The organism is Pseudomonas sp. GW822-FHT03F04, assembly GCF_058801405.1.
In genome coordinates, this window is the sequence record NZ_JBXANF010000004.1 from 281,188 (window position 1) to 334,830 (window position 53,643).

A 53,643-nucleotide genomic window follows, 5' to 3' on the forward strand; every position below is an offset into this window, starting at 1 on the left:
TGTGACCCGCGCTGCCGAGCGTCTGCACTTGAGCCAACCGGCGGTCAGCCATGCGTTGGCCCGACTGCGTGACTTGCTCGGTGATCCATTGCTGGTGCGGGCCGGTTCGGGGCTGGTGCCCACCGCTCGGGCACTTGAATTGGAAGCGCCGCTGGCCGAGGCCCTGGCCCAGGTGCAATCGCTGCTGGCGCCGAACACCTTCGACCCGGCCAGCGCGCGCCGGACCTTTCGGCTTGCGATGTCGGATTACGGCGCGGCGATCATCTTGCCTGGCTTGATTCGTACATTGCGCACAGAAGCGCCGGGCATCGATCTGCAAATCAGCCACGCCAGCCGTGAAGGCATGGTTGAAGGTTTGCTCAACGGCGACATTGACCTCGCTGCCGGTGTGCTCCCGGAACTCCCCGGTGAATTGCGCAGTACGCCGCTGTTCGAGGAGCGCTACGTCTGCCTGCTGGACCGCCAGAGCCTTCCCGCCGGAGGTGTTCTCGACCTGCCAACCTACCTCTCCCGTCCGCATGTCCTGTTGGAAATGCGCGGCAGCGGCACCCCGGAAATCGAACGCACCCTGACCGCCCTGCGCGAACGCCGCCGCGTCGCTATCAGCCTGCCGCACTGGAGCGTTGCGCCGCAGTTCATCAGCGGCACGGATCTGATCCTGACCGTGGCCTCTCGGGCGTTGAACGATATTGATGAAGAGGCGCTGATCGTTGTGCCACCACCGTTCGAGATCGCACCGTTCACCTTTGTCTCGGCGTGGCACAAGCGGCGGGGTGGGGATCAGGCGTTGAACTGGTTGAATCGGCGGATCGGGGAGGGGATAGTGCGCGGCTGAAAAACATCAAGGAGCGGGGCGTGACAGTGAAGTCTGGGGTTATTGGGTGTATGGCGCTTTGCGGCTCGTTGATGGCGGGGCAGGTGTTGGCTGATTGTGTGCCTGCGCCGGTGGCCGGTGATTTGGATTTCTCCGTGTGCAAAGAGTGGCCGGCGTATCCGGGGTTGACTATTGGCGCCAAGGCTCTGTTCAAGCGCAAACCTACGCCGGGTGATGTCGACTCGAACGGCATCTATGACTTCGACTTGTCAGTTTTTCAGGACGGCAAAACAGATCCACTTGCTACATATCACCAAGCCGCTGCGTTTGAGCAAAATGGTGTGGCGGTGTATGAGCTGACTCTTGATACTGCCCGTTACAAGCTCACTTCCGACCTTCGAGCGTTTGGTGTCCGAGTACGGCTTTCAAACGGATCTCGTCTTTCTCCGGTGGATGAAACTCAACTCTCGCTCTATGTGAGAGAGGGCGAAAAATTACGCCCGGTCCTGCGTCAGTTGGTTGTTTATGAGTATGGCGGCGAATGGGATGGCAATTGCGATAGCCAGCGCTTTGAGATTTCGAGGACAGTCGAAATTGCTAAAACCAGCTCTCATGGTTATGTGGATTTGATCGTCAAAACCCAGCAAACAAATACGACTAGTGTGGGGGAGGGGGATGCCTGCGAAGATAAAATCAGTGTCGGCAGTCCGGTTTTGACAACCCTTCACTACGACGGAAAATCATACGTCTTGCCTAAAGGTTTCCAGGCGATCGAGTGATACAGATCCAACGCGACTCTTATCAAGGAAGAACAATGCTCACCCCAACCCGACTTTTCATCGCCCTCGGTTTTCTGGCCATCACCACTCAGGCCCACGCCGCCTGTGAGGTAAAGAAATTCGACGGTCACTCCCTGTCACGCTGCAAAGTGTGGCCGGCCTTCCCGGACAAGGCGATCTCGGCGAAGTCCACGTTCGTGTCCGACTCCGAAGGTGACCACGACGGTGTGTTCGACCTGGAGCTGTCGCTCCTCAACGCTTCCGACGCCAAACCGCTGGCGACTTACGTAAAGCCTGGCGCCTACAATTCCGACGCGATCAGCTTCAATGACTTGAAGATCGATACCGCTCGATACCGTCTGGCGTCGGACGTTCGCGCCTTTGGCCTGCGTTCGGATTTCGCCGACCATCTCTCAAGAGCCAATCCCTACGCGAAAACCGATCTGGCGCTGTATGTACGTGAAGGCAGCAAGTTGCGGCCGGTGCTGGAAGGTCTGGTCATTCGCAAGGAGTTTGGCGAGGGTAGCGGTGAGTGCGACACCAAGGACACGAAAATCCTCAGAAGCGTGGAAATCGGCTCGTCCAGCCATAACGGTTTTGCTGATCTGATCGTTTCCTCAAGTGGTGTGGTGTACACATCGACCCAGTCAGGCAAAGAGTGCGTTTCCAAAACCACTAACCTGAAGAACACCCAAATCACCCTGACCTACGATGGCAAGCAATACCTCGTCCCCGAAGACCTCCGAGGTTACTGACCGATGCTCACCGGCCTCAACCACCTGACCCTCGCCGTCAGCGACCTGGATCGCAGCCTCGCGTTCTACCGCGACGTGCTGCATCTGCGGGTTGAGGCCACGTGGGACGCCGGTGCCTACCTGTTGCTCCCGGGCCTGTGGTTGTGCCTGTCGCTCGACGCGCAACGCAAATCCGAACCCGCCGCCGACTACACCCATTACGCCTTCAGCCTCGACGCCGCGGACTTTCCACGGTTCGTGCAAAAGCTTCGCGCCGCGAACGTGCAGGAATGGCGCGACAACCGCAGCGAAGGTGCGTCGTTCTACTTCCTCGATCCGGACGGCCACAAGCTCGAAGCGCATGTTGGCGATCTGGCCTCGCGACTGGCCGCGTGTCGGCAAAAGCCCTACGCAGGCATGCGTTTTTTCAACGAATCGTGAATATTCACAAACCGCTGGGATAGACTGGCGGCCACGTTTTCCGGCACTTGCAGGTTTTCCATGACTCCATCGTTGCTTATGGCCGTGCTGGCCTCGGGTTTCATCTACGGCATCACGCCGGGGCCGGGTGTGCTGGCGGTGTTTGGCATTGGTGCTGCGCGGGGCCGGCGGGCCGGGGCGGGGTTCCTGTGCGGGCATTTGCTGGGCGATGTGATCTGGTGCAGCACGGCGTTGATCGCGATTGTCGGCGCCCGGGAAATCGGCAGTACCGCGTTCGATGTGCTCGGCGTACTCAGCGGCCTGTACCTGTTCTGGCTCGGCTGGCGCGCGGTGCGGGCCAAACGCAGCAACGGTGAGCAACCCCAGGGCGCGGCGCGTCAGCCGTTCTGGCACGGCATCCTGTTCGGGCTGACCAACCCCAAGGCCTACCCGGTGGCGGTGGCGACGTTCACCGCGCTGCTGTCGAGCCGCGCCGAACTGCTCAACTGGTCGATGCTGCCGATGCTGATCGCTTTGAGCTTCCTCGGTGGATTGCTCGCCTACGCTATTCTCATTGGCATTGTCGGCGCCCGACAGGTGCGTACGCTGTATCAGCGCCATGAACTGGCCATCACCCGGTTGTGCGGGGTAATGTTTATCGGTTTCGCCATCAACGCCCTGGTGCATGCGCTACCGGGGCTGATGCCGAACAAGACTTGAATGTGATCGCTGGGATGCGAGGTCGAGGTCAGGGACGGTTGATCAGTGCTGCATTGCCCGGACACCCACGCTGAACCATGGAAAGTCGAAATTCTGCACCGTTGGCGAGTTATATCGATCTGTTGCTGGACGCCGTGTGCGCAGTCGACAAGCAGGGTCGTTTCGTTTTTGTCAGCGCAGCCTGCGAGCGGATTCTCGGCTACACGCCTGACGAACTGATCGGTCAGTCGATGATCGACTACGTCTATCCCGCCGACCGTGAACGCACCCTGTCCGCCGCCAGCGACATCATGGGCGGCGAGCCCAAGCACAATTTTGAAAACCGCTATGTGCGCAAGGACGGCAGCGTCGTGCACATTCTGTGGTCGGCGCGCTGGTCTGAAGTCGATCAACTGCGCATTGCCGTGGCTCGGGACATCACCGAGCGCAAACTCGCCGAATCCCGTCAGGCGGCGTTGTATGCGATCTCCGAAGCGGCGCATGCGGCGGAGGATCTGCTGGCGCTGTTCAAGCGCATCCACATGATTATTGGCGAGTGGCTGCCGGCGCTGAATTTCTCCGTGGCGCTGTACGACGAACACTGCGCACAGCTGAATTTCCCCTATCACGTCGACGATGACGAGTTGCAACCGGAGCAGCCCGGCACCGTGACCGGTCGGCTGTGCGCCGAAGTGATCCGCAGCGGCCAGCCGATCCTGCTGACCCCGGATTGCCCGCACGCACCGCCAGGTTTCGAAGCGTTGGTGGCGGGGCAGCAATCGCCATGCTGGCTCGGCGTGCCGCTGAACTCGAAGAACGGCACCATCGGCGCGTTGATCGTCAAAAGCCTGGCCGGCGGCGAGCGCTACACCGAGCGCGACAAGGAACTGCTGCAATACGTCTGCGCCCAGGTCGCCACGGCCATCGAACGCCAGCAATTGCACGCCCGTCTGCGGCGCATGGCGCAATACGATCAGTTGACCCAGTTGCCCAACCGCGAATTGCTGCGTGATCGGCTCAAGGCTGCGCTTGCGGGGGCGCGGGAGCAGTCGGGGTTCATGGCGCTGCTGTATGTCGATCTGGATCGCTTCAAACAGGTCAACGACACCTTCGGCCACGCCGTTGGCGACATGCTGCTGCAAACCGTGGCCAACCGCCTCAAGGGCTGCGTACGCGACACCGACACCGTGGCGCGCATTGGTGGCGATGAATTCGTGGTGCTGCTGCACAGCGTTCACGCCGCCGAAGATGCCGACAGCGTGGCGGAAAAAATCCGACAGATTCTGGTGCAACCGATGCGTCTGGACGGGCACAACCTGGACATCGAACCGAGCATCGGCGTCGCCCGTTATCCCGAGCACGGCAGCGAAGAACAGCAACTGTTCCGCCACGCCGACCAGGCCATGTATGCCGCCAAACGGCAGAATCACCGGGCACGGGATATCTGACTGATATCACCCGTTCGTCGCGGCAACGGCAACTTTTCTAAACCTTTGGCGGCTGGCGAATTCTCAATCCAGGCGGGCACCTGCTCGCCACGATCAACACCAAGAGGAAGAGAATCATGCCTAACTCAAGAAACTCGAACTCGGGAAACTTCGCCAACGATCGAACCAAGGCGTCTGAAGCCGGTCGCAAAGGTGGGAAAACCACCACCACGACGGTCGACAAAGAGCCAAAAACCGACATGGGCCGCAAGCCCGCTCAGAAATCGAAGTAGTCGGCGAAGGTTGTTTTGATTGAGAGGCGGGGGCGCAAGCTCCCGCTTGAATTTCGAGAGAAGGAGGGCGCGACCATGAACCGGATGGCCACCCGAGTACGCAACTTCAGTTTTGTTACCCTGCTGGGGCTGTGCGCCGGCAGTGCTTTCGCCCAGTCGCCCGCCGACTTCATCAACGAAGCTTCGGCCAAAGGCATGGCAGACATCGAGGTCAGTCGTCTGGCGCACCAGAAGTCCGAGTCCAAAGAGGTCAAGGACTACACCATCGTGGTCATCAACGACCGCACCACCGCCAATCAGCATTTGGCAAAAATCGCCAAGAAGCTGGATCTGCCGGTCGCCCCCCGTGAAGAGGTCGCCGACAAGGCCAGGGCATTGATGCCGGAGGTGAAGGACGGCGCAACCTTCGATCAGGCCTACGCCGCCAGTCAGGTCAAAGCCACGGAAGAGGCGATCGAACAGATTCAGCAGGAAGCCCAGACCACCGACGTGCCGGAGATCAAGGCGTTTGCCGACGAGACCCTGCCGAAACTACAAAATCACCTGCAGATGGCCCGGGCTCTACAGGCTAGCCGCTGATATCGGGTTAAACAAAAACGGCGCTCAGGCGCCGTTTTTTCTGCTCAGCATTCATTCAAGTCCTGCTTCGGTTTGCTCTTGTGACCGAGCCCCTCCAATTCAAACACTTCGTTTTCCCCCAGCGACCGATAGTGCCTGCGCAACGCTTCCAGTTGCTTGAGGTCCAGCGACTCCAGCCCGAGCATCGCGTTCTGCGCCTCCTTGTTCACCCGCAGCAACTCATCGAGTTTCAAATGCAGGATGTCGGTGTCGCGGTTCTGGGTGTTCTGGATCAGAAACACCATCAGAAACGTGATGATCGTGGTCGAGGTATTGATGATCAGCTGCCAGGTGTCATTGAAATGAAAAAACGGCCCGCTCAACCCCCACAACCCAATCAGAATCAAAGCCCCCATGAACGTCTTGGGGCTGCCGGCCCAGAGTGCCAGCGTTTGCGAAACCTTTGCGAATTTCATGGCTGTGTTCCTTGTAGGGGAGCGCTTGAAATTCAGACATCGGGGCGGGTGTGAAAATTCTACGGACAACTCTTGGTTGCCTCACGACAGTCGGCTACTACGACTGATAAAAAACCGGCCCAAGTGGCCGGTTTTTTACGACTAGTTCGTCACCTCTATGTTTGCAGCCCACCTGAAATACCCCACGGCCTCACATTGCTGATTGACCAGCATGAAGTTCATTTCGAGTCTGGCCATGCCCGATGCCTTGGTCGTGCACGCCCAGAAATGATCGTGGGCCTTCTGGCTAACGGGTTCGGTTGGAGCGCTGGGGTTGGGAGCGGGAATGGTGAGGTCCGGGTGAACTTCCAGGTGAAGCCCTGAAAGGACGTTGCTGGTATCGATTGTCATGTCGTAGACCACAACGCTGTATTCGGCGATGAGGCTGACGGTTCTCCCGCGCAAATGAACAATACGACCAATGTCGATAGGCAAGGTTATATTGCTGTCATTTCTGGCTTTTTTTTGAGAGCTGTCATCTGTAGCGAAAAAGATGAACCCATCGCTGATGCTCGTCGGTGAACTGGCATCCAGACTGGGGGCCGGATAGCGCGAGCGTATTGATTCGGCATCGACGATCAACAGAATGTTGTGCGCATTCTCGATGAGGGAAGACGGTGAGGGGATCGGTTCGGAGGTCATCATGGATTCCTTTCATGATGTTGGCGCAAGACGCCAACCGCTTCGGCCGGCCGTGCATCCTGGTATGGCCGAGGCGGTAGCGAATCCGTCGGGCCCCTTGTCGCCAAGGAGCCCGAGGCAACGTCAGTTGTGAATGGAAATGAACGGATCCCACGAGCAGCAGCCGATGATCTGGCAGTTGCGGTCAACGATCAGGAAGTGGAAGTGATAGGTCACACGACCGCACGAAAGGGTTTCCGACGACCAGTAGTGGTTATCGACTTTCTGGCAGCTGGGCACCGATGGATTGCTGGTGTTTGGCACCGCAACACAGGCCGTAGCCTTGCGCGGCGAGGGTGGGGAGATCAGGTCGGCGCCCTGGTTGCCGATGAATTTGTAGAAGATCACGGCGGTTTCGAAGCTTTGCGACAGGCTGGTTTCACGCCAGCGAATCAAATCGCCGACCTGTGCCTTCAGGTCCAGTTCACCACCGGCCTGGCCGCTGACCACGTTGTCCTGGTTGGTGACCATGTACACATGATGCCAGTCGATCAGCGTCGGGTTCTTCGGGTCTTTGCTGATGCCGGGATACTTTTTCAGAATAGTTTCGGTGTCGATAGTGACCAGCACATCCGTGACTCGAGACATGGTAAAGCTCCTTGTTCATAGTGATTGCCTGATGTTTTTTTCAGGCACGACAACGTTGCTTGCCATTCGGCCGTTGCGAGCACACTACTGCCGGAACCCATCGGTCACGAGAGATGAGCGGACCTGCTCCCTGCAGGACAACTGATAGATCGGGTTCCTTCCGATTGCCGCAAATTGACTATAGGCAGGTATTTTAGGCTGTCAAAATTGCGCTTAATCAGTTCGACGGACGGTCAACTGAGTGATAAGTCCCAGCGATTTGGCGATAAGCATCGAAACGCCGGACATGGTTTGCAATCTGTCGGTCTGGAGCTGAGTGCTGCCCAGCCTGTATCGTAACGAACCGCTGGAATGCCCCGACAGGAGAACGCAATGACCTGGTCCGCCAAGCAATACGTCGCTTTTGAAGATGAACGCACCCGCCCGGCCCGCGACTTGCTGGCGGCGATTCCCACGCCCGAGGCGCGCTCTGTGGTTGATATCGGTTGTGGCCCCGGCAACTCGACCGAGCTTCTGGTGGAGCGTTTTCCGGGGGCGAAAGTGCAGGGGCTCGACAGTTCGCCGGACATGATCGACGCCGCGCGCAAACGTCTGCCGCAGTTGCGGTTCGAGGTGACGGACATTGATAAATGGGCCGATGAAGGGCCATTCGATGTGATCTTCGCCAACGCGGTGTTGCAGTGGGTGCCGGATCACGGGACGCTGCTGCCAGCGTTGGCGGGCAAGCTGGCGCAGGGTGGCAGTCTGGCGATCCAGATGCCGGACAACCTCAACGAGCCGTCTCATCGGTTGATGCGCGAAGTGGCCGCCAACGGGCCGTGGGCCAGCAAGCTGGCGGGCGCGGCGGGGCAACGGACCGAAATGGCGGATGCCAGTGCCTATTTCTCGATGCTGCGCCCGCATTGCGCGCGGGTCGATGTGTGGCGCACCACGTATCACCATCAATTGGCGGGCGGGGCTTCAGGCGTCGTTGAATGGTTCAAGGGCAGCGGTTTGATTCCCTTCCTCAGTCCGCTGACGGAAACGGAGCGGGCGGAGTATCTGGCGCAATATCTGGTGGAGGTTGCCAAGGCTTATCCGGCGTTGGCGGATGGTTCGGTGTTGTTGCCGTTCCCTCGGTTGTTCATTGTCGCCACACGTTGATACGAAAAAGGGCCGAGTTGATCGGCCCTTTTTTTTCGGTCAGCGCTGTACGGCGACCAGCATCATCATCGGCCGCTCGCGCTCTTCGGCGAGAGCCGGTTGCGCGGCCACTTCAGCATCGCTCGGGCCCCATTCATTGACGTGTTGAATGGTGAACCCGGCGCCGATCAACGCGTTGAGCAGCGTCCCGACCGTACGATGTTGCTTGATCACCCCGTCGGCCAGCCAGTTCGTCACTCGCTCGCCTTCCATCTGATAACTGTCCAGCGGCCAACGCTTGTTGCCCTCGCTGTCGATCAGCCAGCTTGGATTGTGCGGCGCCATGAAGATCGGATGCTCGATGGAAAACACAAAATGTGCACCCGGTTTAAGCGCCGCATGCAGTTTGGCGAACAGCCCCGAAAGATCCTTGATGTAGTGCAGCGCCAGTGAGCTGTAGGCCAGATCGAAAGTGCATGTAGGCAAGTCGAGGTGTTCCAGGTCGGCACGCTCGTAGCGGATGTTCGCGGCTGAGGTGGTTTCCTTCGCCCGTTCGAGCATTTTCTCCGAGACATCCAGCCCCAGCACGTCGGCTGCGCCTTGTTCACTGGCCCAGCGGCAGAACCAACCGTAGCCGCAGCCAAGATCCACCACCTGTAAACCGTGCAGGGAAGGCAGTAAGGCTTTCAGCACCGGCCATTCCGGCGCGGCATCGAGGCCGCCGATGGAGCGGTTCATCTGGCTGTAGCCCTGGAAGAACTCGGGGTTGTCGTAGATGTTCTGGGTCATGGGTTTGGTGCTCTTTCGGATTTTATTTGGGAGGCTTGGGGGCCACGGTTTTGAATCCCTCGAAAGGTGATGGCGCGTATTCGTCGATGGCCGCGCAGGGGGAGGGTGGTGGGCGATGGGGAAATGCTAGCGGGTCGTGGTGAGCGTGAGAACTGAGGGAGTGTTGGGGATCTGTAATCGCGGTTTTTCGTAGAAGCAAGAAACCGGTCATCAAGACCGGCTTTCAGTATTCAGATCAACTCTGCTGCAACACCTTGAGCGCCGCCGAAGCCAAGAACCCGGAGCGGCTTTTTTCCTCCGGATGGTGCAACACGTACTCATCGATACGGTTGAGCAAATATCCCGGCAATGTGATGTTGAGTTTCTGAGCTTTGCCCAGGTATTTGGTCACATCGATATCCACCACCGCCCATGTGCAGCCAGCGTATTTTGGATTGGCGGCATGCAGCGTGACCTTGTTGGCGGGCGGGATCGGTGAACCGTCTTCGGCCAGAATCTCGAAGTGGCCTTCGATGGCTTCTCGGGCCATGGCCATTGCGTCGTCCAGATCATCTCCAGCGGAGAAGCAGCCCGGAATATCCGGCACCTCCACTCCCCAGGCATGTCCTTCATCACCCATTGAAATCGCGATCGGGTAAAGCATATGTGTTGTCCTCCTGGACGCTGCTGACCGAGCGAGTCAAAGCAACGCCTGCTGCAAAATACTGATGGCCGTTTTCTTGAGCAGATCTTTCTTCGGGTGAGGCACCGTAACCAGACCAGGTTTGGTCGGATGCTTGAAGTGATGATGACTACCCTTGATCCGCACCAGATACCAACCGTCTGCGACGAGTTGGCCAATTAGAAAACGGCTATTCACAACACCTCCTTGTGGTGTGCTTGGTGGGTACTATACCCACGATTTTTTCTCGATCAACGCTATAACCACCGAGCGGTCATCATCCTTTGATGAGTGTTTCGGGTAGTGGGAAGTCTAGGAACGGATATTGCGGAAGGTCAGAGAGTGTATTGCTGGCTGTTGCGCTACCAAATCCCAGACACAAAAAAACCGGCCATCAAGGCCGGTTTTTTCTGTTTCCGAATCCCCCGTCAAACCACGACGCAGGACTTAAATTCGATTGGAGCGGGTGAAGGGAATCGAACCCTCGTTATCAGCTTGGGAAGCTGGAGTAATGCCATTATACGACACCCGCTCAGAGCGGCTGACTTTGTACCAGACTCGGCCACGGATTTGAAGTTTTCTTTGCGTGTGGCGAGCGGAAAAGCCTGAATCAGAGCCAGATCGGTCAATCGCGGGCAAGCGCTACGGGCTGGAGGACGGCTGAATCTCAGCCTCGCAGGCTTGCTCGCGACGACACTGTTTCAAATGGCCAATGCATGGTGATCCTGGACTAACGGGTAACGCGTTCGGCTGGCCTGTTGCGCCGGTTTCAGGAAACCGAGCAGGGCGTTCTGGCTGTCACGGCAGGCCGACTTGTGTTCCATGTCGAGGAAGTGACCAGTGGCTTGCAGGGTGGTGAAGGTGCTTTGCGCCACATGGTTGCCGAACAGGCGCGCATCTTCGGCAGCAGTGTATTCGTCCCATTCGCCGTTCATGAACAGCACCGGTACGTTGATTTTCTTCGCCGCGTTCAAATAGCACTGGCGATCACTGTGCAGCACGTTGCTGATGTGAAAGTGCATCTGCCCGTATTCGTGCTCGGCGAGGCTGCTGACGTGGCGATAGTTGAAGCGCTTGAACAGCGACGGCAGGTGTTTGCCGATGGTGTTGTTGACCAGATGGCCAACCCGGTCGCCGTCGCGTTTGCCGAGGCATTCGACGCCGCGCTCAAGGTAATCGAGCATGTGCGCGTTGACCACCGGAGAGAACGAGCTGATCACGGCTTTTTCGATGCGCCGGGGTTGGTGCGCAAGGGCGACCATGGTCGCGGCGCCGCCCCAGGAAAACGACAGCACGTGTTCGGCTGCGAAGTGGTCGATCAGCTCCAGCAGGATCAGACCTTCGACTTCTTTCGTCAGATGTTTCTCGTGGCGGTTGTGGACTTTCGACTTGCCCGCGTAGGGCTGGTCGTAGCAGACCACGTTGAATTGCGGGTGCAGATTTTTCACGGTTTGTGCAAACGACGCAGTCGTGGCCATCGAGCCGTTGACCAGGATGATGGTCTTTTCTGCGGCGTCTGCGCGATAGAACTCCGTGTAAACCCGATACTGACCCTGTATATCCAGCACAGCGATTTCTGGCCTCATGTCATAAGACTCCTGGCAAGCAAGCGGGTATGCGCGCAAATAGAGATTGCACGAGCTTTGTGACAGGTAGGCATACGCCTGGAATTTTGGAGCCCATGTCGATCCGTTACGGCAGGTCGACGGGTATTGTTATTGGCGGGCAGTCTGTCGGCTGAGGCGGAGCCTTGAGGCTCTCTACCGACAAAAAGTTTCTTAGAAGTTATGTGTGACTCGTCGGTCACAATTTGGCCGACGTCCTGATTCAAGCAGGGGGATCCGGATCGCGCAAGTGCCGTTGGTAAATTGTTCGACAACTTCTGCTGAGCGGTCGGCTGCTTAGAACAAATGAATCTCTTCGGTGCGCAAGGCGCGGTACTCGCCCGGTTTTAGCGCGTGATCCAGCGGCAGCGGGCCCATGGATTCGCGGTGCAGGCGCAGCACTTTGTTGTTGAAGTGGCCGAACATGCGCTTCACCTGGTGGTAGCGTCCCTCGACGATGCTCAGTCGCGCCGTTCGCGGGCCGAGCAGCTCCAACTGCGCCGGTTGGGTGGTCAGGTCCTCGAAGGCGAAGTAGATCCCCTCGGCGAACTTGATCGCATATTCCGGGCCGATGTCCTGTTCGGTCTCGACGTAATAGACCTTCGGCAGTTTGGTCTGCGGCTGGGTCAGGCGCCGGGACCAGGTGCCGTCGTTGGTGATCAGCATCAGGCCGGTGGTGTTGAAGTCCAGGCGACCGGCGATGTGCAGGTCGTCCTTGTCCGGCTCGTGGATCAGGTCGAGGACGGTCGGGTGCTCGGGATCGCGTGTGGCGCTGACGCAGCCCTGCGGTTTGTACAACATGAAATAGCGCGCCGGTTTGCCGCTTTGCAGCACTTCGTCGTCGACTTCGACGCGGCTGAATTCCAGGACTTCGCTGTGAGGGTCGCTGACGACTTTTCCGTCGATGCGCACGCGCTTTTCCACCAGCAACAGGCGAACCTGCTTGCGGTTGTAGCGGGGCAGGTTACTGAGGAAACGGTCGACGCGCATGATCAGGAATCGGCAGGTAGCGGGGCGCGCATCTTACGGGATCGACGGCTTGGCCGCTTGCAGTTGCGCCTCGACCTGGGCGCAGCGCGGGCACAGACAGGATTGGTCGCGCAGTTCCGGCGGCAGGGCTTCGAGCAATGCCGGGTCGATGCTCACGCCGTAGCACCAGCAGGCACGGTCGGCGGTGCGCGGGTCGGCCAGAGTGCAGTCGTTGCGGGCGCCGCAGGCCGGGCAGAGGTCAGGTTTGTTCATGTTGTCAGGCATAGGTCGATTGGTGCATTTCCACGCAGGTGCGGTTGCGGCCGGTCTGTTTGGCCCGGTACATCGCATGATCGGCCCGGGACAGCAGGCTGTGCAAGGTGTCATCCCGTTGCAGGGTGGTGGCGCCGATGCTGACCGTCAGATTCAGGGTGTGACCGTTGTAGGCATAGTCCTGCTGTTCGACGTGTTGGCGGATCTTCTCGGCAATCTTCTGACCGGTCTCGCCGTCGGTGTCCTTCAGCAGAACGATAAACTCCTCACCGCCCCAACGGCAGACGATGTCGGAATGGCGCAGGCAGCTTTGCAGGTCCCGGGCAAAACCGATCAGCACCTGATCGCCGGCCATGTGCCCGTAGGTGTCGTTCAACACCTTGAAGTGATCGAGATCCAGCAGCAACGCCGTCAATGGTTTCGGCTCACGGTGAGCTTCGTGCAGAGCTTGCACGGCGAGCAGGTCGAAGCCGCGCCGGTTGGGCAGTTCGGTCAGGCTGTCGAGGGTGGCCTGGGCCTGGATCTTTTCCTGATAGCGCCGGATCAACCGGTTGACCAGGGCCAGCACGATCAGCGTCACCAGCAGGCAGATCAGCAGATTGAGGTACAGCGACTGGCGGATTTCGCTGAGCGCGCCGTCTTCGCGTTTATCGACGAACAGGTACCAGTTCAGCTCCGGAATGAACCGCACGTTGAGGAAATGTCCCTGACCGTGGGCGGAATATTCGTAGCTGCCGCTGTGAGGTTTGGGCAACTGGGCGACCAGGCTTTTCATGCTGTCGAGGTCCGTCAGGCTTTTCCCGACCCGCGCACCTTCCGGCCCGCCCTCGGCGCCGGTCAGTACCAGCCGGCCGAAGGTGTCGACGAAGTAAACGCTGCGTTGATAGCGCTGCTGGTACTTGTCGATCAGCTTGATGACCGCATCCACGGTCAGCCCCACGCCGGCGGCGCCGATGAAGCGATCGTTGTAGTCGTAGACCTTGTAGTTGATGAAGAAGGTCATGTTGTCTTTGTTGGCCAGGTCCGGGTCGACGTTGATCTCGTACGGATCCTTCATGTCGCGCACACGGAAGTACCAGGCGTCGCGCGGCTCGTCGATTTTCACCTGCTTGAGCACACCCTTGGCGTGGTAGTAGGTGTGGCTGCTGTTGGAGACGAAGAACGCCGTGTAGGCGCCGTAATGGGTCATGACCTCGTCGAGATAGCGGGTCATCTGGTCGCTGTCTTTCTCGCCGTTCACCACCCAGTCGCGCATGAAGGTGTCGCGGGACATCATCGAGGAAATCAGGATCGGTCTGACGAGGTCTTTCTGGATTTCCGAATACACCGTGTCGGACGTCAGCGGCAGTTCGGTGTTGACGATGTTGTCGCGGATCGACGCCCGCGAGGCGTAGTAGCTGAGCAGCGAGGTGGCGAGGAAGCCTGCGCCGAGGAGGGCGACCAGCGTCAGTACCAGCGAACGTTGGGAGTAAAACGCAGATCTGAGCGGCATTGGCAATTCCGTCGACGGTGGCCCGATGGCAGCATTCTAGTGGCAGTGACGGGGAAAAGGTTGCGGCATATTGGTCTGAAATGAGCCGCCTGTTGCGCCGCTGATCCGAAGGGCGCTGGAAGTTGGCACTCGGTAGCGGTTTGCCAGTCAAAACTCTTGTCAGCCGGTCTGTGCCGACTGCTGTCGCAGGTCTTTCAGGAGGCCGTCATGCGTATTTCAAAATGGCTGCGTCGGGTGCTGCTGGGAGCAGTGCTCGGTCTTGGGCTGTCCGGTTGTTACTACTACGGTGGCGGCTACGATGTTTACTCCCCGCCTTACTACTACCCCGGTTACTACTCGCCCTATTACTACGGTGGCTATTACGGCCCGCGCTACTACGGTGGCGGCCGCTATTACTACGGCGGCTATGGGTATCGTGGGGGTTACGGGCGGGGTTATCACGGTGGTGGATACCATGGCGGCCACCACTAATCAGCGGCTGAATGACGGCGTTTGCCGATGAACAAGATTTCATGAATCACTTGTATCAAGTTGTTACTGAAACGCACCAGATTCGGAAAACGCTGTCAGATATTTCGTCAGTCGCCGAATGAAAGACTGACGCCTGCCAGCGTCGCTGGTGTGGCTACCCGCGGTCCAGGAGGCCGCCATGTATCGCCGAATTCTTCTGCTTGCCGTGATGCTTTTTTCGATTGGCGGTTGCGTCCCTTATTCCTATGGAGATGGCTACTACACCTCAGAGGTCTACACCTCCCAGTCTCCTTCGTACTACAACAGCGGTGGCACTTATTACAGCGGCGGCAGCACCTACTATTCGGCCCCGCGTTACTACCAGCCAGCGCCACGCTATTACCAACCGGCTCCACGTTATTACTCGGCGCCTCGTTACTACCAACCGGCCCCGCGCTACTACGAGAGCCGCCGCTGGCATGGCGATGATCGCGGACGCTGGGATGGCCACCGTCGCGGTGGTTGGGACGACCACCGGGGTCGTGGCGACTATGACCGCCATAGCGGACGCGGCGACCACTGGCGCGGTAACCGCTGGTAACTACCCGCAAAAAAGCGGCGCATTGAGCGCCGCTTTTTTGTGCCCGGATTTCAGTAACTGGAGAGATCCGCCAACGGATGCCGCCCCTCCCAGACCTTGTGAAAGTGCGCCTCGACCACCGCATCCGGCACCCGTGTGATGTCCGGCCAATGCCAGTGCGGTTTGTGATCCTTGTCGATCAAACGCGACCGAACCCCTTCGCTGAACTCCGGATGCCGGCAGCAATTGAGGCTAAGGGTGTATTCCATCTGAAAGACTTCGGCCAGTGACAAGTGGCGGGCGCGGACAATCTGCTCCCAGACCAGATGTGCGGTCAGCGGCGAGCCTTCGCTCATGGTTTTCGCCGCCCGGGCAATCAAAAGATCGTTGCTGTCCCGTTGCAGGCTGATGGCTTTCCAAGCGCAGGTCACGTCGCTGACATCCAGCAGTTCATCGATCTGCCGACGGCGCGGCAACCACTGCGCTTCCGGCATCTGCGCCACCGCTTCCTGCTGCAACGCCTTGAGCAGGCTGTTGAGTTGCATGGCGGTCTGTTCCTGCCAGTTCAGTTGCAGCAGGCCATCGATCAGTTTCTGCTGCTGTTCGTCGAGCAGGAAGCGGTCGGCCAGATCCAGATCGATCGCATCGCGACCGTTCATGTGTGCGCCGGTCAAGCCGAGGAACAAACCGAGCTTGCCCGGCAGGCGTGACAGAAACCAGCTGGCGCCGACATCCGGGTACAGGCCGATGCTGATCTCCGGCATGGCCAGACGACTGCTCGGCGTGACGATCCGGATGCTCGCGCCTTGCAGCAGACCCATGCCGCCGCCCAGCACATAACCATGGCCCCAGCAGATCAACGGTTTCGGGTAGGTGTGCAGGCTGTAGTCCAGCCGGTATTCAGCGTTGAAAAACTGTGCGGCCAGCGGCGGCACTTCGCCGGGGTGTGCGCGACAGGCCTCCACCAGGCTGCGCACCTCGCCACCGGCACAGAAGGCCTTGGCGCCATTGCCGCGCAGCAGCACGCAGACGATTTGCGGATCCTTGGCCCAGGCGTTCAGTTTGTCGCTCAGGGCATGGATCATCGGCAGGGACAGCGCATTGAGCGACTTTTCGGCATCCAGACTGGCCACGCCGATGCGCGCGCCGTCGGTGCCGGTGAGTTCTTCGAAGTGCAGATTCATCGTGACCTCGATCGGGAATTTGAACGATCAGTATGATCGCTGTGTGGGAAAGTGCCGGATCTGCGTCAGATCAATTGACAAGCGTGGTCGGCTTTCCTAGGGTTCGCCCCATTGTTTTTGCCGGGTATGACCATGACTGCTGACGACCGTATCAAACTCGAACCGAGCTGGAAGGAGGCACTGCGTGCCGAATTCGACCAGCCCTACATGGCAGAGTTGCGCACTTTTCTGCAGCAGGAGCGGGCGGCCGGCAAGGAAATCTATCCGCCGGGCCCGATGATTTTCAACGCGTTGAACTCGACGCCGCTGAACAAGGTGAAAGTGGTCATTCTCGGCCAGGACCCGTACCACGGCCCGGGCCAGGCCCACGGTTTGTGCTTCTCGGTGCAACCGGGCGTGCCGGCGCCACCGTCGCTGGTCAACATTTATAAAGAGTTGAAACGCGACCTGAACATCGACATCCCCAACCACGGCTACTTGCAGAGCTGGGCCGATCAGGGCGTGTTGATGCTCAACACCACCATGACCGTCGAGCGTGCCAACGCCAATGCGCACAAGGACAAGGGCTGGCAGTTCTTTACGGACCGGATCATCGAGGTGGTCAGCCAGCAGCAACCGCATCTGGTGTTCATGCTTTGGGGCGCGCATGCGCAGAGCAAGCAGAAGCTGATCGATGCCACCAAGCATCTGGTGCTGACGTCGGTGCACCCGTCGCCGCTGTCGGCCTATCGCGGTTTCCTTGGCTGCGGGCACTTCAGCCGAACCAACAAATTCCTCGAGCAGAACGGCGAAGCGCCGATCGAGTGGCGTTTGCCGTCGGTGGTCTGATCTTCAGGGCTGGCGGTTCCAGTATTTGAACAACGGTTCTGCCAGAAACAACACAAACAACAGCCGCATCACCTGCATCGCCGTCACCAGCGGCACCGACAGTTGCAGGGTTTCCGCCGTCAGGCTCATCTCTGCGATCCCGCCGGGCATCATGCCCAGTGTCAGTGATCGCAGGTCCAGATGCGTCATTGCACTCAGTCCCAACGCCGCCAGCGTTGCGATCAACATGGTCAGCGCCGTGCCGATCAACGTGCGCCCCATGAACGACGGCGCGCGGCGGAAGAACTGCCGGTTGAAGTGACAACCCAGACCGCTGCCGATCAGCCACTGGCCAATCTGACTGCCACCATTGGGCAGACCGATGTGCAGATCCCAACCGATACTCACCGCCGCGCTGACCAGCAACGGCCCGAACAGCCATGGATTGGGTTGACGCAGGCGTTGCCAGAGCCAGGCGAGCAAGCCGCCCGCTGGAAACAGAATCGCCAGCCAGCGCCAGTCGACGCTGCCGGCGTGAGAAATCGGATTGCCATCGCCCAGCAGATATTTGAACGCCGCCGGCACACACAGCACCACCACCAGCACTCGCAAGCTTTGCCCGGCCGCGACATGGCTGAGCATCGCGCCGTTGCGTGCGCCGAGGTTGACCATCTCGCCGGAGCCGCCGGGCATGCTGGAGAAAAACGCTGTGGCGCGGTCTTCGCCGGTGCGGCGCATCAGCCACACGCCGACCACCGCCGACAGGCTGGTGACCAGCGCCCCGAAGAAGATCAGGCCAAAGTGACTCAGCACCTGCTCCATCACCAGCGGGGTGAAGTGCAGGCCGATGCCGATCCCGACGATCCACTGGCCGCACTTGCGGCCGCCAGGGATTTCCGTCAGTTGCCACGGGGTCAGGCAGCGCACCAGGATGATCGCCAGCAACGAGCCGACCATCCACGGCAGCGGCCAGCCGATCTGGCTGGCGACATAGCCGCCCAGCAGACCGACCAGCGGGGTTCCCCACCAGGTTTTGAAGGACCGATCAAACATCGGCCACAGCACGCCGTGCGACCGAACGTTTACGCCAGATGCGGATGATCGGCACCAGCAGCATCGCCACGATCAGCCCCCAGACGCTGAGAGTGATCCCGCTCGACCAGAGGATGTCCAGCGAACCGTTGGAGATCGACAGCGCGCGACGCAGGTTTTGCTCCATCAGACCGCCGAGGATGAAACCCAGCAGCACCGGCGACAACGGGAAATCGAGCTTGCGCAGGATGTAGCCGAAGATACCGATGCCGATCATCAGGAACAGATCGAACGTGGTCGCATGCACCGCGTACACGCCAATGGCGGTGATGATCGCGATCATCGGCACCAGTGCCCAGTTCGGCACGGCGAGGATGCGGGTGAAGATGCGGATCATCGGGATGTTCAGGATCACCAGCATGATGTTGGCGATGAACAGCGACGCGATCAGGCCCCAGACGATGTCCGGTTGTTGCTGGAACAGCAGCGGGCCGGGGGTGATGTTGTACAGTGACAGCGCGCCGATCATCACCGCCGTGGTGCCCGAACCCGGTACGCCGAGGGTCAGCATTGGCACCAGCGCACCGCAGGCTTCGGCACCGATGGCGGTTTCCGGGGCAGCCAGACCACGCTTGTCACCCTGTCCGAACTTTCCGTTCGGGCCGGCGATTTTCTTCTCGGTCATGTAGGCCACGGCGCTGGCCAGCGTCGCACCGGCACCCGGCAATACGCCCATGATGAAACCGAGCACGCCACAGCGCAGGTTCACCGCGAACACCGACGCGGCTTCCTTGAAGTTGAACATCATGCGTCCGGTGGCTTTGAACGCTTCCTGGCCACGGTGGGTTTTTTCCAGCAGCAGAAGGATTTCGCTGATGGAGAACAGACCCAACACCAGCACGACAAATTGAATGCCGTCGGTGAGGTGAATGTTATCCCCGGTGAAGCGATACACGCCGCTGTTGGCGTCGATCCCGACCGTGGACAGGAACAGGCCGATCAACGCGGCGATGAAGGTTTTCAGCGGTCGGTCACCGGCCATGCCGCCGAGACAGACAATCGCGAACACCATCAGCACGAAGTATTCGGCGGGCCCGAAGGCGATCGCCCACTTCGCCAGGATCGGCGCAAAGATCACCATGCCGCAGGTCGCGATGAACGCACCGATGAACGAACTCCAGGCCGACAGCGACAGAGCCACACCGGCCAGGCCCTGACGAGCCATCGGGTAACCGTCGAGCGTGGTCATCACGGTGGAGGCTTCGCCCGGGATGTTCAGCAGGATCGAACTGATTCGGCCGCCGTATTCGCAACCCAGGTACACCGCCGCCAGCAGGATCAGCGCCGATTCCGGTGGCAGGCCGAGAGCAAAGGCAATCGGGATCAACAGCGCCACGCCGTTGATCGGCCCCAGGCCCGGCAACAGGCCGACGATGGTGCCGATCAAGGTGCCGCTCAGCGCGGTGACGAGGTTGTAGGGCGTCAGCGCGACCCCGAAACCGTGACTCAAATATCCAAGCGTATCCATATCAGTTCTCCAGAACGTCGAGCAGGCCCAGCGGCAGTGGAACGTCCATGACTTTGTCGAACAGCAGGTACAGGCCGATGCTCAGCAAACTGATGATGATCGCGCCGGGCAGCCAGCGGCCGCCGTACAGACGGGCCATCGGGATGCCGACCAGAATGCTGCTGAGGATGAAGCCCAAGGGTTCGAACAGGCCGGCGAACACCACCAGCAGCAACACGCAGACACCGATTTTCTTCAGCGTTTCGCGGTCCAGCGGCGGGTCTTCTTCGGTGTGCTTGATCGGGGAGGGGCGGTAGATCATGTAGACCAGCGCCAGCCCCATCAGCCCGAGCATCAGCAACGGGAAGGCGCGCGGGCCGATCGGTTCGTAGGAAAAGGGTGCCTGGTAAGGCCAGGCCATCAGTATCAGGCTGACACAGGCCAGCAGCAGTACCGACGCAAAGATGCGTTGAACGAGCATGAGGAACTCCTGGGCCATGACCTCGATGCGCGAGGCCATGACCGCTAGACAGAGACGATCACTGGATCAGGCCGAACTCTTTGGCCAGCACTTTGTAGTCCGCGACTTGCTTCTTCACGTAGGTGTCCAGCTCCGGGCCGGTCATGGCGAACGGGAAGAGTTCGCGCTGATCACGCAGCTTGGCGAAGTCTTCGGAGGCCAGCAGTTTGTCGAAGGCGTCCTTCCACCAGGCGTAGTCTTCGTCGCTGACTTTCGGCCCGAGGTAGAAGCCGCGCACCACCGGCCAGACGATGTCGTAGCCTTGTTCCCTGGCGGTCGGGATGCCTTTCATTTCCGGCTCGTCGAGGCGGTTTTCGGCGAAGACTGCCAGCAGGCGCATGTCACCGCTCTGGATGTGCGGCATGGAGTCGGAGATGTCGGTGCTGCCAACCTGGATGTGGCCACCGAGCAGGGCGGTGGCAATCTCGCCGCCACCTTCGAGGGCGACGTAGCGCAAGTCGCGCGGGTTGATCCCGGCGGCTTTTGCGATCAGTGCCGTCTGCATCCAGTCCTGGCTACCAACGGTGCCGCCGGAACCGATCACAACTTTGCTCGGATCTTTCTTCAGCGCCTGTACCAGGTCGTCGAGGTTCTTGTAGGGCGAATCGCTTTTCACCGCGATGGCACCGTAACTGGTGCCGACTGCCGCGAGCCAGCGCACGTTGCTTTCATCGAAGCGGCCGAACTTGCCTTGCGCCAGGTTCAGCAGTGAACCGCTGGACCACGCCACCAGCGTGCCCGCATCCGCCGGACGCTGGGCCACCACCGCGTTGTACGCCACCGCGCCGACACCGCCGGGCATGTAGGTCACGCGCATCGGTTTGGTCAGCAGTTTTTCGTTGACCAGCGCGCTTTGCGCCAGTTTGCAGGTCAGGTCGAAACCGCCGCCGGGGGAGGCCGGGGCGATGCATTCCGGGCGCTTGGGTTCGGCCATCAGTTGGCCGGCGAACAGCATGACGCCAGCGGCTAGAGCAACTTTACGCAGTGATAAGTTCATCTATGTCTCCTTGGGAGTTGTTGTTATGGACGTACTGAATTACCAAAGGGCAACGCTATAGCTCACCAGCAGACGCACTTCATCGGCATCGCGAGCGGAGTAATTTGAACGGTAAGTGGCATTACGCAAACGCACGGCAACGTCCTTCAGGGCGCCGCTTTGTACTACATATTTGATCTCGGTGTTGCGCTCCCACTCTTTGCCTTCGTCACCGTTCTTGAGCTTGATGTTGTCACCGCTCAAGTAGCGGCTCATGAAGCTCAGGCCGGGGATGCCGAGTTTGGCGAAGTCGAAGTCGTAGCGCGCCTGCCAGGAGCGTTCTTCGGCGCCGGCGAAGTCGTTGATCTGGACGAAGTTGACCAGGTACGGGTCGCTGCCATCGACATAGGGGAACGCGCTGTCGCCGGACATGTGCTGATAACCGGCGGTGAACTTGTGGCCGCTCAGGGCATAGCTGACCAGACCGTTGAGCGAGCGGTTGTCGATCTCGCCACCACGGGCAGCACCCTGATCGTCACTGACGGCGAAGCGCAGGTCGGTGGCGAAAGTGCCCGAGCCCATCGGCCGCGAAGCGACCAGTCCGAAGAAGTGCTGGTTGTAGACTTCGTCGAGTTGCGCGAAGTGGTAACTGCCGGTGATCTTGTCGGTGAACTTGTAGTCCACGCCGGCAAAATCGAAGTGCTTGCCGGCAACGGTGCCAGCAAAGCGGCCGTTCTTGTTGTTGAGGGCAATGTCCTCGAAATCGGTGCTGTCGCGGTCCTTGGCCTTGTCCAGGCGCCCGCCGGTGAAGGTCAGGTTCTTGATCTCTTTGGAGGTCAGCAAGCCGCCTTCGAAGGTCTGCGGCAGGATGCGCCCGTCGTTCGGCTTGAGGATCGGCAATTCCGGAATCAGGCTGCCGATCTTCAGTTCGGTGGCGGAGATCTTCACTTTGCCGGTCAGGCCGACCTTGGAGTATTCGTCCGCCGCGCGCCCGTCATCGTGGGTCGGCAGTAGGCCGGTGCCGGTGCGGTCCGGGCTCGAATCGAGCTTGACCCCCAACATCCCCAACGCATCGACACCAAACCCCACGGTGCCGTCGGTGTAGCCCGATTGCAGATTGAGCATGAAACCCTGTGCCCACTCGTCGCGCTTGGACTGTTGGGCACTGGTGCCGTCGCGAAAGTCGCGGTTGAAATACATGTTGCGGGTTTCGAAGGTGGCGGAACTGTCTTCGATGAAATCGGCGTAGCTCATCGGCGCGAAACCGGCGAGGGCGGCGGCACTGGCAAGGGCGGTGTGGCTGAAACGGGAAGGACGAACAGGCGTAAGAGCCTTGGTCTGCAAGGACGGCATGCGAGGTGTACTCCGTTTATTGTTCTTATTGGTCGAAAACGCTTCGAGGCGTTTTTCTTATCGCTGTGTGGCATCAGCGACGGCAGTCGGAACTGTCCGTGGGCCGACTCTAACGGCCTAACCTTTCGCTAACCTTTCAGCTGGTTTTCCCGGATTTCGGGCTTCACAGCGGCGGTTGCGGCTGTAAACTCCGCGGCAAAGAATGGCGTCGGCCATCCCTGAATGAGGTAGAGATCCATGCGTGTTCTGCTCGTCGAAGACCATTTGCCACTGGCCGAAAGTGTCGCCCAGGCGCTCAAGAGCACCGGTCTGACCGTGGACGTGTTGCACGATGGCGTGGCCGCTGACCTGGCCTTGGGCAGCGAGGAGTACGCGATGGCGATCCTCGATGTCGGCCTGCCGCGCATGGACGGATTTGAAGTGCTGGCGCGCCTGCGGGCCCGGGGCAAGAACCTGCCGGTGCTGATGCTGACGGCCCGCAGCGACGTCAAGGATCGGGTCCATGGGCTCAACCTCGGGGCCGACGATTATCTGGCCAAACCGTTCGAACTGACCGAGCTTGAGGCGCGGGTCAAAGCCCTGCTGCGCCGCAGTGTGCTCGGCGGCGAACGGCAGCAGCGTTGTGGGGTGCTGGCTTACGATCTGGATACCCGACGCTTCACTCTCGGCGAAGAACTGCTGACGCTGACCTCCCGCGAGCAAGCGGTGCTTGAAGCGCTGATCGCGCGCCCGGGCCGGGTGATGAGCAAGGAGCAACTGGCGTCGCAAGTGTTCGGTCTCGACGAAGAGGCCAGCCCCGACGCCATCGAAATCTACGTGCATCGCCTGCGCAAGAAACTCGACGGCCATGCGGTGGCCATCGTGACCTTCCGCGGTCTTGGCTACTTGCTGGAAAGCCGTGATGCATAAGCCCAGCAGCCTGCGCTGGCGGTTGTTGTGGAACCTCGCGCTGTTGCTGGTGGTGTTGATGCTGGCCAGCGGCCTGAGCGCTTACTGGAACGGACGCGAAGCCGCCGACACTGCTTATGACCGCACCTTGCTGGCGTCGGCGCGGACCATCGCCGCCGGCCTCTCGCAGCGAGATGGCAGCCTCAGTGCCGACGTCCCTTATGTGGCACTCGACACCTTCGCCTACGACAGCGCGGGGCGCATCTATTACCAGGTCAACGACATCCATCAGAAGCTGATTTCTGGTTACGAAAACCTGCCAGGCCCACCACCGGGGACGCCGAGAACCGACAGCTACCCGGCGCTCGCGCGTTTTTACAACGCCACGTATCAGGGGCAGAACGTGCGCGTCGTCAGTCTGTTGAAAGCCGTGACCGAGCCGAACATGAACGGCATGGCGGAAATCCGTGTCGCCGAAACCGACGAAGCACGCGTCAGCATGGCCCGCAGTCTGGCGGCCGACACCTTGCTGCGATTGGGCATGTTGGCGATTGGCGCATTGTTGCTGGTGTGGTTTGCGGTCAGCGCGGCGTTGCGGCCGATCGAGCGTTTGCGCACCGCGGTCGAAGAGCGTCAGCCCGACGATCTGCGGCCCTTGCCGCTGGTGGAGGTGCAGCACGAATTGTGGCCGTTGGTGCGGGCGCTCAATCACTTCACCGAGCGTTTGCGCGGGCAGTTCGAGCGTCAGGCGCAATTCATCGCCGATGCGGCCCACGAACTGCGCACGCCTCTGGCGGCGCTCAAGGCGCGACTTGAGTTGGGCCTGCGCTCAAACGAGCCGCAGACCTGGCGCGACACGCTGGAATCATCGGCGCAAAGCACGGATCGCCTGACCCATCTGGCCAACCAATTGCTATCACTGGCACGGGTGGAGAACGGCGCCAGGGCGATTGCCGAAGGCGGCGCGCAGTTGCTTGATCTGAGCCAATTGGCCCGGGAGCTGGGCATGGCCATGGCGCCGCTGGCCCATGCTCGCGGCGTGGCGTTGGCGCTGGAAGCGGACGAACCGGTCTGGCTGCGCGGCGAGCCGACATTGCTCAACGAACTGCTGAGCAATCTGGTGGACAACGCGCTGGCGCACACGCCGTCGGGCGGTAACGTGATCTTGCGGGTGCTGTCGCCGGCAGTGCTGGAGGTTGAAGACGACGGTCCGGGCATTCCGCAGGATGAGCGTGACCGGGTGTTCGAGCGTTTCTACCGACGCAACCAGCAGGTCGCCGGTTCCGGGCTGGGGCTGGCGATTGTCGGGGAAATCTGCCGCGCGCATCTGGCGCAGATCACGCTGCACGATGGCGAGCAGGCGGGGTTGAAGGTGCGGGTGAGCTTTATTGCCGGCTAAGGATCAGTAAAACATCGACCGCGATTCTTCCAGGTCGGCACACAGCACTTTGTTGTCCGGATCGATCCCCAGTTTGCGGAAGGCCGGCACACTGAAAGGGTCGATGCGGGCGAGGGGATGGTCAGTGTCCTTGTGGCAATACAGGCTGGCCACTTGCACCAGATCCACGTAATCGATCTGCGACGAATCGCGTTTCAGATCCTGATACAGCCCCGGCAACTCCACCAGCCGCTCGGGGAATTCCCAGACCCGCAGCAATTTGTCGCCCAGCAGCGGATGAATGTGGTCGATCACATGGTTGAGGCTGACCGGGTCGGACAGCAATTCGTAGTGGTCTTCGGCATAGGTCAGGATTGGCAGCACACCGATCTGGTGCACCAGTCCGCCCAGCGCGGCCTGGTCAGGCTTGAGCTGGGTATAGCGGCGGCACAGTGCGTAGCTGACCCCGGCGATTTCCAGGCTCTTGCGCCAGACTTCGCGCATCTTCTGTTCGACCACGTCGGAGCGGGCGTGGAAGATCTGCTCCATCACCAGACCGATCGCCAGATTGCTGCTGTAATTGACGCCCAGCCGGGTGATCGCGGTGTGCAGGTCGGTGACTTCCTGGGTCGCGCGCAACAACGGGCTGTTGACCACTTTGATCAGCCGCGCCGACAGCGCCGTGTCACGGCCGATCACTTTGCTCAGGTCGCTGACGCTGATATCCGGGTCTTCAGCGGCCTTGCGAATCTGCAGGGCCACTTCCGGTAACGTTGGCAGAACCAGGTCATCGTTATCGATGGCCTCAACCAAATCCTGTTGGACCTTATCCGCCAGCTCACTCATGTCGTTTCTCTAGGGTGTTGCACAAATACTGCGATCAACGCTGGATTTCGCGGTCGCGATCCAGTTCGTAAGGCAGGTCGAGCAAGTGCAGCGTCGGACCTTCGGCCGTGCCCAGATGCAAATCGCCCGCTTCGGCAGCTTCGGCCTGCAACACCGCCAGCAGTTCAATATTTTTCTCGGCGCGGGCGGCCAGCACCACTTCGCCGATGGAGCTGCCGTGGCTCGGGGCGAACAGCGGGGTGCCCGGCTCCGGCAATTCGCTGGCGTCCAGTTGCACGCGGTACAGGCGACGCTTGAGCTTGCCCAGGTATTGCATGCGCGCGACGATTTCCTGGCCGGTGTAGCAGCCTTTCTTGAAGCTCACGCCGCCGACGGCTTGCAGGTTGAGCATCTGCGGGATGAACAGCTCGCGGGTGCTCGGCATGACTTGACCGATACCGGCGCGGATCTGGCCCAGCAGCCATTGATTGAGTTCGGCTTCGCTCAGTTGTGCGGACAGCTTGCCTTTGATGCTGTCGGACTGATCGGCCGGCACCCAGAGTTCGGCACGGTTCGGGGAGACGCGAATGGCGATCAGGCCTTCGTGGCGGGCCACGCTGTCGGTTTCTGCCGGCAGTTCCAGACCCAGGCTGCTCAGGGCAGCATCGCCATGATCGAGGCCGAAGCGCACCCAGGAGGCGCTTTCGTCGGTCAGTTTCGATTTGGAGAACACCGCGTACTTTTTCAGATCCGCCAGTTGCGGCTCCAGCAGCTCGCCGGCCATGGCCAGCAGCACGCCGTCGCCTTCAAGCACGATGCGGAAGCTCGACTGCATCCGGCCTTTCTGCGTGCAGCGGGCACCGAGGCTGGCCTGGGTATCACTCAAGTAATTGATGTTGCAGGTCAGCTGGCCTTGCAGGAATTTGCCGGCATCCGCGCCGCGAACCGCGAGAACGCCTTCATGAGACAGGGTGCAGAAAAAAGCAGAATCGGCCATGGGTCATCGCAGGGTAAATAGACTGGGGCACATCATAAGGGGGTGGTGTTGAAATGGGTAGTTCATAAAGGATCGGTGGTGCCCGACCAAAGCCGACTGTTCGCCCCGTGTCGGGCCTGTATACTTGCCGCCTATTTGAGGAGGGCTCCATGGTCGAACAAGTTGAACTGAATCGCCTCTTTTGGCACAGCCGTCGCGGCATGCTTGAGCTTGACGTGCTGCTGGTGCCGTTCGTGAAAGAGGTCTACGCGAATCTGAACGAGGTGGATCGCGCGCTGTATGTCCGCCTGCTCGAGTGCGAGGATCAGGACATGTTCGGCTGGTTCATGGAGCGCAGCGAGTCTGAAGACCCCGAGCTGCAACGCATGGTTCGCATGATTCTGGATCGTGTCCAGCCCAAGTAACACGTTCGAATGCTGCTGGCAGGCCTCACGGCAATTGCTGGCGGCGTATCTCCTGGCCCAGGCGTTCGCCCTGTGCGCTCTGTTTCTGCTTGTCCTGCCTTTCTGGGTCAGTCTGCTCGGTGCGGTAGCCTGTCTGAGCCACGCTGCCTGGGTGTTGCCCCGCCAGATTCTGTTGAGTCATCCCGATGCATTCTGTGGATTGCGTCGTGACGCCGATGGCTGGCAGTTGTGGAATCAGGCCGATGGCTGGCAGCCGGTGCAGTTGCGCCCGGACAGCCTGGCGCTGCCATTGATCGTGGTTTTGCGCTTTCGATTGCGTGGGGAGTGGCGGGGCAGGTCGATCTGCGTGCCCCGGGACTCGCAGGCGGCGGATTTGCACCGACGCCTGCGGGTACGCCTCAAGTTCAGCCGGCGTAGGTGGGCGGCACCAGAATAGTGTCGAGGGCTTCGGGCAGCAGATCCGGGTAGTCGAGGGTGTAATGCAGGCCTCGGCTCTCTTTGCGCTCCATGGCTGAGCGGATCATCAATTCCGCCACTTGCGCCAGGTTGCGCAGCTCGATCAGGTCGCGACTGACTTTATAGTTGCTGTAGAACTCGTCGATTTCGTCCAGCAACAGACGCACGCGATGTTGTGCGCGTTGCAGGCGTTTGTTGGTACGCACGATGCCGACGTAGTCCCACATGAAGCGCCGTAGCTCGTCCCAGTTGTGCGCGATGATCACGTCTTCGTCGGAATCGGTCACCTGGCTTGCATCCCAGGCGGGCAGGGCGCGAGGGATGGCGATGTCGGACAGTTGTTCGAGAATGTCAGCGGCTGCGGAACGGGCATAAACGAAGCATTCCAGCAGCGAGTTGCTGGCCATGCGGTTGGCGCCGTGCAGGCCGGTGAAGCTGGTTTCGCCGATGGCGTACAGCCCGGGCACGTCGGTGCGACCCTGTTGGTCCACCATGACGCCGCCGCAGGTGTAGTGCGCCGCCGGGACGACCGGGATCGGTTGCTTGGTGATGTCGATGCCGAATCCGAGGCAGCGCTCGTAAACCGTCGGGAAGTGCGTCTTGATGAACGCTTCGGGTTTGTGGCTGATGTCGAGATAGACGCAATCGACGCCCAGACGCTTCATCTCATGGTCGATGGCCCGGGCGACGATGTCCCGTGGCGCCAGTTCGGCGCGCGGGTCGAAACGCTGCATGAAGCGCTCGCCGTTCGGCAGTTTCAAATGCGCGCCTTCGCCGCGCAGGGCTTCGGTGATCAGGAAACTCTTGGCCTGCGGGTGATACAGGCAAGTGGGGTGGAACTGATTGAACTCCAGGTTCGCCACCCGGCAGCCCGAACGCCAGGCCATGGCGATGCCATCACCACAGGCGCCGTCGGGGTTGCTGGTATAGAGGTAGACCTTGGCGGCGCCGCCAGAAGCCAGAATCACGAACCGGGCGCCGTAGGTGTCGACTTCGCCGGTCTTGCGGTTGAGCACGTAGGCGCCGAGGCAGCGGTCGCCGTCCAGTCCCAGGCGTCGTTCGGTGATCAGATCGACGGCGACGCGCTGTTCCAGCAGCTCGATGTTCGGGCGTTGTTTGGCTTGGGCCAGCAAGGTTGTGAAGATCGCAGCACCAGTGGCGTCGGCGGCGTGAATGATGCGGCGGTGGCTGTGGCCGCCTTCGCGGGTGAGGTGGAACTCGAAGCCGCCATCTTCTGTGCCGGACTGCTCATCTCGGGTGAACGGCACGCCCTGGTCAATCAGCCACTGGATCGCCTCTTTGCTGTGCTCGACAGTGAAACGTACCGCGTCTTCATGGCACAGGCCGCCACCGGCATTGAGCGTGTCGTCGACGTGGGATTCGACAGTGTCGGTGTCATCCAGCACGGCCGCGACGCCACCCTGGGCCCAATAGGTCGAACCGTTGGCGAGATCGCCCTTGCTCAATACGGCGATGCGCAAGTGACCGGGCAGGGTCAGCGCGAGACTCAAACCGGCAGCGCCGCTGCCAATCACCAGAACATCGTGTTGAAACTGTTGGCTCATTTCAGGATTCCGCTCAAAGCGACCCGGGTCGGGGTTGGCGCAAGACAGGCGGATGGGCGAGTCGAGACAGCCACACAGCCCACTAGTATATAGAGGGGTGGGGCGGCACAATAGCCGGGCCGATATGGCATTGTGAAACTACCGTGACGGAAAAATACGGACGCTTTGTCGGATGTTTTTTTCGCCGGTTTTGGGAAAAAGCGACTGTATCGCAGATGAAACACGCTTTTTCCGCTCACGGTTGCCCAATGTCGGCGTGGCGCGTCTATAAATATTTGGAACTTTTGCCAGAGGCCCAAGATCAATAGACAGTTGCCCGAAACAAGGGACAGTGTCGGCTTCAATGCGGAACCTGCGGTTGGGTTCTAGCCGGCGAGCCGATTAAAAGATTATTCGCGCAGCCGGTTTATCCCGCGCTGCGTTTTTCGTGCGTGCCAAATCAGAGCCCGCAGGAAACTTGCTTGGAGGGGGAGAACTTTTGCGAAAAGCCCGAGTCTATGTTTGCAAGTCCGGTCGTTTAGTCATGCAAGCTTCCTCCGAGTTTATCGAGGAGTGTTCATGCTAACCCAGGAAGAGGATCAGCAGCTGGTCGAGCGCGTTCAGCGCGGTGACAAGCGAGCTTTCGATCTGCTCGTGTTGAAGTATCAACACAAAATTCTCGGGTTGATCGTGCGTTTCGTGCACGACACCCATGAAGCCCAGGATGTTGCTCAAGAAGCCTTTATCAAGGCTTACCGGGCACTAGGAAATTTCCGCGGAGACAGTGCGTTTTATACGTGGCTTTACCGCATCGCCATCAACACGGCGAAAAACTATCTAGTTTCACGCGGCCGCCGGCCGCCGGATAGCGATGTCAGTTCTGAAGATGCAGAGTTCTATGACGGCGATCACGGCCTGAAGGATCTCGAATCTCCTGAACGCGCATTGCTGCGGGATGAGATCGAAGGCACCGTCCATCGAACCATTCAGCAACTGCCAGAGGATTTGCGCACGGCTTTAACTTTGCGCGAATTCGACGGTCTGAGTTACGAGGACATCGCGAGCGTCATGCAATGTCCGGTTGGTACCGTGCGCTCCCGGATTTTCCGCGCCCGGGAGGCCATCGATAAAGCCCTGCAGCCGTTGTTGCAGGAAAACTAAAGACAGCGGCGACAGCCAAGAGAGGAACGCCATGAGTCGTGAAGCCCTGCAGGAATCGCTGTCCGCAGTGATGGATAACGAAGCGGACGAACTGGAATTGCGTCGGGTGCTCAATGCACTGGACGATGTTGAAACCCGTGAAACCTGGGCTCGTTATCAGATCGCTCGGGCAGCCATGCACAAGGATCTGCTGCTTCCACGCCTGGATCTCGCTGCGGCAGTGTCTGCTGCGCTGGAAGACGAAGCCACTCCAGCCAAAGTGTCCCGCGGTCCATGGCGCAGCCTGGGTCGTCTGGCCGTTGCAGCCTCGGTGACCGTTGCCGTTCTGGCGGGTGTTCGTCTGTATAACCACGACGAAATTGCCGGTGTTGAACTGGCGCAGCAATCCAATCAGCCTGCATTGGCCGTTCCTCAAGTCAAAGGCCCGGCTGTATTGGCAGGCTACAATGAGAGTTCGGAAGCCACCGGCCCTATGGCCAATGGTGTGCTGCAAGGCCAGCCAGGCTGGCACGATCAGCGTCTACCAGGTTACCTGCGCCAACACGCTCAACAAGCTGCGCTGAAAGGTACTGAAAGCGCATTGCCTTACGCGCGTGCAGCAAGCCTGGAAAACCGTTAAGGAGGATCATGCGCGCCATACCTCTACTTTCGCTTCTGCTCAGTGGCTGGTTCATCGTTCCAGCCCACGCCGACGAGGCCCAGGACTGGCTGACCCGTCTGGGCCAGGCCGAGCAGCAGCAAAGCTTTCACGGCACATTCGTTTACGAGCGTAACGGTAGTTTCTCTACCCATAACATCTGGCATCGTGTCCAGAATGGTCAGGTCCGCGAGCGTTTGCTTCAGCTCGACGGCTCGGCTCAGGAAGTCGTGCGCGTTGATGGGCATACTCAATGCGTCAGCGGCACCCTGATTGCGGGACTGGGGGACTCTCCCAACTCTGCCGCTCGTCCTCTTGATCCTCAAAAGCTGAAAAATTGGTATGACCTTGCCGTCATCGGCAAGTCGCGTGTGGCTGGGCGTGAGGCGGTGATCGTGTCGCTGACGCCGCGCGATCAGCATCGCTATGGATTCGAGCTGCATCTGGACAAGGAAACGGGGTTGCCGCTCAAGTCGTTGCTGCTCAACGACAACGGGCAGTTGCTTGAAAGGTTCCAGTTCACTCGACTGGAGACTTCTGAAGTTCCGTCCGACAAGGATCTTCAAGCCGATTCCGATTGCAAGCCTGTGAACCTTGAAGGCGACAAGGCTTCTGCCGTCAAGACCGCTCAAGTCTGGCGCTCTGACTGGCTGCCTCCTGGCTTTGAACTCACCAGCAGTTCTTCGCACAAGGATCCCGAGACCAAGACGCAGGTCAACAGCCTGCTGTATGACGATGGTCTGGCGCGTTTCTCTGTATTCCTCGAGCCGCTGAACGGTGCAACCGTCACCGATACCCGGACTCAGTTGGGCCCTACCGTTGCCGTATCCCGTCGCTTGACCACGCCTCAAGGTGAAGTGATGGTGACGGTTGTCGGCGAGATTCCAATCGGCACCGCTGAGCGGATTGCCTTGTCGATACGCAATGATGGCGCTGCAACCAGCAAGCAGTGAGCTGATTCCAGCTGTTTCCACCTCGTTTTCGAGACGTGAAATGTTTGCTGAGCATTTTCATTTGCAAATAATCCGAAAATTTTTTATAGGTCAGGGCCTCACGGCTCTGGCCTTGTTTTGTTGTTCCCGGAACAAAAATGCCGGCCTGTAGTTCCCGGTGTTCCTTGCTCCATATCGCTTAACCCTGCTCGTCGTAACGGGAGCTGTATGTCGATACCAAGCTTGAAGTCTTATCTCTCCATCGTCGCCACCGTGCTGGTGCTCGGTCAGGCTGTTCCTGCAGCCCAGGCGGCTGAAGCGGCCAGCCCGGCCAACCTGCCGGATTTCACCCAGTTGGTCGAACAGGCCTCGCCTGCGGTGGTGAACATCAGTACCACGCAAAAGCTGCCGGATCGCAAAGTGAACCAGCAGATGCCGGACCTGGAAGGCTTGCCGCCGATGCTGCGCGAGTTCTTCGAGCGCGGGATGCCGCCACAACAACGTTCTCCGCGTGGTGATCGCCAGCGTGAGGCGCAATCGTTGGGTTCGGGCTTCATCATCTCGCCGGATGGCTACATCCTGACCAACAACCACGTGATTGCCGACGCTGACGAAATCCTCGTTCGTCTGGCTGATCGCAGTGAAATGAAAGCCAAGCTGATCGGCACCGACCCACGCTCCGACGTGGCCCTGCTGAAAATCGAAGGCAAGGATCTGCCAGTACTCAAACTCGGCAAATCCCAGGATCTGAAAGCAGGCCAGTGGGTCGTGGCGATCGGCTCGCCGTTCGGCTTCGATCACACGGTGACCCAAGGCATCGTCAGCGCCGTTGGCCGCAGCCTGCCAAACGAAAACTATGTGCCGTTCATTCAGACCGACGTGCCGATCAACCCGGGCAACTCCGGTGGTCCGCTGTTCAACCTGAACGGTGAAGTGGTGGGGATCAACTCGCAGATCTACACCCGTTCCGGTGGCTTCATGGGCGTTTCGTTCGCCATTCCGATCGACGTTGCCATGGACGTATCCAACCAGCTGAAAAGCGGTGGCAAGGTCAGCCGTGGCTGGCTGGGTGTGGTCATTCAGGAAGTGAACAAGGATCTGGCCGAGTCGTTCGGTCTGGAAAAACCGGCCGGTGCGCTGGTGGCGCAGATCCAGGATGACGGTCCGGCAGCCAAGGGCGGCCTTCAAGTGGGCGACGTGATCCTGAGCATGAACGGTCAGCCGATCGTCATGTCCGCTGACCTTCCTCATCTGGTCGGCGCACTGAAGGCTGGTGCCAAGGCCAATCTGGAAGTGATTCGTGAAGGCAAGCGCAAGAATGTCGAGCTGACCGTCGGCGCGATTCCTGACGAAGACAAGGAGCTGGATGCCCTGCCGAAGTCCGGTGTCGAGACTAACAGCAATCGTCTGGGTGTTTCGGTCGCTGAACTGTCTGCCGAGCAGAAGAAAACCTACGACCTCAAGGGTGGTGTGGTGATCAAGGAGGTGCAGGACGGTCCTGCCGCCCTGATCGGCCTGCAGCCAGGCGATATCATCACTCACCTGAACAACCAGGCCATTGGTTCGGCCAAGGAGTTCTCCGAGATCGCCAAGGCACTGCCGAAGAATCGCTCCGTGTCGATGCGGGTTCTGCGTCAGGGTCGTGCCAGCTTCATCACGTTCAAGCTGGCTGAATGATTCAATAGCGGTTGAGTAAAAGAAAACCGCCTCGAAAGAGGCGGTTTTTTTGTGTCCGGCGTTTTTCCTGGATCAGGCTTATCCCATCATGTCCTTGATCATGCGTTCCTGCTCCATCAGCTCGCGCTGACGCGCATCGATACGCGACGAAAGCGGGAAGTTGCTGCCAGCCTTGCGTTTGGCGAAGTCCAGTTGCTGGATGGCCTGGCGATAGTCGCCAACCAGCGCGAAGTACTCGGCGCGAGCTTGATGCAGGCCGATGATATTGCCTGACAGACCGCGCGTTTCAGCCACCTGATACCAGACGTCCGGATCGTCCGGGCGTGATTTGAGCAGACCTTCGAGGGCTTTTTCCGCATCGGCGGTGCGGTTCTGTTTCAGTAACAGATCGACTCGCACCTGATTCAACGGGTAGTTGCCCGGATACTGCGTCAGCATGCGGTCGACCCGCGACTGCGCCTCCGCCAGGCGATTGTTGGTGATATCCAGATCGACCTGCGCGAGATTGAAAATGATCTCGTTTGGCGATCTCTCCAGCAGTTGCTTGAGATTCTCCCGCGCCTCATTCAACTGGCCACCCTTGATCTGGGCAATCGCCAGACCATAACGAGCCACGTCGTTTTTCGGGTTTTCATCCAGCTGTGCACGGAAACGCTTCGCGCCCAACCCCGGGGTTTCCTCGTAGATCAGTTGCACCCGCGCGCGTATCAGTTGATAGCGCATGCTGTCTTCAATGCCGCCGGGTTTGGCTTGCTCGGCACGGTTGCGGGTGTCGGCGATCCGCGATTCGGTCACCGGGTGAGTCAGCAGGAATTCCGGCGGCTTGGCGTCGTAGCGGTACTGGCGCATCAGGCGTTCGAACATGGTCGGCATGGAGCGCGGGTCGTAGCCGGCTTTCTCCAGGTTAAGGATGCCGATGCGGTCGGCTTCCTGTTCGTTCTGGCGCGAGAAGGTCCGTTGCGACTGGATCGCCGCCGCCTGGGTGCCGGCGATGGTCGCGATCCCGGCCTCGCCACCACCGGCGGCCGCAATGACGATCCCGGCCAGCAACGCGGCCATCATCGGCACCTGCATCCGCTGGGACGCCTCGACGCCTCGGGCGAAGTGACGTTGGGACAAGTGAGCCAGTTCGTGAGCCAGTACCGAGGCATATTCACCTTCGGTCTGGGCATTGAGGAACAGACCGCCGTTGACCCCGACAATCCCGCCCGGTGCCGCGAAGGCGTTGAGTTGCGGGCTGTTGATCAGGATGAATTCCAGGCGTCGGTCGTTGACCTGGCTGGTTTCCACCAGTTTATAGACGCTGGACTCGACGTAGTCCTTGAGCTGTGGATCGTTGAGCTGTGAAACCTGGCTGCGCAGCAGCGCCAACCACGCGCGGCCCAGTTGGTATTCCTGTTGTGGCGAGACGATGGCAGAACTGGCGTCACCGAGTGACGGCAGGTCGTCGGCAAAGCCCGGTGAGGCGAGCAGGCAAGCGAGCGTCAGCAGGGTAGGGCGCAAAAATGTCATGCACAAAGCCTTAGTCGACAAAGACCTTACTGTAGCCGGACACCGGGCTTGCGACCAGATATTCTAGGCAGCCTGACCCTCTGAACCGGAGTAACGCATGACCGACGCTGTAGCCCATGACTGTGAACTGGACGCCAGCGGCCTGAATTGCCCGTTGCCGTTGCTCAAGGCCAAGATGGAATTGAACAAGCTGCCCAGCGGCGCGGTACTCAAGGTGATCGCCACTGACGCCGGCTCGCAACGCGACTTCCGCACCTTTGCCCGGTTGGCCGGTCATACGCTGCTGCGTGAAGAAGACGAGGCGGGCGTCTACCGTTACTGGTTGAAAAAAGCCTGAAACCGACAGCGTAAAAGACCTAAGGATTATTGATGTTCAAAGTGTTACGCGACTGGATTCAGCGCTACTTTTCCGATGAGGAAGCCGTGGTGCTGGCGGTGCTGTTGTTTCTCGCCTTCACCGCCGTGCTTACCCTTGGTGGAATGCTCGCGCCCGTGCTGGCGGGGATGGTGCTGGCGTACCTGATGCAGGGGCTGGTGGTTACCCTGGAGCGTCTGCGCATGCCCGGTGGCGCAGCGGTGGGGCTGGTGTTTGCGCTGTTCATGGGCGTGCTGATGCTGTTCATCGTCGTCGTACTGCCGCTGCTCTGGCATCAATTGATCACACTGTTCAATGAGTTGCCCGGCATGCTCGCCAAGTGGCAATCGCTGCTGTTGCTGCTGCCGGAGCGCTATCCGCATCTGGTGTCCGACGAGCAGGTGCTGCAAGCCATCGAAGCCGCGCGCGGCGAGATCGGCAAATTCGGCCAGTGGGCGCTGACGTTCTCGTTGTCGAGCCTGCCGCTGCTGGTGAACATCATGATTTACCTGGTCCTGGTGCCGATCCTGGTGTTCTTCTTCCTCAAGGATCGGGTGATGATCGGCGAGTGGGTGCGCGGCTATTTGCCGCGTGAGCGGGCGCTGATCACCCGGGTTGCCGAGGAAATGAACCGGCAGATCGCCAACTACATTCGTGGCAAGGTCATCGAGATCGTGATCTGTGGCGGGGTGACCTACATCGCCTTCGTCGCCCTCGGGCTGAACTACGCGGCGCTGCTGGCGTTGCTGGTGGGCGTGTCGGTGGTGGTGCCGTATGTCGGGGCGGTGGTGGTGACTGTACCGGTGATGCTGATTGCACTGTTCCAGTGGGGCTGGAGCGATCAATTCATCTATCTGATGGCGGTCTACGGGATCATCCAGACGCTGGACGGCAACGTGCTGGTGCCGTTGCTGTTTTCCGAAGCGGTCAATCTGCACCCGGTGGCGATCATCTGCGCGGTGCTGTTGTTCGGCGGGTTGTGGGGCTTCTGGGGCGTGTTCTTCGCGATTCCGCTGGCGACGCTGTTCAAGGCTGTGCTTGATGCGTGGCCGCGCAAGGAGCCGGTGGTGGCGCCACTGCTTTGAAAGCGATTCGGCGCCCGCCAGAGCGCCGAAAGGATCAGGCCTTGTTCAGTGCCTGAGCCGCGGCCAGCACTGCGTCAACGTGGCCCGGCACCTTCACGCCGCGCCATTCCTGGCGCAGTACGCCATTCTTGTCGATGAGGAATGTGCTGCGATCCACGCCCAGGTATTCCTTGCCGTAGAGTTTTTTCAGCTTGATCACGTCGAACAGTTGGCAGACGGCTTCGTCCTTGTCGCTGATCAGCTCGAACGGAAACTCCTGCTTGCACTTGAAGTTCTCGTGGGACTTCAGGCTGTCGCGGGAGATGCCGAAGATTTCCGTGTTGGCAGCCTTGAACGCCGCGTACTGATCACGAAAGCCCTGACCTTCGGTGGTGCAGCCCGGGGTGCTGTCCTTCGGATAGAAGTAGATCACCACTTGCTTGCCCTTGAGGGCCGAAAGGCTGACGGTCTGCCCGCTGGTGGCGGGCGCTTCGAAATCGGCAACCGGTTGATCGATAGCTACGGCCATGAAAGCTTCCTTACATTGGGTTCTGTGGGCGCCACGGTTCGATCAGTGCGTCCAGGTTCATGGCATCGGCGAAGTCCAGGAACTGGTCGCGCAGCCAACTGATCTGAGTGCCGGCCGGCAGGGTCACGGTAAACGTGGCGTTGAGCATGGTGCCGCCGGTCTGCGGAGCCTGATAGGTATCGCAGGTCAGGTTTTCCAGCTCGACGTTGTGATCCATGAAGAACTGGCACAGCTCGTTGATGATGTCCGGGCGATAGGCCGAGGACACGTAAGCCACGTACGGCAGGGCCTGAGGACGGTTTTCCAGGGCGGCACTGCGCACGACATTTACGGTGAAAGCATGCTTCTTGGCCAGGCCCGGCAGGCTGCCTTCCAGACGCGCCAGGGCGTCCCAGCTGCCGGAGATCTCGAGGATCAGCGCGCTGCACTCGCCATGACGAGTCAGGCGGGAGGTGACGACCGCGCAGCGGTTTTCATGGCTGGCGCGGCACAGGACGTTGGTCAGCTCCATGGGATTGGCGCCGAGGGCACTGACGACAAGGAATTGTTCGCGAACTGTGGGGGTGGACATGCAGCATTCCTAAAGCGATGAGCGGTCGGTAGGGTGAGGGCGTTGAGTGCCGGGACATACCTGTCCGCAAGACCCGATTCGCCTATCGCCACGGCTCCAATAATAAGGAAGCGTAAGGCGGCGACACTGGAACGGGGCCTGGGAGGCCGAAACGGGGGGCTGGAACCCGGCGTACAAGCTGATCAGTACCGATCAAAGTCTGAAGGGTAGCGAAAAGCGGCGCCAAGGGGAATGGCGGCGCAGTACTTCGCTTGTGCAAGCATCTTGGCGCCAGTACCATTACCGCTCTCTTTTTCCGGCAGGAGCGGTTTCATGATTGCGGGCAGTATGGTGGCACTGGTCACACCCATGGATGCACAAGGGCGTCTTGACTGGGACAGCCTCAGCAAACTCGTGGACTTCCATCTCAAGAACGGCACCCATGCCATTGTCGCGGTCGGTACAACCGGCGAGTCGGCAACCCTTGATGTAGAAGAACACATTGCCGTCATCAAAGCCGTGGTCAAACAGGTGGCTGGTCGTATTCCGGTCATCGCCGGTACCGGCGCCAATTCGACCCGTGAAGCCGTCGAGCTGACCCGCAACGCCAAGGCGGCCGGCGCCGATGCCTGCCTGCTGGTAGTCCCGTACTACAACAAGCCGACCCAGGAAGGCCTGTACCAGCACTTCAAGCACATCGCCGAAGCGGTCGACATCCCGCAGATCCTCTACAACGTGCCTGGCCGCACTTCCTGCGACATGCAGGCCGAGACTGTGATCCGTCTGTCCACCGTGCCGAACATCATCGGTATCAAGGAAGCCACTGGCGACCTGAAGCGTGCCAAGGCAATCCTCGACGGCGTGAGCAAGGACTTCATCGTGTTGTCCGGCGATGATCCGACCGCAGTCGAGCTGATCCTGCTGGGTGGCAAAGGCAATATCTCCGTCACCGCCAACGTCGCCCCGCGCGAAATGGCCGACCTGTGCGAGGCCGCGCTCAAGGGCGACGCCGAGACCGCACGGGCCATCAACGAAAAACTGATGCCGCTGCACAAGGACCTGTTCATCGAAGCCAACCCGATTCCGGTGAAGTGGGCTTTGGTCGAAATGGGCCTGATGCACGAAGGCATCCGCCTGCCGCTGACCTGGCTGAGCGCTCCTTGTCATGAAACGTTGCGCTCGGCCCTGCGCCAGTGCAGCGTCCTGGTTTAATTGAGGAAGTACAACGCATGAAGCGAATGGCCGGACTTTCCGCACTTGCCTTGATTATCTCCAGCACCAGTGGCTGCGGATGGATCTGGGGCCCGGAAGGTTATTTCCGTGACCGTGGTAGCGACTACCTGGAAGCGAAACAGACTGCACCGATGCAATTGCCACCGGATGTCAGCACCTCCAAGCGCCTGGATCCGCTGCTGCCGATCCCGCGTAACGTAGCCGACGACACCGCCACCGGCGAATACGTTGTTCCGCGTCCTCAACCGCTGTCGGCGATTGCCGACGCCAGCGATTACTCGCTGCAGAAGAGCGGTGATTCGCGCTGGGTCATGGGCCAGCATCCACCGGCCGAAGTCTGGCCAGTGGCTGTGCAGTTCTTCCAGGACAACGGTTTCCGTCTGGATGAACAGCGTCCGCAAACCGGCGAATTCACCACCACCTGGCAGCATTCCGACGAACTGTCCGCCGCCATGGCCAAGCGTCTGAGCGCCGCCGGCGTCGGTGCCGACAGCGAAACCCGCGTGCGGGTACGCATCGAGCCGGGCGTGCAGCGCAATACCAGTGAAATCTACGTGGTCAGCGCCGAGCGTCCTGCCGGCAGCACCGCCAATGTCGATTTCACCAACCGTTCGGTCAACACTGGCCTGGACGCTGCCTTGGTCGACGACATGCTCGCGAGCATGAGCCGTACCTCCGAGAAGGGCGGTTCGGTGTCGATGCTGGCATCGCGTGATTTCGATACCCCGAGCCGTGTCAGCCTCAGCGAAGACGGCAGCGGCAACCCGGTATTGAACGTCGGTTCGGATCTGGATCGTGCCTGGTCGAGCGTCGGTCGTGCGCTGGAGCAAGGTCAGTGGCGCGTTGAAGACATCAACCGCAGCCTGGGCCTGTACTACATCAACCTGGCCGAAAAAGCCGAGAAGAAAGACGAGAAGCCTGGTTTCTTCAGCAGCCTGTTCGGCAGTGCGCCGACCAAGGAAGAAGTTGAAGCCCGTGCCGAGCGTTATCAGGTTCGCCTGAGCAAGGTTGGCGACAACGTTCAGGTCACCGTCGAGAAAAACATCAACACCGTTGCCCCGGCCGATGTGGCCCGCAAAGTGTTGAGCGTGATTCAGGACAACCTGGGCTGATCCAATGCGTTTTGCCGTTCTCGGCAGCGGTAGCCAAGGGAACGGCACGCTGATCGCCAGTGCTGATACGTATGTGCTGGTGGATTGTGGTTTTTCCCTGCGGGAAACCGAAAAACGCCTGTTGCGCCTGGGTGTGAACCCGGCGCAACTGAGCGCGATACTCGTAACCCACGAACATGCCGACCATGTGCATGGCGTGGGTTTGCTGTCTCGGCGCTACAATCTACCGGTCTACCTCAGTCGCGGCACCCTGCGCGGGATGCGCAAACCGATTGAACCCGCAGGCTTCGTGGCCGGCGGCGAGCAGCTGCAGATCGGTGCTCTGGACATCGGGGTCATTGCCGTGGCCCATGATGCGCAGGAACCGACCCAATATGTGTTCAGCGACGGTGAGCGGCGCTTCGGCCTGTTGACCGACCTGGGTTCATACTGTGAGCGGGTGCTGGACGGTTATCGGGACCTCGATGCGTTGATGATCGAGTCCAATCATTGTCGCGACATGCTGGCCCGTGGTCATTACCCGTACTTTCTCAAGCAACGGGTGGGCGGCGAGCTGGGACATTTGAACAACCATCAGGCGGCATTCCTGGTGGCCGAGTTGGGCTGGCAAGGCCTGCAACATCTGGTCCTGGCCCATCTGAGCAGCAAGAACAACCTGCCGCAGCTGGCCCGGCAATGTTTTGTCGACACCCTCGGGTGCGACCCGGACTGGCTGCAACTGGCCGATCAAGATTCAGGGCTCGACTGGCGCCACATCGCCTAGCCCATCTACTTAGCAAGCGGAGCCCATCATGGAAAAACGTGAAGAACTCTACCGCGGCAAAGCCAAATCGGTTTACAAGACCGACGACGCTGACCGCTTGATCCTGCTGTTTCGCAACGACACTTCGGCGTTCGACGGCAAGCGCATCGAGCAGCTCGACCGCAAAGGCATGGTGAACAACAAGTTCAACGCCTTCATCATGCAGAAACTCGAAGCGGCCGGCATTCCGACCCAGTTCGACAAACTGCTGGCCGACAACGAAGTTCTGGTGAAGAAGCTGGACATGATCCCGGTCGAGTGCGTCGTGCGTAACTACGCCGCCGGCAGCCTGGTCAAGCGTCTGGGCGTTGAAGAAGGCCTGAAGCTCAACCCTTACACCTTCGAACTGTTCCTGAAGGACGACGCCAAGGGCGACCCGTTCATCAACGAATCCCACGTCGTGGCATTCGGCTGGGGCACCGCCGAGCAACTGGCGCGCATGAAAGAACTGTCGCTCAAGGTCAACGAAGTCCTGAGCAAACTGTTCGACGACGCCGGCCTGCTGCTGGTGGACTTCAAGCTTGAATTCGGCGTGTTCAGCGACGGCTCCATCGTCCTGGGCGACGAGTTCAGCCCGGACGGCTGCCGTCTGTGGGACAAGGACACCAAGAAGAAGATGGACAAGGACCGCTTCCGTCAGGGCCTCGGTGACGTCATCGAAGCCTACGAAGAAGTCGCCAACCGTCTGGGCGTACCGCTTTAATCGACGCAAGCATCTGATAGCACGAAGAAATTTTCGAAAGAGGGTTTGCTTTCGGTAAAAGTGTTGTTATGATGCGCGCCGTTGGAGAGATGCCAGAGTGGCCGAATGGGACGGATTCGAAATCCGTTGTACCTTCACCGGTACCTAGGGTTCGAATCCCTATCTCTCCGCCATACATAGAAAAAGCCCCGTAGCTGAGAAGCTACGGGGCTTTTTCGTATGTGCTGGGAAAGTATGTTTTGCTACTAGATCCGCGCGAATCGTTTTCCTGCGTAGAGAAAATAATTTGTCCCCGCTGCTGCGTCCCACATCGGGGCCTAGCGTTGGTTTTAACTGAGTTGCCGCGGAGTTGAGAGCACCGAGAAGTTTGTCATGGCTTGCTGAATAGAAGGGCGCACATAGTGCTTGAGCGTCGAGAAGTGTGGTTTCTAAAGGCTGTACCGATCATTTTGTGCGCTCTATGATATGCAATGTTATCGTGCTATCACGTATGGCAGCTTCGTCAGGGACTGAAAGGGGACAAGATGACTGATTTTGAGCAGCAACCTTTTGCAGACGCCGAGTTTGCAGAGAATCCGGAGCAACGATGCCCCTGCATACTACTGTTGGACACGTCATCGTCCATGAATGGCGCTCCGATTCGACAATTGAATGATGCACTGCAGTTCTTCAAAGAAGAGCTTTATGCCGATGCTATGGCGGCAAAGCGGGTTGAGTTGGCTGTGGTGACTTTTGGACCTGTCAACATTCAAACCGAATTCACGACCGTCGATGGTTATTTTCCTGAGGTGTTGGAGGCCAGCGGTGTCACCCCAATGGGCGAGGCGGTCGAACGTGCGTTGGATCTGCTGCGTGAACGCAAAGAGCGTTACCGAGCCAATGGAGTCAAATATTACCGGCCCTGGGTTTTTCTGATTACAGACGGTGCCCCAACGGATGAGTGGCAGGAAGCGCGCCGGCGTGTTCACGAGGGCGAAGAACGAAAGGAATTCATGTTCTATTCCGTCGGTGTTGAGGGGGCCGAGATGTCGACCCTAACTCGGTTGGGAACACGTCAACCTTTGAAGTTGAAAGGTCTGGCGTTTCGAGAGCTTTTTGCTTGGCTGTCGAGCTCTTTGAGCGCCGTATCACAGTCGAACCCTGGGGATGTGGTTCCTCTCGCCAATCCGACGGGGCCGACGGGGTGGGCAGTTGCAGAGTAGGTTGCATTGGCGATGGGCAGCGGCGTCCTGCATTGGCACGTCGCATCTACGATTGGGTACGCGGAGGCAGGATGCATTTAGCGTCATGCGCGTTCATTCAAATGCAATGTGTGCGATCGTTTCCGATGGTGCGGGAAGTGCTAGTTATGGTGGTCAGGGCGCTGCCTTAGTCTGCCGCAACCTGATGGTCAATCTTCGCAATTGGTTAAAGCAACATGAAGTTTTGCCAGGCGACGAAACGATCATTTGCTGGATTGATCAACTCCGCGATCATCTTTCTGTGGTTGCGGAGAAGCGAGGTGTAACTCGACGACAGTTTGCCGCCACTTTGGTCATGCTGGTGGTATTCAAAGATCAAACCTTGGCCTTACAGATCGGAGATAGTTCACTCGTGGCTCGCAAGGCTGGTGTATGGGAGGCCATTTGCTGGCCGGATAACGGAGAGTTCGCTTCGACGACCTATTTCGTTACGGATGATCCTGAAGTCCGTCTGCATACATATCGCTTTGATCGGGAGTACGACGCGTTCGCTCTTTTTTCAGATGGGCTTGAGTCAGTTGCGTTGGAGCAGGCAACACAAAAACCTTTTGCTCGCTTCTTCGATCCGATGATCAAACCAGTGGACCAGGCACAGACGGGCGGGCGTCTTGCTGAGTTATCAGATGCACTCGCGCGTTATTTGCACAGTCCTGCGTTGTGTGAGCGCACGGACGATGACAAGACACTCATCCTGGTGTCATGCCAATGAGTTTGCAGTCGGTCAAGATCGGCGGTAAAACCGAGCGACTCGACAAGCAACTGGGCAAAGGTGGCGAAGGCGATGTATTCGCCTTGGTGGGCCGAGGTGATTGTGCAGTCAAGATCTACAAATCGGAGCTGCGAGACTCCCGCGAGAGCAAAGTCCAAGCAATGATTGACGGGCGGTTAGCTGGTGCAACCACCCTAGTCGCTTTTCCATCCGAAGTAGTGACTGATGCCTCTGGAAATTTTCTAGGCTTTACCATGCGGCTGGTAGCGGGGTACCGCGCGCTGCATGAGTTATACAGTCCGAAATCCCGCAAGTTGCATTTTCCCAAGGCGGATTACCGATTCCTAGTACGCGTCGCCCAGAATGTCGCGCGTGCTGTCGCCACAGTACATCAAGCTGGGTGCATCATCGGTGATCTCAATCACTCCGGGGTGTTGGTGGGGCAGGATGCGACGGTTGCATTGATTGATGCCGACAGTTTTCAGTTCAGTTTGAAGGGCCGCTCCTACCCTTGCGTTGTCGGTACCGAAGACTTCACACCACCTGAGCTTCATGGGGGGAGTCTTGCGAAGGTCACCCGCACTCAGGCGCACGACAATTTTGGGCTTGCGGTTGCTATTTTCCAATTGCTTGCGATGGGCAAGCACCCCTATGCAGGTCGTTATAACGGTCCGGATCTCTCTCTGGGCCAATCGATCGCACAGAATCGCTTTGCCTTTTCCGTGATTCGACGTAACGAGACACGTACTACACCGCCGCCCGGCTCCATTTTGCTCGCGGATTATCCTGAATCGATAGCGAAGGCATTGGAGGCTGCGTTCGGCCTTACCCCCTCATCACGCCCGATTCCATCCACGTGGGTCAGTTTGCTTCAGGGACTCGAATCGGGATTGCGCCGCTGCGCCGATGTGCCGACCCACTATTTTCCTGGCTCTGCAACTTCTTGTCTGTGGTGTCGGCTGGCGAGTCAGTCTGGAGTCGAGATGTTTCCCCAAGGCTTGGTTGTCGGCACTGTTCCGATGGCAGGGCCCTTTGATTTGGAGCGCGTGTGGGCGGCTATTCGAGCATTGCGCGCCCCCGTACCAGATGAGGTAATACCGGTTTGGAGTGGCAAAATTGCTGCCCCCAGCGTAGCAGTGACACAAGCAAAGGGTAAGCGGCATGATCCCGCGATTTTGGGTGGTGTCGCCTTGCTAATCTCAGTTATTGGTGCTGTTCTCGCCCCAAAGGCTTTTCTGCTGTGGTGCGGGCTTGGGCTTTTCGGCTTGGTGCGGGCCTTTGCTGCCAATAAGATTGATGCAACGCCATTTCGCAAGGCCTATCAAGATGCGGACAGTAAGGTGCGCTTGGCATCTCAAGCCTATCTTCAACGAATTGGTCTGCGGGAAATATATGTCTTGCGTGCCGATTTGGAAGATGACGTCATTCGATATCGGCAGATTGAGGACGGGCTTGCTCAAGCGCTCAATCAATTGAAGTTGACACGCGAGGAGCGCCAGCGCGCAGTTTTCTTGGATCGTTTTTTGATAAGACGAGCATCGATATCTGGCATTGGGCCGGGGAAGACTGCCACTCTCGCGTCTTTTGGTATTGAGACTGCCGCAGATATCACTGCTTCAGCAGTTCGAGCGGTACCTGGTTTCGGAGAGGCGTTGACAGCGAAAATGTTGGCTTGGCGTAAGGGGCATGAGGGTAAATTCCGTTACAACGCCACACCTGATCCGTCCGATTTACAAGCAGAGCAGTCCACTCGGGCAGCGTTCGCAACCAAACAGATCGAACTCCAAAGAAAAATTCAGTCGGGGTTAGCTGCTTTGCAAGCTGCTATACCTCGCTGCATTTCTGCTAAAAACGCACAAGACCAAGCGCTTGTGCAAGCACTCCAAGAACGTGCTATCGCAGAGAACGATTGTGCTGCGCTGGGGATTAGCGTACCTGCACCGGCTGCTATCTCTTTTGATATTCCCAAGAGAGCGCAGATACAGCCGAGCAAAGTTAATCCAATGCCGGTGACCCCTCGTTCGTTGGTGTCGAATAACACGCGGTCGTCTGCAACGAACTCCTGCCCGAGCTGCGGTGCTTCCATGGTGCGTCGTACAGCACGAAAAGGGAAAAACGCAGGGCGTCAGTTCTGGGGGTGCTCCAAGTATCCGGCTTGTAAAGGGACTCGGAGCTAAGGCTTAGCTTAATAGTTAGTTCTTGTCGGTAACATTTGGATCAGTGCGATTCATTCATGTTGAGCGAGCGGAAGGTGATCGATTACATCTTGTCCGTTTGCTTAGGGTTAGAAGGTCTATTTCCCCGTCATAGCTTGACAAGCCCCGTAGCTTAAACTGCGGGGCTTTTTGTGGGGAAAGAGCGGTTGAGCGTCAGCAAACAGAATATCTATTAGGCTTTGCTCAGCGTGTTATTTGGTTTTCGTGAAACCGCCCTCACCACATCATCAACAACCGCCTTACCCATCTCCGTCAAAAAATGCGCAGCCCAAGCATATCGATCCGTTTCTCTAATGAACCCCGCATCTTCTGCCAGTGCCTTGGCGAGGGCCAGTAGGTCAGAAGCCTGAGCCAGCGCCTGGCTGACAGGCACTCCGGCGCAGACATGAAATAGCGGATTTTCGGAGCAGTAGAGGAAGGGAGTGGCTCCGGCGGTTTTTTCTTCAGGTGCATCATGCATGTGTAACTCCTTGACTGTGAGGAGCTGCCACTTTCGTTTCCAAGCGAATGGGTGGCAGCTGTACGCAGGTTGGAAACCGGGAGTCAAGGAGACCGGCACGCCCGAGGGCGTCCCACGCACAGCCGCCATAGAGCAAATTTTCGGGCGTAAGAAGACGCCAGTATTTGTCAGGGACGCTGTTGCGTGACTCGTCGGGTTTCCAAGCCCGGCCGCTGATATGCAGCGACGTCTTGAGAATATCCCGTCGGAGGAGGCCAATAAGGCGGTCACCGGCTTATACCCCCAGCTACTGCCCATTCACACGCAACTCGCGGATTCTGCCTACAAGCCCGTTTTGAGTCACCTGATTATTCTTGTCGGCATGATGCTCAAACCTTCAAGCAAAAAGGTGCAACTCGATGAATGAGATGAACTACAACGGTTACGTCGAACGTCGCAGTAACACGATTTGAGACCCGGCTCACGCTTTGAAAATACTGACTAAACTCCTGCATTCCAGCTCATGGGCCGCCAGCCATCTGGCGGTCACCCCCTTCAATGCATGAGGTTCGGTCATGGCAAAGGGAAAGAAGAAAGACTCGCCCAAAGACACCCCCGCGGATCGCCCGAAATTGTCGAGCAAAGACTATCTGGCGGAGTTGCGTCGACTGCACGTTGAACTCGTCAAACTGCAGGAATGGGTGAGGGCCGAGGGCATCAAGGTTTGCGTGATTTTCGAAGGGCGTGATGGTGCGGGCAAGGGCGGGACGATCAAGGCGCTTACCGATCGGGTCAGCCCGCGGGTCTTTCGGGTCATAGCATTACCGGCCCCGAGCGAGCGTGAGAAGAGCCAGATGTATCTGCAGCGCTACCTGCCTTATCTGCCGGCGGCCGGTGAGGTGGTGATCTTCGATCGCAGTTGGTACAACCGCGCCGGTGTCGAGCGGGTGATGGGGTTTTGCACCGAAAATCAGGTCGAAAAGTTTCTCAAGACGGTGCCCCTGGTGGAGCATGCCATCGTCGATTCCGGGGTGATTCTGCTCAAGTACTGGTTGAACGTCAGTCAGGAAGAACAGACGCGCCGGCTGGAAGAGCGCATCAAGGACGGTCGAAAGATCTGGAAACTGTCGCCCATGGATCTCAAGTCGTACAGCCGCTGGTATGACTATTCGCGGGCGCGTGACGACATGATCAAGGCGACCGATACCGAATATGCACCTTGGCTGGTGGCCGATTCGAACGACAAGCGACGAGCGCGCCTGAACATCATCTCCGATCTCCTCAGCCGCATTCCGTACAAGAGTGTTTCGCGCGAGAAGGTTGAGTTGCCCAAGCGGCAGAAGCCAGGGGGCTACAAGGAATCGGATTATCCCTTCCGGCACATCCCCGAGAAATTCTGAAGACGGGTGTTCGCGTCAGTCTCGGAAAAGCCCCGTGGATGAAATTCCGCGGGGCTTTTTCGTTTCTGCAGGGGTGTCAGCCAGCCCTCAAATCTCCTTGACCGGCGTATCCCCCTGCACACCCTTGATCAACTCGATCACGTGCAGACAATCCGCCTTGTTCACATACGACTCCCCACTGGCAACCGTCTCATGGTTTCCCGCCCGCAGGCGCCAGCGCCATTGGCCCTTGCCGGTGCTCGGGGTGCCCTTGGATTGCCTGTAAATCTCGAAATACATTCAGTTCGCTCCATGCGATGGGATATTGCGACAACCTGTTTGGCGCATGGTCGCAAGCCTAGCGGAGCCTTGTCATTTGGCTATCGGGGATGTGTTTCCAATCGTTGGCTAATGTTTCTGCGACACGCGGGGCAGAGCGTCGGGATCGGCCTTCTGATTGGCGAGTACGTCCTTTTTTCACCCTTGCATGACCTTCAGTGGTGCTGCTTAATACGGTGCGGCTCATGGCGTCGAATTTCGTTCGGCGACCGACAAACACTATAAGAAAGAGCAGTCCATTGACCCACTCGCATGGAACGCAACACGCGGGGCCGGTGACGTTGTCGCTGGTGGTTCCCGTATTCAATGAAGAGGACAGCCTCGACGGCTTTCTCCTGCGCATTCGTCAGGTGTTCGAGCGTGAGGCGCAGATCAGCCTTGAACTGGTGTTCGTCAACGACGGCAGCACCGATACGACGCTGGAGCGCCTGCTGCGCTGTCAGCAGAGCGATTCGACGATACGTATCGTCGATCTGAGCCGCAACTTCGGCAAGGAGGCAGCACTTTCCGCTGGCTTGCAGATTGCCACGGGGCAGATCGTGGTGCCGATCGATGTCGATCTGCAGGACCCGCCCGAAGTCATTCTGCAGATGATCGAGCGTTGGCGTGAAGGTTACGAAGTGGTGCTTGGTCACCGCATCAGCCGCCGCAATGACTCCTGGGCCAAACAGACGTCCGCCAGTTGGTTCTATCGCCTGCACAACAAGATTGCCGAACAGACATTGCCGGAAAACGTCGGCGATTTTCGGTTGATGGATCGTTGCGTGGTCGACGCTCTGCTGACGCTGCCGGAATCGCGGCGGTTCATGAAAGGTCTGTTTGCCTGGGTCGGGTTTCGTACCACCCAGGTCGAATACGAGCGCCCGGAGCGAGCGGCAGGGCACAGCAAGTTCAATGGCTGGCGGCTGTGGAATTTCGCGCTCGAAGGCATCACCAGTTTCAGCACCGAACCCTTGCGGATCTGGACGTACCTGGGAGCGATGGTGTCTCTGGTGTCGTTTGCCTTTGCCATGTTCATTGTGGTGCGCACACTGATCCATGGTGTCGACATGCCCGGTTATGCCTCGCTGATGGTCGCGGTGACCTTTCTCGGCGGCTTGCAACTGATCGGCATCGGCGTACTGGGTGAGTACCTGGGGCGAACTTACATCGAAGCGAAGCGCCGGCCGGTTTTCCTGGTGCGCCGCATTTACGAATCCAAGGACTGAAGCATGGATCTCAAGGAAACCGACATACTCGGCGACAGCATCGGCGAGCATTGGTATTACTGTTCCAAAGCAGCGGCGACCCGTCGGTTGCTGGGGGAAGCACCGATCAAGCGAATTCTCGATGTCGGTGCCGGTTCAGGGTTCTTTTCCCATCATTTATTGACCCACACCGCTGCGCGCGAAGCGTGGTGCGTGGACATCAGTTACCCGGCCGACTCCAGCGCCACCACCGTCGGCAAACCGGTGCATTACCGCCGCTCGATCGATACCGTGGACGCCGATCTGGTGTTGCTGATGGATGTACTGGAGCACGTTGACGACGACCTCGGCCTGCTCAAGTCCTACGTCGACAAAGTGCCGTCCGGCAGTCGGTTCCTGATGACTGTGCCGGCGTTCCAGTTCATGTGGAGCGGGCACGACGATTTCCTCGAACACAAACGTCGCTACACCCTCGGGCAGTTCGAAACCCTGGCCCAAAAGGCCGGATTGACGGTCGAGCGGGGCGCCTATTACTTCGGAGCGGTGTTCCCGATTGCCGTTGCGTCGCGCCTGATACCCGGCGGTTCACGCGGTTCGGCGCCACGTTCGCAACTGAAAAAACATCACCCGCTGGTCAATTCGCTGCTGAAAACCCTGTGTCGCCTTGAGCTGCCCTTGATGGGCATGAACCGCCTGGCTGGCCTGAGTGTTTTCGTGCTGGCGCGCAAACCGTGATGGCGACGCAACGGTCCGAACTGATCCAGCGTGGTTTGCGCTTTGCCGTGACGGGGTTGTTTGTCACGGCCCTGCATGCGCTGGTGGCGGTGTTGTTCATCAACTTCGTGAGCCCTCAACCTCCGCTGGCCAATGGTGTGGCATTTGTCGTGGCGACGGTGGTGTCCTACGTGATCAATACCACCTGGAGTTTTTCCGCAAGGTTGCACGGCCGAACCCTGCTGCGATTCCTGATGGTCTCGGCGGGAGGATTCGTGTTGGCGATGTTCGTGGCCTGGGCTGCCCAGATGGCCGGTCTGCACTATCTGCTGGGAATTGTGGCCGTCTCGTTGACCATTCCGGCATTCACTTTCGTACTACACAATTTCTGGACATATCGATGAAGGATTCGCGAGAGCACCCGGCACTATTTTTACTGCCGCTGCTGTTGGGGGCGCTGGTGTTTTTTCTGGCGATCGGGCCGCAAGCGCTGAATCCGCAAAACATTGCCTGGCTGGAACAGGGGGATCCGGCGACGCATTACCTAGGTTGGGAATTCTTCCGACATTCGCCCTGGACATTTCCAGTCGGGCTCAACCCGTTCTATGGCCTGGAGTTGAGCAGTTCGATCATCTTTTCCGACTCCAATCCACTGTTGGCGCTGTTGTTCAAACCCTTCAGTGCGTGGTTGCCGGATACCTTCCAGTATTTCGGGTTGTGGCTACTGGCGTGTTGTGTCCTGCAAGCCTGGTTTGGCTGGAAACTGCTCGGGCTGATCACCGGCAATCCTGTGATTCGTCTGTTGGGAGCCGGGCTGCTGGTGTTCTCGCCGCCGATGTTTCTGCGCATGGGCGGGCACCTTTCTCTGGCGGGGCATTTCCTGATTCTGGCAGCGTTGTATCTGGCGCTGGTGCCAGACCTGCGTCGACGCCATTGGGCCTGGGGCTCGTTGCTGGCGGTGACGTCATGGGTGCACGCGTACTTGCTGGCCATGGTGGCCCTGATCTGGCTGGCGGACTTGCTGGGCAAGGCATTCAGCCGACAATTGACCCGGCGTCAGGCGCTGATTGAAGGTGGATTGCTGTTTGCGCTGGTGAGTGTGTGCTGCTGGCAGGCGGGTTATTTCAGCATTGCCGACGGCGCGGCGTCCGGCGGTTTCGGTTTGTACCGGATGAATTTGTTGTCGCCGTTCGATCCGGCAGGCTGGTCCCGGATCTTGCCCAGTCTGCCCAAGGGTGAGGGCGACTATGAAGGCTTCAACTACATGGGGCTGGGCGTTCTCTTGCTGGTGCCGCTGGCGCTGATTGCCTGGATTGGAAACAGGCAACCCTTGAAGGACGAGTTGCGCGCTCGACCATGGCTGTTGATGGCCTTGTTCGGGCTATGGCTTTTTGCGCTGTCGAATCAGATCGGAATCGGTGCAACGACCGTCGGCTATCCGCTGCCGAAGATGATCATCGGCCTGGCCAATGTCTTCCGCGCCTCGGGGCGGATGTTCTGGCCGGTGCTGTATGCCCTCATCCTGGCCATGATTTTTCTGGTGGTGCGCGGTTACCGCCCGCGCGTTGTGATTTTTTTGCTCGCTACAGCGCTGGTGGTTCAGGTCGCCGACACTCGAGCCGGCTGGCTTGGCCTGAGACAGGGGAAAATGGTTGCGCCATCGGCGGCCTGGAACAGCCCGCTGCGCGATCCGTTCTGGACAAGCGCTGCCGGACGATACGCGAATGTACGTGGCCTGATGCCGCAGAATCAGAACGATCGCTGGCAAATGATTGCCGGATTTGCAGCGGCTCACGGCATGAAGACCGACGCTGTCTATCTTGCGCGAGTGAGTTCTTCAGCACTGGCGCTGGCACAGCAGAAAGCCCGACGCATGCTCGACTCGGGGCAATACGACGCGGATTCGTTGTACATCCTGAGCGACGATGTCCTGGCGGACGCCGCAAAAAGCATCAACAGTGAAACCGATCTGCTGACCCGGGTGGATGGACTGGTGGTCCTTGCGCCGGGGTGGAAGCGCTGCGCGCAGTGTCTGTCGATGCGGGATGAGGGGCGGCGGATGTCCGTGATTCCCCTCTCTGGGCCTGGGCAAACGCTGACGTTCAACTACCGGAGTCGACAATTGGCCAACGGCTGGTCGACGGCGGAAAGCTGGGGGACGTGGACGGAGGGGCGGCAGGCGAAAATCGAAATGCGGGTGTTGCCGCAGGCGCGTTCGATCGTGCTCGACACATTGGCGTTCATACTGCCACAGCATCCTTCCCAGCGAGTGATCGTGAGCCTCAACGGCGAGCAGGTGCTGAGCACGAGCTTGACGCAGTTCCAGGGTAATCGCCTGGAAATTCCAATCAGTGCTTCGCTCAGTCAGAGCCTCGTGCGCGATGACAGACTCGATATCGAATTGCAGCTGCCGGATGCCATCAGCCCTCAGCAATTGGGGATCAACGATGATTCGCGGGTCATGGGCATGGGCCTGAAGACGTTGACGGTGCAATGACGCACCGTTTTGATGGACGCTGCCCCGGCAGCCTTTCTACACTGCCCACAATCTGGGGACCGGGGGGCAATGGATGAATCGCAATGAACTTCGCAAGGCCGACATCAACCTGATGGTGGTGTTCGAAACCTTGATGCTCGAACGCAACGTGACCCGGGCCGCCGAGAAGCTGTTTCTCGGCCAGCCGACCATCAGTTCGGCGCTCAATCGCCTGCGCACCATGCTCAACGATCCGCTGTTCATCCGCGTCGGCCACCGCATGGAACCGACGGCCCGCGCCGAAGACATCTATCGCCATCTCAAACCCGCGCTGGACTCGTTGTCGGTGGCGTTGAGCCTGACCCGTGATTTCGATCCCGCCGTCAGTACCATGACCTTTCGCATCGGTCTGTCGGATGATGTCGAATTCGGTCTGTTGCCGCCGCTGTTGCGCGCCTTGCGCCAGGAAGCACCGAACGTGGTGTTCGTGGTACAGCACGTCGATTACTGGCGGATTCCCGATCTGCTGGCCGCTGGCGATATCACCGTCGGCATCAGTCAGACCCGTGGCCTGCCCGCCAATGCCAAGCGCAAACTGCTGCGGCATATCCAGCCGAGCATCCTGCGCGCCGACAAGTCCGACACGCCGCTGACCCTCGATGAATATTGCGCACGCCCCCATGTGCTGGTTTCTCACACCGCCAATGTCAGTGGTTATGCCGATGAGTGGCTGGCGGACATCGGTCGCACCCGTCAGGTGGTGCTGTCGGTGCCGCAGTACAGTTCGTTGCCGGCGCTGCTGGCCGGCACCGACCTGATCGCCAGCCTGCCAGACTACGCCGCCGAAGCCATGGCTGCCTCGGGCCTGCTGTTCAAGGAACCGTTCCCGTTCAAGACCCCGACCCTCGACCTGTCGATGGTCTGGCTCAGCCATGTCGACAGTGACCCGGCCGAGCGCTGGCTGCGTTCGCGGCTGGAGCAATTCATGAGTGAGAGACCGCACACGCCGTTCTGACTTGCCGACCCGTTGTCCGGCTGCTTTGCTGAGTACACCTGAATTCGGCGGAGCCCCTCCCATGAGCATTTCCCGTGGTTTGCTGCGTGGGCGCGGCAGTCTCGACAGTGGCAAGGTCGGCATGGTCGAGCTGTTTTTCGACCTGGTGTTCGTGTTCGCCGTGACTCAGTTGTCCCACACGCTGCTCGCGCACCTGTCGATCGAGGGCGCGGTACACGTGGCGCTGCTGATGGTCGCCGTGTGGTGGGTGTGGATCTTCACGTCCTGGATCACCAACTGGCTCGACCCGGAAAAGCTGCCGGTGCGCCTCGGGCTGTTCGGCCTGATGATCGCCGGTCTGCT

Annotated in this window: 61 protein-coding genes and 2 tRNA genes (2 of these 63 cut by a window edge); 38 read left to right on the forward strand and 25 right to left on the reverse strand. The window is 59.2% G+C overall.

Translation table 11 applies throughout. The features are described 5' to 3' along the window. The 8 genes from AC1RMX_RS10940 to AC1RMX_RS10975 form a co-directional block, all read left to right on the forward strand. Positions 1-835: the 3' portion of a LysR family transcriptional regulator gene (locus AC1RMX_RS10940; RefSeq protein WP_493071830.1), read on the forward strand. Its footprint begins 77 nt before the window's first position; 835 of the gene's 912 nt are visible here — the last part of the coding sequence; its start codon lies off the left edge, out of view; the stop codon is at positions 833-835. A gap of 20 nt (positions 836-855) precedes the next feature. Continuing rightward, on the forward strand, positions 856-1,593 hold the full coding sequence (locus AC1RMX_RS10945; protein WP_493071832.1) for a PA3715 family protein: 738 nt from the start codon (positions 856-858) through the stop codon (positions 1,591-1,593). A 35-nt stretch (positions 1,594-1,628) separates the two neighbouring features. Continuing rightward, positions 1,629-2,348, forward strand: a complete 720-nt coding sequence (locus AC1RMX_RS10950) for a PA3715 family protein (protein WP_096819441.1) — start codon at positions 1,629-1,631, stop codon at positions 2,346-2,348. Positions 2,349-2,351: 3 nt separating this feature from the next. Next, a complete protein-coding gene (fos, locus tag AC1RMX_RS10955) occupies positions 2,352-2,768 on the forward strand; it encodes a fosfomycin resistance glutathione transferase (protein ID WP_096819440.1) in 417 nt (138 codons plus the stop codon). Positions 2,769-2,828: 60 nt separating this feature from the next. Next, on the forward strand, positions 2,829-3,467 hold the full coding sequence (locus AC1RMX_RS10960; protein WP_493071835.1) for a LysE family translocator: 639 nt from the start codon (positions 2,829-2,831) through the stop codon (positions 3,465-3,467). A 77-nt stretch (positions 3,468-3,544) separates the two neighbouring features. Further along, the gene (locus AC1RMX_RS10965) at positions 3,545-4,894 is read left to right on the forward strand and encodes a sensor domain-containing protein (protein WP_493071837.1); all 1,350 of its coding nucleotides are present in this window, start codon (positions 3,545-3,547) and stop codon (positions 4,892-4,894) included. 116 nt (positions 4,895-5,010) lie between these two features. Beyond that, positions 5,011-5,166: a KGG domain-containing protein gene (locus AC1RMX_RS10970; protein ID WP_077045875.1), complete on the forward strand. Its 156-nt coding sequence runs from the start codon at positions 5,011-5,013 to the stop codon at positions 5,164-5,166. Between the two features lie 75 nt (positions 5,167-5,241). Next, on the forward strand, positions 5,242-5,745 hold the full coding sequence (locus tag AC1RMX_RS10975; RefSeq protein ID WP_493071839.1) for a DUF4142 domain-containing protein: 504 nt from the start codon (positions 5,242-5,244) through the stop codon (positions 5,743-5,745). Positions 5,746-5,789: 44 nt separating this feature from the next. On the opposite strand, the gene AC1RMX_RS10980 is transcribed toward AC1RMX_RS10975, so the two are convergent. The 3 genes from AC1RMX_RS10980 to AC1RMX_RS10990 all read right to left on the reverse strand — a co-directional run bounded on the left by AC1RMX_RS10980 (position 5,790) and on the right by AC1RMX_RS10990 (position 7,508). Further along, positions 5,790-6,200 (reverse strand): low affinity iron permease family protein, encoded by a 411-nt coding sequence (locus AC1RMX_RS10980; protein WP_493071841.1) that lies wholly within the window; start codon positions 6,198-6,200, stop codon positions 5,790-5,792. A 141-nt stretch (positions 6,201-6,341) separates the two neighbouring features. After that, entirely contained in the window at positions 6,342-6,881 is a 540-nt protein-coding gene (locus AC1RMX_RS10985) for an AidA/PixA family protein (RefSeq protein ID WP_493072056.1), read from the reverse strand. Positions 6,882-7,004: 123 nt separating this feature from the next. After that, a complete protein-coding gene (locus AC1RMX_RS10990; RefSeq protein ID WP_007957947.1) occupies positions 7,005-7,508 on the reverse strand; it encodes an inclusion body family protein in 504 nt (167 codons plus the stop codon). Positions 7,509-7,880: 372 nt separating this feature from the next. On the opposite strand from AC1RMX_RS10990, the gene tam reads away from it, so the two are divergent. After that, complete coding sequence (gene tam / locus AC1RMX_RS10995) at positions 7,881-8,651, forward strand: trans-aconitate 2-methyltransferase (RefSeq protein ID WP_493071843.1); 771 nt, start codon at positions 7,881-7,883, stop codon at positions 8,649-8,651. A gap of 39 nt (positions 8,652-8,690) precedes the next feature. Here the strand turns inward: tam and AC1RMX_RS11000 are convergent, their stop codons facing one another. The 8 genes from AC1RMX_RS11000 to AC1RMX_RS11035 form a co-directional block, all read right to left on the reverse strand. Further along, complete coding sequence (locus AC1RMX_RS11000) at positions 8,691-9,419, reverse strand: class I SAM-dependent methyltransferase (RefSeq protein WP_493071845.1); 729 nt, start codon at positions 9,417-9,419, stop codon at positions 8,691-8,693. A gap of 235 nt (positions 9,420-9,654) precedes the next feature. Beyond that, positions 9,655-10,062, reverse strand: a complete 408-nt coding sequence (locus AC1RMX_RS11005) for a type II toxin-antitoxin system HicB family antitoxin (RefSeq protein WP_493065433.1) — start codon at positions 10,060-10,062, stop codon at positions 9,655-9,657. A 36-nt stretch (positions 10,063-10,098) separates the two neighbouring features. Continuing rightward, entirely contained in the window at positions 10,099-10,278 is a 180-nt protein-coding gene (locus AC1RMX_RS11010; protein WP_095049193.1) for a type II toxin-antitoxin system HicA family toxin, read from the reverse strand. Between the two features lie 260 nt (positions 10,279-10,538). Beyond that, a tRNA-Gly gene (locus AC1RMX_RS11015) sits at positions 10,539-10,612 on the reverse strand. 169 nt (positions 10,613-10,781) lie between these two features. Next, positions 10,782-11,666, reverse strand: a complete 885-nt coding sequence (locus AC1RMX_RS11020) for an alpha/beta fold hydrolase (protein ID WP_192560012.1) — start codon at positions 11,664-11,666, stop codon at positions 10,782-10,784. 315 nt (positions 11,667-11,981) lie between these two features. After that, positions 11,982-12,674 carry a pseudouridine synthase gene (locus tag AC1RMX_RS11025; protein ID WP_096819430.1) on the reverse strand — a complete coding sequence of 231 codons (693 nt, stop codon included), beginning with the start codon at positions 12,672-12,674 and terminating at the stop codon, positions 11,982-11,984. 33 nt (positions 12,675-12,707) lie between these two features. Then, positions 12,708-12,926, reverse strand: coding sequence for a cysteine-rich CWC family protein (locus tag AC1RMX_RS11030; RefSeq protein WP_493071847.1), 219 nt, complete (start codon positions 12,924-12,926; stop codon positions 12,708-12,710). A gap of 4 nt (positions 12,927-12,930) precedes the next feature. Beyond that, positions 12,931-14,418 carry a sensor domain-containing diguanylate cyclase gene (locus AC1RMX_RS11035; protein ID WP_096819429.1) on the reverse strand — a complete coding sequence of 496 codons (1,488 nt, stop codon included), beginning with the start codon at positions 14,416-14,418 and terminating at the stop codon, positions 12,931-12,933. 207 nt (positions 14,419-14,625) lie between these two features. Between AC1RMX_RS11035 and AC1RMX_RS11040 the strand changes: the two genes are divergently transcribed. Then, positions 14,626-14,889, forward strand: coding sequence for a hypothetical protein (locus AC1RMX_RS11040; RefSeq protein WP_096819428.1), 264 nt, complete (start codon positions 14,626-14,628; stop codon positions 14,887-14,889). A gap of 178 nt (positions 14,890-15,067) precedes the next feature. Next, positions 15,068-15,469 carry a hypothetical protein gene (locus AC1RMX_RS11045; protein ID WP_096819427.1) on the forward strand — a complete coding sequence of 134 codons (402 nt, stop codon included), beginning with the start codon at positions 15,068-15,070 and terminating at the stop codon, positions 15,467-15,469. Positions 15,470-15,519: 50 nt separating this feature from the next. Here AC1RMX_RS11045 and dspII read toward each other — a convergent pair whose 3' ends face one another. After that, complete coding sequence (gene dspII / locus AC1RMX_RS11050; RefSeq protein ID WP_493071851.1) at positions 15,520-16,632, reverse strand: enoyl-CoA hydratase/isomerase DspII; 1,113 nt, start codon at positions 16,630-16,632, stop codon at positions 15,520-15,522. Between the two features lie 132 nt (positions 16,633-16,764). Here dspII and ung point away from each other — a divergent pair, with 132 nt between their 5' ends. Continuing rightward, complete coding sequence (gene ung, locus AC1RMX_RS11055) at positions 16,765-17,460, forward strand: uracil-DNA glycosylase (RefSeq protein ID WP_273539140.1); 696 nt, start codon at positions 16,765-16,767, stop codon at positions 17,458-17,460. A gap of 3 nt (positions 17,461-17,463) precedes the next feature. On the opposite strand, the gene AC1RMX_RS11060 is transcribed toward ung, so the two are convergent. Genes AC1RMX_RS11060 through AC1RMX_RS11080 form a run of 5 tightly spaced genes read right to left on the reverse strand, consistent with a single transcriptional unit; the run spans position 17,464 to position 22,827 of the window. After that, a complete protein-coding gene (locus tag AC1RMX_RS11060) occupies positions 17,464-18,492 on the reverse strand; it encodes an AbrB family transcriptional regulator (RefSeq protein WP_096819425.1) in 1,029 nt (342 codons plus the stop codon). Continuing rightward, on the reverse strand, positions 18,485-19,999 hold the full coding sequence (locus tag AC1RMX_RS11065; RefSeq protein WP_096819424.1) for a tripartite tricarboxylate transporter permease: 1,515 nt from the start codon (positions 19,997-19,999) through the stop codon (positions 18,485-18,487). Before AC1RMX_RS11065 ends, AC1RMX_RS11060 begins: the two co-directional genes overlap by 8 nt. A 1-nt stretch (position 20,000) precedes the next feature. Then, on the reverse strand, positions 20,001-20,459 hold the full coding sequence (locus tag AC1RMX_RS11070) for a tripartite tricarboxylate transporter TctB family protein (RefSeq protein WP_096819423.1): 459 nt from the start codon (positions 20,457-20,459) through the stop codon (positions 20,001-20,003). A gap of 58 nt (positions 20,460-20,517) precedes the next feature. After that, positions 20,518-21,495, reverse strand: a complete 978-nt coding sequence (locus tag AC1RMX_RS11075) for a Bug family tripartite tricarboxylate transporter substrate binding protein (RefSeq protein WP_096819422.1) — start codon at positions 21,493-21,495, stop codon at positions 20,518-20,520. 39 nt (positions 21,496-21,534) lie between these two features. Continuing rightward, on the reverse strand, positions 21,535-22,827 hold the full coding sequence (locus tag AC1RMX_RS11080; RefSeq protein WP_493071855.1) for an OprD family porin: 1,293 nt from the start codon (positions 22,825-22,827) through the stop codon (positions 21,535-21,537). A gap of 237 nt (positions 22,828-23,064) precedes the next feature. Between AC1RMX_RS11080 and AC1RMX_RS11085 the strand changes: the two genes are divergently transcribed. Both AC1RMX_RS11085 and AC1RMX_RS11090 read left to right on the forward strand, forming a co-directional pair. Further along, entirely contained in the window at positions 23,065-23,736 is a 672-nt protein-coding gene (locus AC1RMX_RS11085; protein ID WP_192560019.1) for a response regulator, read from the forward strand. Then, complete coding sequence (locus AC1RMX_RS11090; protein ID WP_096819419.1) at positions 23,729-25,114, forward strand: sensor histidine kinase; 1,386 nt, start codon at positions 23,729-23,731, stop codon at positions 25,112-25,114. Before AC1RMX_RS11085 ends, AC1RMX_RS11090 begins: the two co-directional genes overlap by 8 nt. Before the next feature lie 3 nt (positions 25,115-25,117). Here the strand turns inward: AC1RMX_RS11090 and AC1RMX_RS11095 are convergent, their stop codons facing one another. Next, a complete protein-coding gene (locus AC1RMX_RS11095; protein WP_096819418.1) occupies positions 25,118-25,939 on the reverse strand; it encodes an HDOD domain-containing protein in 822 nt (273 codons plus the stop codon). A gap of 34 nt (positions 25,940-25,973) precedes the next feature. Further along, on the reverse strand, positions 25,974-26,915 hold the full coding sequence (gene ygfZ, locus AC1RMX_RS11100) for a CAF17-like 4Fe-4S cluster assembly/insertion protein YgfZ (protein ID WP_273541119.1): 942 nt from the start codon (positions 26,913-26,915) through the stop codon (positions 25,974-25,976). 149 nt (positions 26,916-27,064) lie between these two features. On the opposite strand from ygfZ, the gene AC1RMX_RS11105 reads away from it, so the two are divergent. Further along, the gene (locus AC1RMX_RS11105) at positions 27,065-27,319 is read left to right on the forward strand and encodes an FAD assembly factor SdhE (protein ID WP_007957989.1); all 255 of its coding nucleotides are present in this window, start codon (positions 27,065-27,067) and stop codon (positions 27,317-27,319) included. Next, the gene (locus AC1RMX_RS11110) at positions 27,303-27,755 is read left to right on the forward strand and encodes a protein YgfX (protein ID WP_493071860.1); all 453 of its coding nucleotides are present in this window, start codon (positions 27,303-27,305) and stop codon (positions 27,753-27,755) included. Before AC1RMX_RS11105 ends, AC1RMX_RS11110 begins: the two co-directional genes overlap by 17 nt. Here AC1RMX_RS11110 and nadB read toward each other — a convergent pair. Then, entirely contained in the window at positions 27,724-29,340 is a 1,617-nt protein-coding gene (nadB, locus tag AC1RMX_RS11115; protein ID WP_192560022.1) for an L-aspartate oxidase, read from the reverse strand. The genes AC1RMX_RS11110 and nadB overlap by 32 nt on opposite strands. Positions 29,341-29,898: 558 nt before the next feature. Between nadB and rpoE the strand changes: the two genes are divergently transcribed. The 4 genes from rpoE to AC1RMX_RS11135 all read left to right on the forward strand — a co-directional run bounded on the left by rpoE (position 29,899) and on the right by AC1RMX_RS11135 (position 33,726). After that, positions 29,899-30,480, forward strand: coding sequence for an RNA polymerase sigma factor RpoE/AlgU (gene rpoE, locus AC1RMX_RS11120; RefSeq protein WP_003172477.1), 582 nt, complete (start codon positions 29,899-29,901; stop codon positions 30,478-30,480). Between the two features lie 31 nt (positions 30,481-30,511). Next, positions 30,512-31,099 carry a sigma-E factor negative regulatory protein gene (locus AC1RMX_RS11125; RefSeq protein WP_096819414.1) on the forward strand — a complete coding sequence of 196 codons (588 nt, stop codon included), beginning with the start codon at positions 30,512-30,514 and terminating at the stop codon, positions 31,097-31,099. Positions 31,100-31,107: 8 nt separating this feature from the next. Beyond that, positions 31,108-32,070, forward strand: a complete 963-nt coding sequence (locus AC1RMX_RS11130) for a MucB/RseB C-terminal domain-containing protein (protein ID WP_096819413.1) — start codon at positions 31,108-31,110, stop codon at positions 32,068-32,070. A gap of 207 nt (positions 32,071-32,277) precedes the next feature. Further along, positions 32,278-33,726, forward strand: coding sequence for a DegQ family serine endoprotease (locus AC1RMX_RS11135; protein ID WP_102622210.1), 1,449 nt, complete (start codon positions 32,278-32,280; stop codon positions 33,724-33,726). 78 nt (positions 33,727-33,804) lie between these two features. Here AC1RMX_RS11135 and AC1RMX_RS11140 read toward each other — a convergent pair whose 3' ends face one another. Further along, on the reverse strand, positions 33,805-35,238 hold the full coding sequence (locus AC1RMX_RS11140) for a M48 family metalloprotease (protein ID WP_096819411.1): 1,434 nt from the start codon (positions 35,236-35,238) through the stop codon (positions 33,805-33,807). Between the two features lie 97 nt (positions 35,239-35,335). Between AC1RMX_RS11140 and AC1RMX_RS11145 the strand changes: the two genes are divergently transcribed. Beyond that, positions 35,336-35,575, forward strand: a complete 240-nt coding sequence (locus AC1RMX_RS11145) for a sulfurtransferase TusA family protein (RefSeq protein WP_007963279.1) — start codon at positions 35,336-35,338, stop codon at positions 35,573-35,575. Positions 35,576-35,607: 32 nt separating this feature from the next. Further along, positions 35,608-36,678: an AI-2E family transporter gene (locus AC1RMX_RS11150; protein WP_096819410.1), complete on the forward strand. Its 1,071-nt coding sequence runs from the start codon at positions 35,608-35,610 to the stop codon at positions 36,676-36,678. A gap of 34 nt (positions 36,679-36,712) precedes the next feature. On the opposite strand, the gene AC1RMX_RS11155 is transcribed toward AC1RMX_RS11150, so the two are convergent. Continuing rightward, positions 36,713-37,186, reverse strand: coding sequence for a peroxiredoxin (locus AC1RMX_RS11155; RefSeq protein WP_096819409.1), 474 nt, complete (start codon positions 37,184-37,186; stop codon positions 36,713-36,715). A gap of 10 nt (positions 37,187-37,196) precedes the next feature. Continuing rightward, entirely contained in the window at positions 37,197-37,757 is a 561-nt protein-coding gene (locus tag AC1RMX_RS11160) for a glycine cleavage system transcriptional repressor (RefSeq protein ID WP_096819408.1), read from the reverse strand. Positions 37,758-38,069: 312 nt separating this feature from the next. On the opposite strand from AC1RMX_RS11160, the gene dapA reads away from it, so the two are divergent. From dapA to AC1RMX_RS11200, 8 genes are all read left to right on the forward strand, one after another. Continuing rightward, a complete protein-coding gene (gene dapA, locus AC1RMX_RS11165) occupies positions 38,070-38,948 on the forward strand; it encodes a 4-hydroxy-tetrahydrodipicolinate synthase (protein WP_096819406.1) in 879 nt (292 codons plus the stop codon). A gap of 17 nt (positions 38,949-38,965) precedes the next feature. After that, positions 38,966-40,081 carry an NlpB/DapX family lipoprotein gene (gene bamC, locus AC1RMX_RS11170; RefSeq protein ID WP_096819405.1) on the forward strand — a complete coding sequence of 372 codons (1,116 nt, stop codon included), beginning with the start codon at positions 38,966-38,968 and terminating at the stop codon, positions 40,079-40,081. A 4-nt stretch (positions 40,082-40,085) separates the two neighbouring features. Beyond that, positions 40,086-40,844: an MBL fold metallo-hydrolase gene (locus AC1RMX_RS11175; protein ID WP_096819404.1), complete on the forward strand. Its 759-nt coding sequence runs from the start codon at positions 40,086-40,088 to the stop codon at positions 40,842-40,844. Positions 40,845-40,872: 28 nt separating this feature from the next. Then, the gene (gene purC, locus AC1RMX_RS11180) at positions 40,873-41,586 is read left to right on the forward strand and encodes a phosphoribosylaminoimidazolesuccinocarboxamide synthase (protein WP_025110658.1); all 714 of its coding nucleotides are present in this window, start codon (positions 40,873-40,875) and stop codon (positions 41,584-41,586) included. An 83-nt stretch (positions 41,587-41,669) separates the two neighbouring features. Then, positions 41,670-41,759 (forward strand) — tRNA-Ser (locus AC1RMX_RS11185). Between the two features lie 351 nt (positions 41,760-42,110). Continuing rightward, complete coding sequence (locus tag AC1RMX_RS11190; protein ID WP_493071864.1) at positions 42,111-42,788, forward strand: vWA domain-containing protein; 678 nt, start codon at positions 42,111-42,113, stop codon at positions 42,786-42,788. A gap of 1 nt (position 42,789) precedes the next feature. After that, positions 42,790-43,536 (forward strand): PP2C family serine/threonine-protein phosphatase, encoded by a 747-nt coding sequence (locus AC1RMX_RS11195; protein WP_493072058.1) that lies wholly within the window; start codon positions 42,790-42,792, stop codon positions 43,534-43,536. Then, on the forward strand, positions 43,533-45,713 hold the full coding sequence (locus AC1RMX_RS11200) for a helix-hairpin-helix domain-containing protein (protein ID WP_493071866.1): 2,181 nt from the start codon (positions 43,533-43,535) through the stop codon (positions 45,711-45,713). The genes AC1RMX_RS11195 and AC1RMX_RS11200 overlap by 4 nt, the downstream gene beginning before the upstream one ends. Before the next feature lie 211 nt (positions 45,714-45,924). Here AC1RMX_RS11200 and AC1RMX_RS11205 read toward each other — a convergent pair whose 3' ends face one another. Further along, positions 45,925-46,212: a DUF3077 domain-containing protein gene (locus AC1RMX_RS11205; RefSeq protein WP_493071868.1), complete on the reverse strand. Its 288-nt coding sequence runs from the start codon at positions 46,210-46,212 to the stop codon at positions 45,925-45,927. Positions 46,213-46,429: 217 nt separating this feature from the next. On the opposite strand from AC1RMX_RS11205, the gene AC1RMX_RS11210 reads away from it, so the two are divergent. Both AC1RMX_RS11210 and ppk2 read left to right on the forward strand, forming a co-directional pair. Continuing rightward, positions 46,430-46,618: a hypothetical protein gene (locus tag AC1RMX_RS11210; protein WP_096819401.1), complete on the forward strand. Its 189-nt coding sequence runs from the start codon at positions 46,430-46,432 to the stop codon at positions 46,616-46,618. Positions 46,619-46,766: 148 nt separating this feature from the next. Beyond that, positions 46,767-47,591, forward strand: coding sequence for a polyphosphate kinase 2 (gene ppk2 / locus AC1RMX_RS11215; protein WP_493071870.1), 825 nt, complete (start codon positions 46,767-46,769; stop codon positions 47,589-47,591). Between the two features lie 87 nt (positions 47,592-47,678). On the opposite strand, the gene AC1RMX_RS11220 is transcribed toward ppk2, so the two are convergent. Then, positions 47,679-47,870: a YegP family protein gene (locus tag AC1RMX_RS11220; RefSeq protein ID WP_064383113.1), complete on the reverse strand. Its 192-nt coding sequence runs from the start codon at positions 47,868-47,870 to the stop codon at positions 47,679-47,681. A gap of 278 nt (positions 47,871-48,148) precedes the next feature. On the opposite strand from AC1RMX_RS11220, the gene AC1RMX_RS11225 reads away from it, so the two are divergent. The 6 genes from AC1RMX_RS11225 to AC1RMX_RS11250 form a co-directional block, all read left to right on the forward strand. After that, a complete protein-coding gene (locus tag AC1RMX_RS11225) occupies positions 48,149-49,117 on the forward strand; it encodes a glycosyltransferase family 2 protein (RefSeq protein ID WP_096819398.1) in 969 nt (322 codons plus the stop codon). Positions 49,118-49,120: 3 nt separating this feature from the next. After that, entirely contained in the window at positions 49,121-49,831 is a 711-nt protein-coding gene (locus AC1RMX_RS11230) for a class I SAM-dependent methyltransferase (RefSeq protein WP_493071872.1), read from the forward strand. After that, a complete protein-coding gene (locus AC1RMX_RS11235; protein ID WP_219737340.1) occupies positions 49,831-50,214 on the forward strand; it encodes a GtrA family protein in 384 nt (127 codons plus the stop codon). Before AC1RMX_RS11230 ends, AC1RMX_RS11235 begins: the two co-directional genes overlap by 1 nt. Beyond that, entirely contained in the window at positions 50,211-52,307 is a 2,097-nt protein-coding gene (locus tag AC1RMX_RS11240; protein ID WP_493071874.1) for a DUF6311 domain-containing protein, read from the forward strand. The genes AC1RMX_RS11235 and AC1RMX_RS11240 overlap by 4 nt, the downstream gene beginning before the upstream one ends. Before the next feature lie 73 nt (positions 52,308-52,380). Continuing rightward, positions 52,381-53,301 (forward strand): LysR family transcriptional regulator, encoded by a 921-nt coding sequence (locus tag AC1RMX_RS11245; RefSeq protein ID WP_493071876.1) that lies wholly within the window; start codon positions 52,381-52,383, stop codon positions 53,299-53,301. Positions 53,302-53,362: 61 nt separating this feature from the next. Continuing rightward, positions 53,363-53,643, forward strand: the 5' portion of a protein-coding gene (locus AC1RMX_RS11250) for a low temperature requirement protein A (RefSeq protein WP_102622216.1). 928 nt of this gene lie beyond the right edge of the window; 281 of the gene's 1,209 nt are visible here — the first part of the coding sequence; its start codon is at positions 53,363-53,365; the stop codon falls past the right edge of the window.

Excerpts from the sequence above, each read along its gene's own strand:
- AC1RMX_RS10950 (WP_096819441.1), top strand. The coding sequence starts at position 1,629 with ATGCTCACCCCAACCCGACTTTTCATCGCCCTCGGTTTTCTGGCCATC.
- fos (WP_096819440.1), top strand. The coding sequence starts at position 2,352 with ATGCTCACCGGCCTCAACCACCTGACCCTCGCCGTCAGCGACCTGGAT.
- AC1RMX_RS10960 (WP_493071835.1), top strand. The coding sequence starts at position 2,829 with ATGACTCCATCGTTGCTTATGGCCGTGCTGGCCTCGGGTTTCATCTAC.
- AC1RMX_RS10965 (WP_493071837.1), top strand. The coding sequence starts at position 3,545 with ATGGAAAGTCGAAATTCTGCACCGTTGGCGAGTTATATCGATCTGTTG.
- AC1RMX_RS10970 (WP_077045875.1), top strand. The coding sequence starts at position 5,011 with ATGCCTAACTCAAGAAACTCGAACTCGGGAAACTTCGCCAACGATCGA.
- AC1RMX_RS10975 (WP_493071839.1), top strand. The coding sequence starts at position 5,242 with ATGAACCGGATGGCCACCCGAGTACGCAACTTCAGTTTTGTTACCCTG.
- AC1RMX_RS10980 (WP_493071841.1), bottom strand. The coding sequence starts at position 6,200 with ATGAAATTCGCAAAGGTTTCGCAAACGCTGGCACTCTGGGCCGGCAGC.
- AC1RMX_RS10985 (WP_493072056.1), bottom strand. The coding sequence starts at position 6,881 with ATGACCTCCGAACCGATCCCCTCACCGTCTTCCCTCATCGAGAATGCG.
- AC1RMX_RS10990 (WP_007957947.1), bottom strand. The coding sequence starts at position 7,508 with ATGTCTCGAGTCACGGATGTGCTGGTCACTATCGACACCGAAACTATT.
- tam (WP_493071843.1), top strand. The coding sequence starts at position 7,881 with ATGACCTGGTCCGCCAAGCAATACGTCGCTTTTGAAGATGAACGCACC.
- AC1RMX_RS11000 (WP_493071845.1), bottom strand. The coding sequence starts at position 9,419 with ATGACCCAGAACATCTACGACAACCCCGAGTTCTTCCAGGGCTACAGC.
- AC1RMX_RS11005 (WP_493065433.1), bottom strand. The coding sequence starts at position 10,062 with ATGCTTTACCCGATCGCGATTTCAATGGGTGATGAAGGACATGCCTGG.
- AC1RMX_RS11020 (WP_192560012.1), bottom strand. The coding sequence starts at position 11,666 with ATGAGGCCAGAAATCGCTGTGCTGGATATACAGGGTCAGTATCGGGTT.
- AC1RMX_RS11025 (WP_096819430.1), bottom strand. The coding sequence starts at position 12,674 with ATGCGCGTCGACCGTTTCCTCAGTAACCTGCCCCGCTACAACCGCAAG.
- AC1RMX_RS11030 (WP_493071847.1), bottom strand. The coding sequence starts at position 12,926 with ATGAACAAACCTGACCTCTGCCCGGCCTGCGGCGCCCGCAACGACTGC.
- AC1RMX_RS11035 (WP_096819429.1), bottom strand. The coding sequence starts at position 14,418 with ATGCCGCTCAGATCTGCGTTTTACTCCCAACGTTCGCTGGTACTGACG.
- AC1RMX_RS11040 (WP_096819428.1), top strand. The coding sequence starts at position 14,626 with ATGCGTATTTCAAAATGGCTGCGTCGGGTGCTGCTGGGAGCAGTGCTC.
- AC1RMX_RS11045 (WP_096819427.1), top strand. The coding sequence starts at position 15,068 with ATGTATCGCCGAATTCTTCTGCTTGCCGTGATGCTTTTTTCGATTGGC.
- dspII (WP_493071851.1), bottom strand. The coding sequence starts at position 16,632 with ATGAATCTGCACTTCGAAGAACTCACCGGCACCGACGGCGCGCGCATC.
- ung (WP_273539140.1), top strand. The coding sequence starts at position 16,765 with ATGACTGCTGACGACCGTATCAAACTCGAACCGAGCTGGAAGGAGGCA.
- AC1RMX_RS11060 (WP_096819425.1), bottom strand. The coding sequence starts at position 18,492 with ATGTTTGATCGGTCCTTCAAAACCTGGTGGGGAACCCCGCTGGTCGGT.
- AC1RMX_RS11065 (WP_096819424.1), bottom strand. The coding sequence starts at position 19,999 with ATGGATACGCTTGGATATTTGAGTCACGGTTTCGGGGTCGCGCTGACG.
- AC1RMX_RS11070 (WP_096819423.1), bottom strand. The coding sequence starts at position 20,459 with ATGCTCGTTCAACGCATCTTTGCGTCGGTACTGCTGCTGGCCTGTGTC.
- AC1RMX_RS11075 (WP_096819422.1), bottom strand. The coding sequence starts at position 21,495 with ATGAACTTATCACTGCGTAAAGTTGCTCTAGCCGCTGGCGTCATGCTG.
- AC1RMX_RS11080 (WP_493071855.1), bottom strand. The coding sequence starts at position 22,827 with ATGCCGTCCTTGCAGACCAAGGCTCTTACGCCTGTTCGTCCTTCCCGT.
- AC1RMX_RS11085 (WP_192560019.1), top strand. The coding sequence starts at position 23,065 with ATGCGTGTTCTGCTCGTCGAAGACCATTTGCCACTGGCCGAAAGTGTC.
- AC1RMX_RS11090 (WP_096819419.1), top strand. The coding sequence starts at position 23,729 with ATGCATAAGCCCAGCAGCCTGCGCTGGCGGTTGTTGTGGAACCTCGCG.
- AC1RMX_RS11095 (WP_096819418.1), bottom strand. The coding sequence starts at position 25,939 with ATGAGTGAGCTGGCGGATAAGGTCCAACAGGATTTGGTTGAGGCCATC.
- ygfZ (WP_273541119.1), bottom strand. The coding sequence starts at position 26,915 with ATGGCCGATTCTGCTTTTTTCTGCACCCTGTCTCATGAAGGCGTTCTC.
- AC1RMX_RS11105 (WP_007957989.1), top strand. The coding sequence starts at position 27,065 with ATGGTCGAACAAGTTGAACTGAATCGCCTCTTTTGGCACAGCCGTCGC.
- nadB (WP_192560022.1), bottom strand. The coding sequence starts at position 29,340 with ATGAGCCAACAGTTTCAACACGATGTTCTGGTGATTGGCAGCGGCGCT.
- rpoE (WP_003172477.1), top strand. The coding sequence starts at position 29,899 with ATGCTAACCCAGGAAGAGGATCAGCAGCTGGTCGAGCGCGTTCAGCGC.
- AC1RMX_RS11125 (WP_096819414.1), top strand. The coding sequence starts at position 30,512 with ATGAGTCGTGAAGCCCTGCAGGAATCGCTGTCCGCAGTGATGGATAAC.
- AC1RMX_RS11130 (WP_096819413.1), top strand. The coding sequence starts at position 31,108 with ATGCGCGCCATACCTCTACTTTCGCTTCTGCTCAGTGGCTGGTTCATC.
- AC1RMX_RS11135 (WP_102622210.1), top strand. The coding sequence starts at position 32,278 with ATGTCGATACCAAGCTTGAAGTCTTATCTCTCCATCGTCGCCACCGTG.
- AC1RMX_RS11140 (WP_096819411.1), bottom strand. The coding sequence starts at position 35,238 with ATGACATTTTTGCGCCCTACCCTGCTGACGCTCGCTTGCCTGCTCGCC.
- AC1RMX_RS11145 (WP_007963279.1), top strand. The coding sequence starts at position 35,336 with ATGACCGACGCTGTAGCCCATGACTGTGAACTGGACGCCAGCGGCCTG.
- AC1RMX_RS11150 (WP_096819410.1), top strand. The coding sequence starts at position 35,608 with ATGTTCAAAGTGTTACGCGACTGGATTCAGCGCTACTTTTCCGATGAG.
- AC1RMX_RS11155 (WP_096819409.1), bottom strand. The coding sequence starts at position 37,186 with ATGGCCGTAGCTATCGATCAACCGGTTGCCGATTTCGAAGCGCCCGCC.
- AC1RMX_RS11160 (WP_096819408.1), bottom strand. The coding sequence starts at position 37,757 with ATGTCCACCCCCACAGTTCGCGAACAATTCCTTGTCGTCAGTGCCCTC.
- dapA (WP_096819406.1), top strand. The coding sequence starts at position 38,070 with ATGATTGCGGGCAGTATGGTGGCACTGGTCACACCCATGGATGCACAA.
- bamC (WP_096819405.1), top strand. The coding sequence starts at position 38,966 with ATGAAGCGAATGGCCGGACTTTCCGCACTTGCCTTGATTATCTCCAGC.
- AC1RMX_RS11175 (WP_096819404.1), top strand. The coding sequence starts at position 40,086 with ATGCGTTTTGCCGTTCTCGGCAGCGGTAGCCAAGGGAACGGCACGCTG.
- purC (WP_025110658.1), top strand. The coding sequence starts at position 40,873 with ATGGAAAAACGTGAAGAACTCTACCGCGGCAAAGCCAAATCGGTTTAC.
- AC1RMX_RS11190 (WP_493071864.1), top strand. The coding sequence starts at position 42,111 with ATGACTGATTTTGAGCAGCAACCTTTTGCAGACGCCGAGTTTGCAGAG.
- AC1RMX_RS11200 (WP_493071866.1), top strand. The coding sequence starts at position 43,533 with ATGAGTTTGCAGTCGGTCAAGATCGGCGGTAAAACCGAGCGACTCGAC.
- AC1RMX_RS11205 (WP_493071868.1), bottom strand. The coding sequence starts at position 46,212 with ATGCATGATGCACCTGAAGAAAAAACCGCCGGAGCCACTCCCTTCCTC.
- AC1RMX_RS11210 (WP_096819401.1), top strand. The coding sequence starts at position 46,430 with ATGCAGCGACGTCTTGAGAATATCCCGTCGGAGGAGGCCAATAAGGCG.
- ppk2 (WP_493071870.1), top strand. The coding sequence starts at position 46,767 with ATGGCAAAGGGAAAGAAGAAAGACTCGCCCAAAGACACCCCCGCGGAT.
- AC1RMX_RS11220 (WP_064383113.1), bottom strand. The coding sequence starts at position 47,870 with ATGTATTTCGAGATTTACAGGCAATCCAAGGGCACCCCGAGCACCGGC.
- AC1RMX_RS11230 (WP_493071872.1), top strand. The coding sequence starts at position 49,121 with ATGGATCTCAAGGAAACCGACATACTCGGCGACAGCATCGGCGAGCAT.
- AC1RMX_RS11235 (WP_219737340.1), top strand. The coding sequence starts at position 49,831 with ATGGCGACGCAACGGTCCGAACTGATCCAGCGTGGTTTGCGCTTTGCC.
- AC1RMX_RS11240 (WP_493071874.1), top strand. The coding sequence starts at position 50,211 with ATGAAGGATTCGCGAGAGCACCCGGCACTATTTTTACTGCCGCTGCTG.
- AC1RMX_RS11245 (WP_493071876.1), top strand. The coding sequence starts at position 52,381 with ATGAATCGCAATGAACTTCGCAAGGCCGACATCAACCTGATGGTGGTG.